Annotated in this window: 41 protein-coding genes (1 of these 41 running past the window's edge); 13 read left to right on the top strand and 28 right to left on the bottom strand. The window is 54.3% G+C overall.

The genetic code is table 11. The annotated features are described in order from the left end of the window. Window positions 1-1,981 (bottom strand): CoA transferase (locus ACMZ66_RS08150; protein WP_416936204.1); only part of this gene is annotated, 1,981 nt, incomplete at its 3' end. Window positions 1,982-2,045: 64 nt separating this feature from the next. Continuing rightward, window positions 2,046-3,713 carry a GMC family oxidoreductase gene (locus ACMZ66_RS08145; protein ID WP_416936202.1) on the bottom strand — a complete coding sequence of 556 codons (1,668 nt, stop codon included), beginning with the start codon at window positions 3,711-3,713 and terminating at the stop codon, window positions 2,046-2,048. A gap of 172 nt (window positions 3,714-3,885) precedes the next feature. Between ACMZ66_RS08145 and ACMZ66_RS08140 the strand changes: the two genes are divergently transcribed. After that, the gene (locus ACMZ66_RS08140) at window positions 3,886-4,797 is read left to right on the top strand and encodes a LysR family transcriptional regulator (RefSeq protein WP_416936200.1); all 912 of its coding nucleotides are present in this window, start codon (window positions 3,886-3,888) and stop codon (window positions 4,795-4,797) included. Between the two features lie 44 nt (window positions 4,798-4,841). Here the strand turns inward: ACMZ66_RS08140 and ACMZ66_RS08135 are convergent, their stop codons facing one another. Beyond that, the gene (locus tag ACMZ66_RS08135; protein WP_416936198.1) at window positions 4,842-5,402 is read right to left on the bottom strand and encodes a MarR family winged helix-turn-helix transcriptional regulator; all 561 of its coding nucleotides are present in this window, start codon (window positions 5,400-5,402) and stop codon (window positions 4,842-4,844) included. Between the two features lie 94 nt (window positions 5,403-5,496). Between ACMZ66_RS08135 and ACMZ66_RS08130 the strand changes: the two genes are divergently transcribed. Then, window positions 5,497-6,228, top strand: a complete 732-nt coding sequence (locus tag ACMZ66_RS08130; RefSeq protein ID WP_416936196.1) for a hypothetical protein — start codon at window positions 5,497-5,499, stop codon at window positions 6,226-6,228. A 69-nt stretch (window positions 6,229-6,297) separates the two neighbouring features. Here the strand turns inward: ACMZ66_RS08130 and ACMZ66_RS08125 are convergent, their stop codons facing one another. Then, window positions 6,298-6,945 carry a TetR/AcrR family transcriptional regulator gene (locus tag ACMZ66_RS08125; RefSeq protein WP_416936194.1) on the bottom strand — a complete coding sequence of 216 codons (648 nt, stop codon included), beginning with the start codon at window positions 6,943-6,945 and terminating at the stop codon, window positions 6,298-6,300. Between the two features lie 96 nt (window positions 6,946-7,041). Between ACMZ66_RS08125 and ACMZ66_RS08120 the strand changes: the two genes are divergently transcribed. Continuing rightward, a complete protein-coding gene (locus tag ACMZ66_RS08120; protein WP_416936192.1) occupies window positions 7,042-8,145 on the top strand; it encodes an HlyD family secretion protein in 1,104 nt (367 codons plus the stop codon). After that, window positions 8,145-9,743 (top strand): DHA2 family efflux MFS transporter permease subunit, encoded by a 1,599-nt coding sequence (locus tag ACMZ66_RS08115; RefSeq protein ID WP_416936190.1) that lies wholly within the window; start codon window positions 8,145-8,147, stop codon window positions 9,741-9,743. Before ACMZ66_RS08120 ends, ACMZ66_RS08115 begins: the two co-directional genes overlap by 1 nt. A 295-nt stretch (window positions 9,744-10,038) precedes the next feature. On the opposite strand, the gene ACMZ66_RS08110 is transcribed toward ACMZ66_RS08115, so the two are convergent. From ACMZ66_RS08110 to ACMZ66_RS08080, 7 genes are all read right to left on the bottom strand, one after another. Further along, window positions 10,039-11,025: an EamA family transporter gene (locus ACMZ66_RS08110; protein ID WP_416936188.1), complete on the bottom strand. Its 987-nt coding sequence runs from the start codon at window positions 11,023-11,025 to the stop codon at window positions 10,039-10,041. Between the two features lie 190 nt (window positions 11,026-11,215). Next, window positions 11,216-12,064: a carbohydrate ABC transporter permease gene (locus ACMZ66_RS08105; protein ID WP_416936186.1), complete on the bottom strand. Its 849-nt coding sequence runs from the start codon at window positions 12,062-12,064 to the stop codon at window positions 11,216-11,218. Further along, a complete protein-coding gene (locus ACMZ66_RS08100) occupies window positions 12,061-12,945 on the bottom strand; it encodes a carbohydrate ABC transporter permease (protein ID WP_416936184.1) in 885 nt (294 codons plus the stop codon). Before ACMZ66_RS08100 ends, ACMZ66_RS08105 begins: the two co-directional genes overlap by 4 nt. A 125-nt stretch (window positions 12,946-13,070) precedes the next feature. Beyond that, entirely contained in the window at window positions 13,071-14,336 is a 1,266-nt protein-coding gene (locus tag ACMZ66_RS08095) for an ABC transporter substrate-binding protein (RefSeq protein WP_416936182.1), read from the bottom strand. A 15-nt stretch (window positions 14,337-14,351) separates the two neighbouring features. Continuing rightward, on the bottom strand, window positions 14,352-15,476 hold the full coding sequence (locus ACMZ66_RS08090) for an ABC transporter ATP-binding protein (protein ID WP_416936180.1): 1,125 nt from the start codon (window positions 15,474-15,476) through the stop codon (window positions 14,352-14,354). Then, window positions 15,473-16,258, bottom strand: coding sequence for a DeoR/GlpR family DNA-binding transcription regulator (locus ACMZ66_RS08085; RefSeq protein ID WP_416936178.1), 786 nt, complete (start codon window positions 16,256-16,258; stop codon window positions 15,473-15,475). Before ACMZ66_RS08085 ends, ACMZ66_RS08090 begins: the two co-directional genes overlap by 4 nt. A gap of 299 nt (window positions 16,259-16,557) precedes the next feature. Further along, entirely contained in the window at window positions 16,558-17,142 is a 585-nt protein-coding gene (locus ACMZ66_RS08080; protein WP_416936176.1) for a TIGR00730 family Rossman fold protein, read from the bottom strand. A 349-nt stretch (window positions 17,143-17,491) separates the two neighbouring features. Between ACMZ66_RS08080 and ACMZ66_RS08075 the strand changes: the two genes are divergently transcribed. From ACMZ66_RS08075 to pssA, 4 genes are all read left to right on the top strand, one after another. Next, entirely contained in the window at window positions 17,492-18,469 is a 978-nt protein-coding gene (locus ACMZ66_RS08075; RefSeq protein WP_416936174.1) for a hypothetical protein, read from the top strand. 259 nt (window positions 18,470-18,728) lie between these two features. Beyond that, on the top strand, window positions 18,729-19,880 hold the full coding sequence (locus ACMZ66_RS08070; protein WP_416936172.1) for an Ig-like domain-containing protein: 1,152 nt from the start codon (window positions 18,729-18,731) through the stop codon (window positions 19,878-19,880). Between the two features lie 374 nt (window positions 19,881-20,254). Continuing rightward, window positions 20,255-21,022: a phosphatidylserine decarboxylase gene (locus ACMZ66_RS08065; protein WP_416936170.1), complete on the top strand. Its 768-nt coding sequence runs from the start codon at window positions 20,255-20,257 to the stop codon at window positions 21,020-21,022. After that, entirely contained in the window at window positions 21,022-21,882 is an 861-nt protein-coding gene (pssA, locus tag ACMZ66_RS08060; RefSeq protein WP_416936168.1) for a CDP-diacylglycerol--serine O-phosphatidyltransferase, read from the top strand. Before ACMZ66_RS08065 ends, pssA begins: the two co-directional genes overlap by 1 nt. Before the next feature lie 78 nt (window positions 21,883-21,960). On the opposite strand, the gene ACMZ66_RS08055 is transcribed toward pssA, so the two are convergent. The 4 genes from ACMZ66_RS08055 to ACMZ66_RS08040 all read right to left on the bottom strand — a co-directional run bounded on the left by ACMZ66_RS08055 (window position 21,961) and on the right by ACMZ66_RS08040 (window position 26,291). Next, window positions 21,961-22,989 carry a hypothetical protein gene (locus tag ACMZ66_RS08055; RefSeq protein ID WP_416936166.1) on the bottom strand — a complete coding sequence of 343 codons (1,029 nt, stop codon included), beginning with the start codon at window positions 22,987-22,989 and terminating at the stop codon, window positions 21,961-21,963. 214 nt (window positions 22,990-23,203) lie between these two features. Then, window positions 23,204-24,181: a hypothetical protein gene (locus ACMZ66_RS08050; protein WP_416936164.1), complete on the bottom strand. Its 978-nt coding sequence runs from the start codon at window positions 24,179-24,181 to the stop codon at window positions 23,204-23,206. Between the two features lie 167 nt (window positions 24,182-24,348). Next, on the bottom strand, window positions 24,349-25,266 hold the full coding sequence (locus ACMZ66_RS08045; protein WP_416936162.1) for a hypothetical protein: 918 nt from the start codon (window positions 25,264-25,266) through the stop codon (window positions 24,349-24,351). 74 nt (window positions 25,267-25,340) lie between these two features. Beyond that, window positions 25,341-26,291: a TIGR02285 family protein gene (locus ACMZ66_RS08040; RefSeq protein WP_416936160.1), complete on the bottom strand. Its 951-nt coding sequence runs from the start codon at window positions 26,289-26,291 to the stop codon at window positions 25,341-25,343. A gap of 266 nt (window positions 26,292-26,557) precedes the next feature. Here ACMZ66_RS08040 and ACMZ66_RS08035 point away from each other — a divergent pair, with 266 nt between their 5' ends. Beyond that, the gene (locus ACMZ66_RS08035; protein ID WP_416936158.1) at window positions 26,558-27,229 is read left to right on the top strand and encodes a substrate-binding periplasmic protein; all 672 of its coding nucleotides are present in this window, start codon (window positions 26,558-26,560) and stop codon (window positions 27,227-27,229) included. A 123-nt stretch (window positions 27,230-27,352) separates the two neighbouring features. Here ACMZ66_RS08035 and ACMZ66_RS08030 read toward each other — a convergent pair whose 3' ends face one another. From ACMZ66_RS08030 to ACMZ66_RS08015, 4 genes are all read right to left on the bottom strand, one after another. Next, window positions 27,353-30,001: an efflux RND transporter permease subunit gene (locus tag ACMZ66_RS08030; RefSeq protein WP_416936218.1), complete on the bottom strand. Its 2,649-nt coding sequence runs from the start codon at window positions 29,999-30,001 to the stop codon at window positions 27,353-27,355. Between the two features lie 65 nt (window positions 30,002-30,066). Beyond that, complete coding sequence (locus tag ACMZ66_RS08025) at window positions 30,067-30,552, bottom strand: efflux RND transporter permease subunit (protein ID WP_416936156.1); 486 nt, start codon at window positions 30,550-30,552, stop codon at window positions 30,067-30,069. 25 nt (window positions 30,553-30,577) lie between these two features. Next, window positions 30,578-31,765 carry an efflux RND transporter periplasmic adaptor subunit gene (locus tag ACMZ66_RS08020; protein ID WP_416936154.1) on the bottom strand — a complete coding sequence of 396 codons (1,188 nt, stop codon included), beginning with the start codon at window positions 31,763-31,765 and terminating at the stop codon, window positions 30,578-30,580. Between the two features lie 201 nt (window positions 31,766-31,966). Continuing rightward, window positions 31,967-32,455 carry a PadR family transcriptional regulator gene (locus ACMZ66_RS08015; RefSeq protein WP_416936152.1) on the bottom strand — a complete coding sequence of 163 codons (489 nt, stop codon included), beginning with the start codon at window positions 32,453-32,455 and terminating at the stop codon, window positions 31,967-31,969. A gap of 382 nt (window positions 32,456-32,837) precedes the next feature. Here ACMZ66_RS08015 and ACMZ66_RS08010 point away from each other — a divergent pair, with 382 nt between their 5' ends. Next, a complete protein-coding gene (locus tag ACMZ66_RS08010; protein ID WP_416936150.1) occupies window positions 32,838-34,199 on the top strand; it encodes a helix-turn-helix domain-containing protein in 1,362 nt (453 codons plus the stop codon). A gap of 41 nt (window positions 34,200-34,240) precedes the next feature. Next, window positions 34,241-34,921, top strand: a complete 681-nt coding sequence (locus ACMZ66_RS08005; protein ID WP_416936148.1) for a methyltransferase family protein — start codon at window positions 34,241-34,243, stop codon at window positions 34,919-34,921. Window positions 34,922-35,060: 139 nt separating this feature from the next. Here ACMZ66_RS08005 and ACMZ66_RS08000 read toward each other — a convergent pair whose 3' ends face one another. From ACMZ66_RS08000 to ACMZ66_RS07975, 6 genes are all read right to left on the bottom strand, one after another. Continuing rightward, window positions 35,061-35,390, bottom strand: coding sequence for a hypothetical protein (locus ACMZ66_RS08000; RefSeq protein ID WP_416936146.1), 330 nt, complete (start codon window positions 35,388-35,390; stop codon window positions 35,061-35,063). Window positions 35,391-35,785: 395 nt separating this feature from the next. Then, window positions 35,786-36,067, bottom strand: coding sequence for a hypothetical protein (locus ACMZ66_RS07995; RefSeq protein WP_416936144.1), 282 nt, complete (start codon window positions 36,065-36,067; stop codon window positions 35,786-35,788). Between the two features lie 593 nt (window positions 36,068-36,660). Then, the gene (gene queE, locus ACMZ66_RS07990) at window positions 36,661-37,443 is read right to left on the bottom strand and encodes a 7-carboxy-7-deazaguanine synthase QueE (protein WP_416936142.1); all 783 of its coding nucleotides are present in this window, start codon (window positions 37,441-37,443) and stop codon (window positions 36,661-36,663) included. Continuing rightward, the gene (queD, locus tag ACMZ66_RS07985; RefSeq protein ID WP_416936140.1) at window positions 37,440-37,931 is read right to left on the bottom strand and encodes a 6-carboxytetrahydropterin synthase QueD; all 492 of its coding nucleotides are present in this window, start codon (window positions 37,929-37,931) and stop codon (window positions 37,440-37,442) included. The genes queE and queD overlap by 4 nt, the downstream gene beginning before the upstream one ends. Window positions 37,932-37,960: 29 nt before the next feature. Then, window positions 37,961-38,689 (bottom strand): 7-cyano-7-deazaguanine synthase QueC, encoded by a 729-nt coding sequence (gene queC, locus ACMZ66_RS07980; protein ID WP_416936138.1) that lies wholly within the window; start codon window positions 38,687-38,689, stop codon window positions 37,961-37,963. A 181-nt stretch (window positions 38,690-38,870) separates the two neighbouring features. Then, window positions 38,871-39,731, bottom strand: a complete 861-nt coding sequence (locus ACMZ66_RS07975; RefSeq protein ID WP_416936136.1) for a class I SAM-dependent methyltransferase — start codon at window positions 39,729-39,731, stop codon at window positions 38,871-38,873. Window positions 39,732-39,872: 141 nt separating this feature from the next. Between ACMZ66_RS07975 and ACMZ66_RS07970 the strand changes: the two genes are divergently transcribed. Then, on the top strand, window positions 39,873-41,261 hold the full coding sequence (locus ACMZ66_RS07970; protein WP_416936134.1) for a hypothetical protein: 1,389 nt from the start codon (window positions 39,873-39,875) through the stop codon (window positions 41,259-41,261). A gap of 173 nt (window positions 41,262-41,434) precedes the next feature. Here the strand turns inward: ACMZ66_RS07970 and ACMZ66_RS07965 are convergent, their stop codons facing one another. The 3 genes from ACMZ66_RS07965 to ACMZ66_RS07955 all read right to left on the bottom strand — a co-directional run bounded on the left by ACMZ66_RS07965 (window position 41,435) and on the right by ACMZ66_RS07955 (window position 44,776). Beyond that, window positions 41,435-42,571 carry a hypothetical protein gene (locus tag ACMZ66_RS07965; RefSeq protein ID WP_416936132.1) on the bottom strand — a complete coding sequence of 379 codons (1,137 nt, stop codon included), beginning with the start codon at window positions 42,569-42,571 and terminating at the stop codon, window positions 41,435-41,437. Further along, window positions 42,568-43,824 (bottom strand): hypothetical protein, encoded by a 1,257-nt coding sequence (locus tag ACMZ66_RS07960; protein WP_416936130.1) that lies wholly within the window; start codon window positions 43,822-43,824, stop codon window positions 42,568-42,570. The genes ACMZ66_RS07965 and ACMZ66_RS07960 overlap by 4 nt, the downstream gene beginning before the upstream one ends. A 280-nt stretch (window positions 43,825-44,104) precedes the next feature. Further along, a complete protein-coding gene (locus tag ACMZ66_RS07955; RefSeq protein WP_416936128.1) occupies window positions 44,105-44,776 on the bottom strand; it encodes a DUF5610 domain-containing protein in 672 nt (223 codons plus the stop codon). A 675-nt stretch (window positions 44,777-45,451) separates the two neighbouring features. Here ACMZ66_RS07955 and ACMZ66_RS07950 point away from each other — a divergent pair. Then, window positions 45,452-46,732: the 5' portion of a leucine--tRNA ligase gene (locus ACMZ66_RS07950; protein ID WP_416936126.1), read on the top strand. It continues 1,722 nt past the right edge of the window; 1,281 of the gene's 3,003 nt are visible here — the first part of the coding sequence; its start codon is at window positions 45,452-45,454; its stop codon lies off the right edge, out of view.

Below are 46,732 nucleotides of genomic sequence, written 5' to 3'. Positions count from 1 at the left end.
TGCCATTGACTTCCGGCCCGGATGGCTCATCAAATAATCCGCGTCCGCGATAATCATAGGCAAACGGAATTTGCAGAAGTCCGCTATTGGCCGTAAGTGACGTTCTGCCGCGTCCGATCCGCCCAAATCGATATTTCTGATACAGCGCCGATGCAACCGCAAGCGCCCCGCCAAACCCGCACATGACATCAATGGTTCCGACATGGGCATGCTCTTCGGGGCGATCCATTGCCCCGCCAAAACGCAACATGATGCCGGTTGCTGCCTGCACCAGATCGTCATAGCCAATGTAATCGGTGCGAACGCCGCGATGAACGCCGCTAAAACAATCAAGCTTGCAGAAAATGGCATTGGGGTTGAGCTTGCGCAGGTTTTCCGCATCAAGTCCCATGCGCCTGATTTGGTTGTCAGGCGCATTCCAGACAATCACATCAACCGATTTCACCAGATCCTCAAAAACCTTGCGCCCGTGTTCGGATTTGATGTCAGCCAGGATGGAGCGTTTGCCACGCATCTGCGACAGACCGTAAATCACCGTATTCCAGCTGTCATATAGCGGAACGGAAGGATCAAGCTTGATCACGTCTGCGCCAAAGCGGGCAAGATAACTTGCCGAATGCGGCCCGGCGATCACGTTACAAAGATCAAGGATCTTCACACCCGAAAGCCAGCCCTCATGATTTGCCGCATCTTCGGGATCGGGAAGTTCTGTACGATGCTTTTTAAGGATCTTGAGCGCCTCATCAAACTCGACCCAGCGGCGCGGTTCGGGTTTAAGCGCCTCCTCACCGCTTTCTTCCATCCAGACAACCGGGCCGGGCGTGGTCATTTCGCCATATTCCGGGTCCCAGGTATCAATCATCAGGCCGGAACCCTCGGCATATTCGTCATGGATCCATTCCTGAAGCCAGCGCTGCGGCGCGCCTGGAATGCCGCCACGCCCAAACATCTTTTTCCATTCGTGCGATGTCCGGGTCATGAAGACTTCCTTCATACGCGCGGCAATCTTGTCAGCCCATTCCTTGGGCATCGGATACACGCCAAGGGATGTGTCAGATTCCCATTCCGATTGCGGCTTGTAGGTGTCGTCTTCTGATGTCAGTCCTGCTTCGACGAGTTCGTCATAAATGCCAAGAACTTCAAGGCAACGTTTGGCGTGGAACTTGTGGCTTGGGCATACCACGTAGAACATCCGGCCATCCTTGCACATATAACTGCGGAAGAACGGATCGAGCAGTTCTTGCAAATCCTCGTAGCTGACATTCATCGGCAGGCCCTCGACACGTCGCCGCTCAATCTCCAGCTCACGCTGGGTGAGATAGCGTTTGGGCATGTCGGAAACCTTGATCGAGTTATAGCAAAGCCCTTCCATGACAGCAGCAGCAAGGGGGACTTCAATCTGATCGCCAAGACCGGTGAGTTGGCGCGATTGCAACGCCAGAACCGTTGCAGACGCAGCTATTTGTGACGCATACGCCGATGACAAGGGCAGGGGCGAGAAGGATGGGTTTAACCCCATCAAGACGCGGTTCAACCCCATATCGGTAAAGACGCCCGAGCTTGCCGCGACGATGCTTTCAAATGCGCGCAGTTCCCGGCGGCCTTCATCGTTTGATGCAAATCCCGGCACGGACAATGTGATCAGTTCCGGGCGTTGTTTGCGCATTTCGGCAAAATCAAATCCAAGCTTGGCAAATTTCCCCGGCCGGAAATTCTCGATGATGATGTCGGCTTCGGCGCATAACGCATGGGCCTTTTTTCGACCGTCATCGGATTTCAAATCAAGATTAAGGATCACCTTGTTGCGATTAAGCGTCGCATTCGCCGGGCTATCCCACATCGGGCCTTCGGGTGGATCGATGTGGACAACGGTAGCGCCGAGATCACCAAGCAACATCGCCACAGCAGGGCCTGCGATATATTGACCAAAATCGACGACCTTGACCCCTGTCAGAGGGAGTTGGGAAAACTGGGTATACATCGTTTCCTCCGAATTTTATGTGCTTCTGGCTCAGGGGTACTGTGCGGGGCGTGGCTTCTATTGGTTATTGACCAGCCAATATCCATCCAGCCGCTTTTTCCGCGATCATCAATGTTGGTGAATTGGTGTTGCCACTGGTGATTTCAGGCATGACCGATGCATCGACAACGCGCAATCCACCAACCCCTTTCAGACGAAGATGCGGGTCAAGCGTTGCGGACTGGTCATCCTTGTGGCCCATTTTCACCGTGCCAACCGGGTGGAAGATGGTGGTCGCAATATCACCGGCAAGCTTGGCAAGTTCTTCATCACTTTGATATTGCACGCCGGGTTTGAATTCATCAGGCTGATACTTTGCCATGGCCGGTTGCGACATGATGGCGCGAACCTGACGCAGGCTGTCGGCCGCAACTTTGCGGTCTTCATCGGTATCAAGGTAGTTGGGTGCGATTTTTGGTGCCGCGCGGAAATCGCCGGACTGGATTTCAATCGTGCCTCGGCTGGTGGGGTTGAGGTTGCAGACCGAAACCGTGATTGCCGGAAATTCATGAAGGTTCCCGCCAAATGCCTCAAGGCTCAGCGGTTGAACGTGATATTCAAGATTTGAATATTGCCGATCCGGATCGGATTTGGTGAAGGCACCCAACTGGCTGGGGGCCATGCTCATCGGGCCGGAACGGTTCAGAAGATATTCCAGGCCGATCTTCGCCTTGCCGACAAGGCTGTTGGCCAGCGTATTAAGCGTTTTGGCGTTTTTGACCTTATAAACAGCGCGGATTTGCAAATGATCTTGGAGATTGCGACCAACACCCGGTGCGTCCGCAACAACATCAATGCCGTGCTGTTTCAAAAGATCAGCCGGGCCGATCCCGGAAACCTGCAAAATCTGTGGTGAGTTGACCGCACCGGCACACAGAATTGTTTCCTTGCGCGCGCTAACCGATTGCGAAATGCCGGCGCGGTTGACGATCGCACCGTTACAGGTTTTCTGGCCGTTGGCATCGGTGCCAAATGTCAGCTTTTCGACCTGTGCTTCGGTCCAGACCGTCAGGTTGCTGCGCGATTTGACCGGGCGAATGAATGCCTTGGATGTGTTCCAGCGCCATCCGGACCGTTGATTGACCTCGAAATAGCCGATGCCGGAATTATCGCCATCATTGAAATCATCGGTTGGCTCAATGCCGTTCTCGCCAGCTGCCGTAATGAAGCTATCGAGAACTTCCCAACGCAGGCGTTGCTTTTCAACGCGCCATTCACCGCCATTGCCATGAAGATCGGCAAACCGCTTGCCGCTTTGCGTTGATGGCGTCGCCCCATTATCGAGTTTGTAGTGATTTTCGTGGCGCTTGAAATCGATCAGCGAGTTTTGCCAATTCCAGGCATCCTCGCCGGTAAGCTTGGCCCAGTTATCATAATCGCGTGCCTGACCGCGCATATAGATCATGCCATTGATCGATGAACATCCGCCCAATGCCTTGCCGCGCGGATAACGCAAGACACGCCCATTCAAACCCTTGTCGGGTTGGGTCTCATACATCCAGTCGGTGCGCGGATTGCCGATGCAATAGAGATACCCTACCGGAATATGGATCCACGGATAGGTGTCGGCTTTGCCGGCTTCAAGCAGGAGCACGTTGTTATCGGGATCGGCACTTAGTCGGTTGGCAAGCAGGCTGCCCGCGGTACCGGCCCCGATAACAACATAGTCAAAGCTTGTATTCTCTGCGGTCATTGCGATGTCCTCCCCGTGTTCGCTTTTTATTGGTCGGGCAGTTTTCGTGGTCGCCTGACCTGTTTGCTATCCAACGGGTTCCGGTCATGCCAGATCCCGAAGGTAGATTAAGACGCGAAGTGATGCACAAATCTAATGACAAAACGCGAAGAGCAATATTACTGTTTTTTATATGACCCGTTTTTCAAACATGAACATGTTGCTGGCTTTTGTCACCGTCGCCCGCGAAGGCAGCGTTTCGCGCGCGGCATCGGTACTTAATCTGACGCAACCCGCCATCAGTCACCAGATCAAACGTCTGAGCGAGGAAACCGGCATTGCGCTTTTCAAGCGGACGTCAGCAGGTCTTCAGATCACTGCCGATGGTCAGGCCATGCTGAAAAAGGCCGAACATGTCATTGATGCCATGGATGAGTTCCGCCGTAGTGCGCGTCAGCGTGCGGGCCGTGTCAGTGGGAAACTTCGCATCGGGACGATTGTTGACCCGGAATTTATCCGTCTGGGACGCCTGTTAAGTCAGTTGCGCACGGATTTCCCCGATATCGAAACCGAACTGACCCATGGGGTCAGTGGCGATATGTTGGCAGGTATTCGGCGCAATCAGATTGATGCCGGATTTTATCTAAGCGGCCCGGATGTTGCTGCTGACATTGTGGTCGAAGGTGGCGAGGCTGTGCATGCCATCAAGCTTGCCGAGTTCAACTATCGCGTGATTGCCCCGGCTGGATGGGAAAGCCGTGTCGAAAATGCAGACTGGGCCAGCTTATCGAAACTGCCATGGATCGGTACAACGCCGGCATCGGTCCATTCCAGACTTTTGAAGCGTTTCTTTGACGAGGTCGGCCACACGCCAAGCCCGGTCGCACTGGTCGATCAGGAAGCATCTATGCTTGAAATGGTCAGATCAGGCGTCGGGCTAAGCCTGTCGCGCGATTCAATTGCCCTGCATGAAAAGCAGACCTACGGCCTTGCGGTCTGCAAAACCGTTTCAATCCCCGCCGCCCTTAGCCTGATCACGATGGACCGACGCAAAGACACGCCGACCATTGCTGCGTTGTTTGAGGTCTTGGAAGCCGTTTGGTAGGGACGCTCGGGCATTTGCGGGTGCTTAAAGTCGATTGGCCAAGATTACTTTTCGTGCTCGACGCATATTTTCTCGGCGTCCTTGTCAGACAGCGGCACATTTAAAAGCCCGCAACGGTGTGACACATCAGACTTCTCTGGCTTGTCGGTCCGCAGGAAAAACCGGCAGCTTGCACAAATGCCAAAGCTTTTCGCGTTGTTGCGAAGGATTGCCTCATTGAGGACCTGCGAAAGCGCGTCTTCTAGGGACACACCTTGTCCGGTCGCCTCAATACAGGACGCAAGTTTTTGGCGCGGATCATTTGCCAATTGCTGTTCACCCTGCGGTGTCACGGCAATTTCCACCGAACGTTTATCACGTTCGCTGGGCGTACGTTTGATGCAGCCCTTTTTCTCCAGTGCAATCACGGTCTGGGATACCGTCCCGCGCGTTGAGCCGAGATATTCAGCAAGCGCTGCTGGTGTTCTTGAGAAGCGGTTTGCTTTGGCAAAATAGCGCAATGCTTCCCATTGGGCCGGGTTTAGCGGGCCCTTTTGTTCTTCGGCCTGCATCAGACGGGCGATCCGTTCGATCAGATCTGCTGCTTTATGTGCGTCGGTATTCATTATAGTATCGACTCGATATTAAATTATTGACGTCTTTCGTGGTCCGCGAGTATTAATGATATCGACTCGATACTATTAATGCAAGGAACACAAAATGAATGTACTTACTCACTACCTGGCTGGATGTGCCGTCCTGATTGCTGGGGCTGCCATGAGCTCAGCAAATGCACATCAGATCGAAGCTCCCCTGGCTGCTGATAAACCTGCTTTTGACTTTCATCATGCCGATATCATTCGCAAAGATACAGTCCTTGAATTCAGCATGTATTTTGAAGGGCAACCGGGAACCCAAACACCAGACGCACACGGGCAATTGGCAGGGGCCCAAGTGTGGTCATATGTATGGCCAACTTCAATTGACAGCTCTGTCATCGGTTTTGACAAAGATTCAGGTATTCTATCCTTCGCCGTAACGTCCCATCCCGATTTTGATGACACGCCGCTTTTTGATGAAGACGGCGATGGTGATCCAGAGAATGACGGCCGTCGCTGGCATTCGCATTGGGTGGTTCTTGTTCCCGCTGATACCTGCGGGCCGAACGGATTGAAGGTTCAAGATATCCCCGAAGGCGCAACACCCAACCTTCCAAAGACCTGGCCGGGTCTGCCTATTTTGATCGATAGTCCCGGCTGGCACCCGCGCTTTACCGAAAGCAGTTTGGTTGTGACGGTGCCATTTGATGCGCAAACTGATCTGAAAGGGGCCAATTTTGATGCGGTAACAGCTGCTTTGCAGGTGAATGCCAGCGTTCACGATCCACTTTTATGCGTGACCGCGGTGTTTGAAGCAGCCGGTGGTTTGAAAATGCCGGGCGTCATCGAATAGGGCGCGCTACAAAGCAGAAAGGCCGGGCACGTTTGGAAGCCTTGCTTACCCAATTCCGGATTTGATTGATTAACCCTCTGCGTGGCTATTGCCGGGATCGATGCCATAGCCACGCAGGAACATATCGACTGCGGCAATCACATGACTGTGCAAGTCTTTTGCCTGCGGTTCCCACCCCATATAGGTCATTTGCCTGAAATCGTAGTCGGCCTTCACAAGGCTTGTGAAAAACACGGCAGCCTGTTTCGGATCACCTTTGGGGAAATTACCGTCCGCCATCTGGCGTTCGAAATAGGATGTGATGATGCGACGACCGGTCATCAACCCGCTTTCATAAAAGACCTGCCCCAGTTTTGGGAACCGGGGCACTTCGGCCAGAAACAGACGCATATAGCGGATCGTATCGGGTGACGTCAGAAGCGTCATCAGCGTTTCTGCAAACTCGATCAAGGCGGCGCGCAGCGGCAATTGCGACAATTCCAGATCGGCCATCACCGATGTGACTCGGCCCGTGCAATCGCGAATGACCGCTTCAAACACACCATCCTTGTTGCCAAACAGCTCGTAGATCGTTCGGCGGGATCCACCGGCCTCGGCCGTGATCATTTCCAGTGTCGTGCCCGCAAGTCCATGTTCGCAAAACAATTCTCGCGCTGCTTCAATCATCGCATCGCGGCGTTTTAGCGTTCTGGGATCAATCTTTTTGGACTCAGACAATGGAAGTTTTCCAATTCAGTTCTTGACGTTTGGTACTGATCGGTACCATAAAGGCACAAATGGTACTGATCAATACCAAAAGGATTTAGCAAGACCATGAGTGTGAAGAAAATCATTCTGCCCCTCATCGCAGCAGCGATCATTGGAGGCGGTGGCTATTACGGGTTCTATTGGGTGACCGAGGGTCAGTATTTCGAAAATACTGACAATGCCTATTTGCAGGCAGACGAAGTCGCCATTTCCCCCAAAGTATCTGGCTATGTCGGCGATCTGGCGGTGAAGGAAAACCAGTCGGTCCGCAAGGGCGAGCTGTTGTTGTCCATCAAGGACGAAGATTTCCGTCTGGAAGTCGCACAAGCTACCGCAACGCTTGAAGCGCGTCGTTCTGCGGTTACCACGATGGACGAACAGATCACGCTTCAGGAAGCTGCCATCGCGCAGGCCGATGCCAATTTGCGCATCGCCAAGGTGGAACTTGATCGCACGTCCGAAGATTTCGCGCGCTATGAAGACCTTGTGAAAAAGGGTGCAGCCAGCCGCCAGAAGTTCGACTACGCCAAAGCCGATCGTCAAAAGGCACAGGCGCAGGTGGCTGCGGCCAACGCGACTTTGGCCGTTGAAAAAGGCCGTCTTGGTGTATTGCGTGCACAAAAGATCGAAGCAGAACGTGCCGTGTCACAGGCGGAAGCCGCCCGTGATCTGGCGCAACAGGCGCTCGATGACACCAAGATATACGCACCCTTTGATGGCGTGATCGGCAACCGTTCGGTTCAGACCGGCGCATTGGTTCAGCCGGGCGAGCAGCTTTTGGTTCTGGTGCCGCTTCCGGGTGTTTATGTCGTAGCGAATTTCAAGGAAACCCAGATCGAACATATGGCCCACGGCCAGAAAGTCCGGGTTGAGATTGATGCCTTCCCTGATGCGGGTCTGACCGGCCGGGTTGAAAGCTTTGCCCCGGCGACCGGCGCGCAGTTCAGCCTGCTTCCGCCGGAAAACGCGACGGGTAACTTCACCAAAATCACCCAGCGTGTGCCAATCCGTATTTCGATTGATGATAGCAAATGGGCAGCGGCCCTTCGTCCGGGCCTGTCGGTTGTTGTTGATGTCGATACCCGTGACGCCGATGGTACCCAGCATGTGGCGGGTTCGGGACTTGCGCAAAGCGTGCTTCCGACCACGGAAGTTTCGGAGCTTAACTGATGAGCAATTCCGCAACCAACGCCCCGGCAATGGCAGCCCCCGCACAGGGCGGGCAGGTTGATCGCGCCCAGTTCATTGGCTGGGTGGCGATGGTTGTCGGCATGTTCATGGCGATCCTTGATATTCAGATCGTTGCGAGCTCGCTTGAAAATATTCAGGCCGGTCTGTCGGCAAGTCCAGATGAGATCGGTTGGGTTCAGACCAGCTATCTGATTGCCGAAGTCGTGATGATCCCGCTTTCGGGCTTTCTGTCGCGCCTGATGTCGACGCGCTGGCTGTTTGTGATTTCGGCCATCGGTTTTACCGTGATGTCGATTGCATCGGCCTTTGCCTGGTCCATCGAAAGCATGATCTGGTTCCGTGCCGCCCAAGGGTTCCTTGGCGGGGCAATGATCCCGACCGTGTTTGCCACCACCTTCATCATTTTCCCGCCGGAAAAGCGCAATACCGCGTCGGTCATGATTGGCCTGATCGCGACCATGGCGCCAACCATTGGTCCGACGCTGGGCGGGTTCCTGACCCAATCGCTGTCGTGGCATTGGCTGTTTCTGATCAATGTCGTGCCGGGTCTTTTGATCGCCCTTGTGGTGGGTATGACCGTTAATATCGACAAGGGGGATAAATCCCTGCTGAAGGGATTTGATCTTAAGGGCCTGCTTGCGATGGCGGTGTTTCTGGGCAGTCTGGAATATGTGCTGGATGAAGGTCCGAAAGACGATTGGTTTGATGAAACCGCGATTGTCTATGGCACGATCACCTGTGTGATTGCCGGGATCTATTTTTTCTGGCGGATGTTTCGCTATGACAAGCCGATTGTCGATCTAAGGTCATTTGCCGATCGCAACTTTGCCATGGGCTGTATCTTTAGCTTCACGCTGGGCATTGGCCTATATGGTAGCGTTTATATCATGCCATTGATGCTCAGCCGTGTGCGCGGGTATGACAGTCTTGAGATCGGCATGATCATGGCCGTTACGGGCATTGCCCAATTCATGTCCGCCCCGATTGCCGGCAAACTGACGGCGAAATATCCGCCGCGTGTGGTGTTGGGGCTTGGATTGGTGCTGTTTGCCACTGGCCTTGCCATGCATGGCTTTAACACCAGCGAAGTTTCATTTGATGAACTGATCCTGCCGCAGATCGTGCGTGGGGCAGCCTTGATGTTCTGCATGCTGCCGATCACCAATTTGGCACTCGGAACGCTGCCGCCGGAAAAGATCAAGAATGCCAGCGGTCTTTATAACCTGATGCGAAATCTGGGCGGGGCGATTGGCATGGCGGCAATTAATACGTTGCTTGATAAGCGCATTGATTATCACTTCTCGCTGCTGTCCGAGCATATCAACCCGGCCAGCAGCGCCTTCAAGGAATATCTTGCCACCATCATGGCGCGTTATTCGGAAATGGGCATTGCTGATCCGCATGCGGCCGCAATGAAATTCATCGTCAATCTGGTCAACCGCGAAGCATCGATGATTTCGTTTAACGACATCTATCTGGCGATGGCCGTGACCTTCTTTGTTGCCTTTTTGCTTCTGCCCTTGGCCAAGCCGCCGCGCGCGAATGCCGGAGGTGGCGGTGGCGGTGGCGGGCACTAAGCGAGATTACGGCAGCTCACCGAACGAAACAGGCCGCACACGTATCCCCCGACCCCGCGAGCTTTTCCCGCTCGAGTGCGGCTTGGCCGACCTCCTTCCCCGGAGGTCGGCTTTTCTTTTGGGCCTTGAAACGGGAAACGCCCGGGTGGGGAGACCCGGGCGTTTTTGCCTTTCGGGGAGACTCCGAAAGACGCAAGATGCTGGGGGTACATAGCGACCGGGGGAAGGTCACATGTTCTCTTCGGTGAAGCGAAGAGAGGCATCCTGCAGGGAAATCGTTGTGCCGATATCTTGGTCAGGTCGCGTTTTGGGTCTTTGTATTGACTGCGTTCGCCGCATTCGCTGCAAGCAGCTTGGTCTTGGCCGCGTGGCGATGCTTTGAGACTGTTATCTGGATAATCCCGATCATCACCAGAAGGGAAGAGATCCAGAACACACTGTCATGTGACGGTGGCGGGGTGAGGTCGAACTTTGCTGCCAGCATCTCGATCGCCAGAAGGATGAAGGGCAGGATGCTGGTCGAAAGAATATATTTCTCAATCCCTGCAGTTTTAATCGATCTGAGCGACAGCACCATCGCTGGTCCACGAAATAGAACGCCGATCAATAGTCCGGCCAAAAGTGTTTCGGTACCAAACAAACCATCGATTGAAATGAACGGGATCGGAACCGGGCTTATGAAGTCGATCACCGGGGCCGCGATCAGGAAGATCGATGCGGTGATCAATAACAACACACCCGTGAAACGCAAATGCGCCCAGGCATCCTTGATCTGGTTATCAGGATGAAGTTCGGCCAAAACCGACGAGGCAATGGCGGTGAATTCTGATGCCAACATCAAAAGAACCGCTGGGTTGGTAAAGCCACCGGGCAGATGCATGGCAACCCAGCCCGCACCTGCCAACAAGGCCGCATGACCCAGCCATTCCGAACGACCCGGTGTGCGCCCCAGAATGAAAGTCGCGGCAAGGGCGGCCAATGGCATGCCGGTTTGCGACAGAATGCCGCTTTCAGGGGTGCTGATATATAAAAGCGACGATGTCCAGGTCACCCCGGTCAAGACGCGCAAGAACCCATAAGCCCAATTGATCGGAAGCGTGAATTGCCGCCACGGAATGCGCCGCCCCGGCGCAATCAAAACAAGTGCTATCCCGCCAAACACCAACTGCCAACAAGTCATGGCATAGGCATCAATGTCAAAGCTGGTCAAAGCAATGCGATTGCAGACCAGCATCAATGACCACATCAGGGTGGTGACAAAAAGCAGGATCAGAACATTCATATGAAGAATTTCTAAAAGTTATGATTTGTAATCATGTTGCACCAAATACGGGCAAAGGGCGACAGGTATTTTAAGCTAAATAACTGAAATTAATTCATGAAAACAAAAGCCCGCCGCAAGGTGATGTCGCGGCGGGATCATATGGCAAATTGAAGTGACGCCAGATTTTGTTCTGATGCGGCCCGGCGTGCTAACGAATGCCTGCACGCAAGAAGGCCTGAATGAATTGGCGCTGGAAAATCAGGAATGCCACCAGAAGCGGGGCGATGGTCATGATGGTGGCTGCACTGATGACCGAAATATCCACCCCGGTTTCGGGTGCGCCAAACAGGGATAGTCCCACTGTCAGTGGTCGGGTTTCCGGTGAATTGGTGACAATCAACGGCCACAGGAAGTTGTTCCAGTGCGTGGCGATCGAGACCAGCGCATAGGCAAGATAGACCGGCTTGGCAGCAGGCACATAGACCTTCCACAAAACCCCCATCCAGCCACATCCCTCAATCCGGGCGGCTTCTTCAAGCTCAATCGGTACAGACTTGAACGCCTGACGCAGCAGGAAAATGCCAAAGGCACTGGCCATATAGGGCAGGCCAATGCCAAGTGCCGTGTCAAACAAGCCAAGCTTGGAAACGATGGCGTAGTTTTCGACAATCAGGACTTCGGGCAAAATAAAAAGCTGCAATAGGACCAGGATAAAGACAGTATCGCGACCCTTGAATTCAAACCGGGCAAAGGCAAATCCGGCCAAGGTACACAGGATCAATTGGCCTGCCAGAATAAGCGTCACAAGCACCACGGTATTGGCAAAATACCCACCCCACGGCACCGCGCCCCAGACATAGGTGAAGTTTTCAAACGTCAGCGGGTTTGAGAAATTAAGTCCAAGGGCCGTACCCGATGGCTGCAATGCGGCCCAGGCGGCAAACAAAAGCGGCGATATCCAGACAATCGCAAGCACCCATGCACCGATGGTATCAAGCACCGCTCCCAAATCCGGAAGCGTGCGTTTGGTTGAAAGGGCGGGGGTGATCGTATTCATCGGTAATGGGTCCGTTTTTCAACCAGTCGGAACTGAAGCACAGCAACAAGGCCAAGGGTCAGCAGGATAAGGATCGTCATGGCCGCTGCATGCGGGCTGTCGAAATAGGCAAAGGCCATCTCCCAGATCCAATAGAGGATCAGTTTGGAGGCATTGTTTGGTCCGCCCTTGGTCAGGATGAACAAATGATCGATCAATTTGACCGAATTGATCATGGCATTAACGAAGACAAAGATCGTGGTCGGCATCAAAAGCGGCAGCAACACACGGCGCGTATAAGTCCAGCGTCCCGCACCCTCAATCCGGGCGGCTTCGCGCAGGTCCGGCGGGATGGTCTGAAGGGCGGCGAGATAAAAGATCATGAAAAACCCGGCTTCTTTCCAAATCGTCACGATGATGACGGATGCCAGCGCGGTTTGCGGCTGTCCCAGCCAATTCGTCGGGGACGCACCAAAGAACCCGGTGATCTGATCAATCACGCCCAGATCAGGCGTATAGAAAAACAGCCAAAGGTTCGCAGCAGCAATCATTGGCAAGATGGTCGGCGTGAAATAGGCACTGCGCACAAATGATCTGGCCGGGATTTTGGCATTGGCCCAAAGCGCCATGGCCAGGGCAAAGATGATCGAAACCGGGATGGTGATACCGGCATAAATCAGATTGTTTGTGGCAACCGTCCAAAACGTCGGATCGGCAAACAGATCGCCATAGTTTTCCAACCCGGCAAAAACCGACGGGCGGCGTGTGGTGCCACGGGTAAACAGGCTGTGCCACAGGGTTGCAATGGCCGGGTAAAAGGCAAACAGGCTCATCAACGCCAATGCCGGTGCGCAAAGCATCCAGCCATAAAGCGCAAGCCGTTTTTTTTGAAGTTGGGCCATTTCATTCATGGTCGGCACGTCCGTCACAGCAGATGAATTAAAAAAGTCAGAAACAAATCAGATCGGAAAAAAAGGGATGTCGAAGCGGGCATTGGGGCCCGCTTCGACGTGCAGATCGGCATTCCTTAGTGGAATGCACGCAGAAGACGGTTGGCTTCGGCCTGCGCATCTTCAAGCGCCTGTTTCGGTGACTTCTCACCGGTCAGGGCCGCCTGGATGGCATTGTTCAGGCCTTCGCGAACGCGCGCGGTGTCATAGGTGGAAAATTCGGCAACCGAAACTTCAAGCTGATCACGGGCTACAAGTGCCGGCGGGAAAACAGCCGCGTAGGATTTAAGCGCATCGGTTTCATAGGCATCCGGTGTGACGCCAACATAACCGGTTGCGATTGACCATTCCGCGGCGCGTTCCGGTGCGGTCATGTATTTGATAAGTGCTAGCGATGCTTCTTTCTGATCATCGGTTGAATCCTTGAACAGATAGAAGTTGCCACCACCCGTGGGAGAACCCGGCTTTTTGTGTTTCGGCAGCATCGCAACGCCAAAGTCAAACTGAGCTTCGCGCTTGACTGCGGAAAGGTTGCCGGTCGAATGCCACATCATGGCTGTCTGACCCTGAACAAAGGCCTGACGCAGGGTTCCCCATTCAATCGTGCCTTCCGGCATGATCTTCTCTTTGGCGGCAAGGTTGCGCCAGAATTCAAGTGCCTCGACAACCGCCGGATCATCGAAATAGGTCTGGGTGCCATCGCCGCTCATCAGTTCCTTGCCGTTCTGGATGGCAAAGCACTGGAACATCCAGTACGGATAACCGGTCGAGGGAACCATCAGGCCCCATTTGCCGTCTTTGGAAAGCGCCTTGCCGGTGGAAGCCAGTTCTTCCCAGGTTTTCGGCGGCATTTCCGGATCAAGGCCAGCGGCGCGGAACATGTCCTTGTTGTAGTACATGACAATGGTGGAACGCTGGAACGGGATGCCCCAGGTTTTGCCATCCACATCGCCATTGGCCATCAGCGCCGGGTAGAAGGACTTCAGCCATTCTTTGTCTTCGGCGGTTTTGACAACATCATCAAACGGAACAATCAGGTCCTGTTCGATCAGGTCATAGACGTCGATTGAAAACATCACCGAAAGCTGTGCCGGATCGCCGCTTTTGATCGCCGATACAGCGCGAAGACGGGTGTCGTCATAGTTGCCAGCATAGATGGCGTTGACTTTGACATCCGGGTTTTCGAACTCAAACCCTTCGATCATGCCATCAATAACTTCGGTCAGCGGGCCGCCAACGGCGACAGGATAATACATAGTCAGTTCGGTCGCAGCAAAGGCAGGGGTGGCTGCCGTTGCCATCAGTCCGGCTGCAAATGCAGCACTGGTTACGATGTTCCGCATGATTTGTTTTCCCTGTTACAAACTCGGAATTGCAGTGTCGGTTACGATGGTGGCGTGTGGTTCTTGCGCTGGATGTGCAGCCGTCGTCGGTGCAAGACGATGACCGTCTTCGCCATCAAACCAGTGGGCCGCAGCGCCAGCCCAACTCAGCGAGACTTCCGTCCCCGGCGAAATGTGAACGCGACCGGGCAGACGGGCGGTTGCGCCCTCTGTGCCCGGGATCGCGACAAAGACAAATGTTTCAGCACCCAGAAACTCGCTGCCCGTGACTTTGGCCGGGATGCCCCATGCTTCGGTTTTGGGGCTGGTCGACAAAATCAGGTCTTCCGGGCGGATGCCAAAGGTCAGCGTGGCCGGATCAACGCCAGCTGGAATGACGCTTTTGGGCAGGGCGCTTGCAGGCAGAAGCGCCATGGGCGGGCTTCCGACAAAGCTTGCGGCAAAGGATGTGGCCGGGGTCAGATAAAGGTCCGCCGGATTGCCAAACTGTTCGATCCGGCCATCCTTCATCAGGATGACGATATCGGCCATGCTCATGGCTTCGGTCTGATCATGGGTGACATAGACCACCGTAATGCCAAGACGCTGCTGCAGATCGCGGATATCCTTGCGGACCGAATGGCGCAATTTGGCATCAAGGTTTGATAACGGCTCGTCCATCAGACAGAGCGGATGACCAGCCACAATCGCGCGCGCAAGTGCGACACGCTGGCGCTGCCCACCCGATAGCTCGGCCGGTTTGCGATCTTCATATCCTTCAAGGCCGGTGACGCTTAATGCCTCGGTCAGCCGCGATGCGATTTCGGCCTTTTGGGTTTTGCGAACCTTCAAGCCAAAGATGATGTTTTCCGCAATGCTCAGATGGGGGAACAAGGCATAGGATTGAAACACCATCGAAAGGCCGCGCTTGGAGGGCGGGGTATTGGTGACATCCTTGCCATCAATTGCAATTGATCCCTGATCAGCGGTTTCAAGACCGGCAATCAGGCGCAGCGTCGTTGATTTGCCGCAGCCCGACGGGCCCAGCAAAACGACAAAACTGCCGCGCGGGATATCAATCGAAAGATCACGAACTCCGTTACCGCCATTAAAAACGCGCGACACGGATTTGATCTGGATGAAGGGTGTCTGGGCAGTCATTTAAAGATTTCGCTTTTTGCAATTTGAAGGCGCGCGCGGACGTCCTGACGGTCAAACAGGCTGTTGAACGGCCCATTGGGGATCGCATCGACCACGACAAGGTCGGGATCGGTGATATGTCCGCCCTTGGCCGGGGCCGGGCGTCCGAACTTTGATTGATCGGCCAGAAGGATCGAGTTGCGGCAATTCTTGGCAATCGCCTGACGCAGGGACACTTCGCGATGATCGAAATCGGTCAGCGTGCCATCGGGCTCAATCCCGCCAACACCAAACAGGCCGTAATCGACCTTGTAATTGTTAAACATCGCCTCGGCTTCGGGGCTGATGACGTCGCGATCTGGCAGGCGCAAGGTGCCACCGGGAATGACGATCCGGTTGCCCGGATTATTGCCCAGTGCCATGGCCGCGTTCATGTTGTTGGTAATCACCGTCAGATGGCGATGCTCAACCAGATTAAGGGCGACCAGTTCCAAGGTGCTGCCGATCCCGATCAGGACCGATGCCCCGTCGGGGATCAAATTGGCGACATGAATGGAAATCGCGTGCTTGGCGGCGATATTGGTGACCTGCCGACTGTCATATGACAGGTTCATGCCCGGTTCACCGGCATATTCAACACCACCATGGCGACGGCGCACCAGATTGGCGTCGCTCAGCATATTGACGTCACGGCGAACGGTTTGTGGGGTAACATCAAAATGCTCGGCCAGCTTCTCGATCGAGACAAAGCTGTCGCGGCGCAGGATGTCGATGATGTCGCGTTGTCGTGTTGAAATATTCATTTGATCGTTCAATTTGTTGCTTTGAACATAAAACGATCATACGCACCTTCGTTGTCACTAAGATTTCAGAAGCATGACATTCATATGAATATTCAAACGGTTAGCAAAAGGCGCAGAAATCCTTGGCCTTGGGGCAGGTGATCATGTGAAAACGCGTTCGAACATGATCTGAACAGGTGTGCTTTGTAACAAAAACGCCGCCCGACTGTGATCGGACGGCGTTTGCATAAAGCCCCTGCCAAGCAGGGATGAATTTGATGTTTATCGAGACAAATCAGATATTTGTCTGTGACGCGGGCTTAAAGAAGTTTCTCACGCGGGTCGAATTTCGGGGCCGGTTCGGCGGCCAGTTGTTCGAACACTTCTTCAAGCGTATCAGCAACGGTGAACAGGTCCTTGTGGCTTTCGCGGGCAAACCCATCGGCGATGATCCCGTCGATCATGGCAAGGCACTTGTCCCAGTATCCCAGCGCATTGAGGAACACCATCGGCTTGTCATGAATGCCAAGCTGGCGGAGCGTCATGGCTTCGAACGCCTCATCAAGGCTGCCAAGACCACCGGCAAGGGTGACAAACGCGTCAGAACGTTTGAACATCTCTACTTTGCGTTCATGCATGGATTTGCACACGATCAGTTCGGAAAGGCCGGTATGGCCGACTTCGATATCATCAAGATGGGCCGGAATGATGCCAACAACAGTTCCGCCATTTTGCATGACGCCATCGGCGACCGCGCCCATAAGGCCAATGCGGCCTCCGCCATAAACCAGCGTGATGTCGCGTTCGGCCATCATTTTGCCAAACGCAATGGCGTTTTCCATGTGACGGGGATCTTTGCCGTCAGACGCACCGCAGAAGACACAGATTGATTTTACTTTTGTCATGGCGACCTGCCTTTTCGTTCTTGTTTCGCAGGTAGCGGGGCGTGAATTTGGCACACACGCGCCCGTACTGTTCAGACCATAGCCGATCAAACCCTTCTTGGGGCAGCATTTTCCGCATGGCAGCATCTTAAATTTTAATAATATCGGCCTGCCGCATTTTCGTTGCTTTTCCCTGCAAAAAGGCCAATGCAGTCATCCCGCATCAAAATAGTCCGATGACCCGTGGCGAAAAGCTGTGCCAATCGCCGGAGGGTTAACAAGTTATGAACCTGATTGTGGGAAGGGTAGTTCAGCAGGTGTGCCCATCTGCACCCTTTAATGAAACAAAAAGAAGGCAGGATCGCCCAACGTGTTTGTCGACAGTCCCCTCGTTCTCGCCCTTTTGGTATCGGGTATTATTGCTGCCGTCTTGATGCTGGCTCTTTGGCTGGGGCTTGATCGTGCGGTTGCACGTCGCCTTGTTCTGGGGGCGATCATCCCGGCTGTGGCGGTGGCTGTTCCGGCGGCAATCGGTCTGCCCGAAACCGCACGCGGTGGCGTTGGGGCGGCATTGCTGATGCTGGTTCTGGGCGGGATTTGTGGTGCGATCATGGATTTCGCCAAACTGTCTGAACGCATCACATTGGCGGTCGCGGCTGTTTTGCTATTGCTCGGCGCATGGCTTGTGCTGGCAGCACCCGTAAGCGGGCTTTCTTATCATCCAGGCGCGATCAAGGCTTTGTCCTGGTTAGCGTTCCTGATGATTGGCGGGGCGTTCCTGTGGGTGACGCGCCCCGATTTTTCCGAAGATGACGATGCCAACGACAAACCAGCCAAAGGCAAAAAGACCAAGGCAGCGAAAGCCAAGTCGGCCAAGGCCGCATCTGATGCCGCGATCACGTCGGAAGATTTGGCAAAGCCCGGTCCGGTCGCGGTTCTGATGACGCTGGCACTGGGGCAGGGGATCATTGCCCATCAGTTTAACCTGACCGATCACGTCGTGTTTCAGGCAGCTCTTTGGATTGCATTGATCGTTGCCGTTGTCTCGGAAAAGGCAGCACCGCAATATCGTGCGGCGGTGTGGCTGGGCGTGGTCAGTGCGTTGATGGCCAGTGCGGCCAGTGCGATGATTGTGATCCCGGCATCTTGTGTGGCGTTTGCGGTTTTGTTGCTGGTGGTATCGGCAAGCCGGGCGGCCGGTTCAATCGCAGGTCATCTGCCCGATGCCAATCCGGCACAGGCTGCCGTGCTTGCCATGGTGATCCGGGCTGGTGTGCTGGCCCTGCCGCTTGTCATGGCGGCTTTGGTTGCCTATGTGGCAGCACAGGCAGCAAGCGGACTGTCTTAAACGAACAGAAACGCGGTTTCGGCGTGGCGCGATGGATCGCGCCGGGCTGGTATTTCGGCAAACAGACTGATTCTATTCATCTTTACCTAACGGTTGCGCGATATCGTTTGTTCGTTACGTTATGGAAACTGTAAGCTGAAAGTAGTACAAGTTTCTAATTAACGCGTTCAAACGCGGTGTTTGAGGGGAAAATAGCAAGCATTCCCAAGGCTTTGATCGCGACGGTAAAAAACATAAACCTGGTTCAAGGATATTTCCGGTGAAGCGACCCTATATCCTCGTCATTGTCGGCGTTGTACTGATCATTGCGGCAATCGCGCTTAACTACATGCTGACCAAGAGTGCGGATGAAGAAACCGCGCCGGCAGCAACACAGGCGCCTGCGGTTACCACGCAAACGGCCCCGGTTGAAAGCACACCGGAACCGGAAACTGCTGCACCGGAAATCACCAATCCAAGCTTTGATGTCGTGCGCATCGGCCCGGACGGCAATGCAGTCATCGCCGGTCGTGCCGAACCCAACAGCAAGGTCCGCATTCGCGAAGGCGAAGAGGTCATTGGCGAAGCCACTGCTGACGAGCGCGGCGAATGGGTTGTCCTGCCAACCAAACCGCTGGCAAGTGGTGATCGTGAATTGTCGCTTGAGGCCGAAGACGCCGAAGGCACCGTCAGCAAAGCCGATGACAAGGTCGTGGTTCTGATCCCGGAAGAAAAACCGGCAGAAGTCGCGACACCCAAAGCAACCCCGGCACCGGCTGAGGGCGCATCTGATGCACCGGTTGTTGCAGACGTCGCACCGGCCGAAGAACCCAAAGAAGAAAAACAGCCTATCATTGCCCTTAAGGTCCCGGCCGAAGGCGACGGTGCTGCTGTTGTGATGCAGGGTCCGGCACCGGAAGTTGCTGAAACGGCTGAGGCAACCGCATCTGAAACCGGCAAGCTGGTTCCGCCGATGCCGCGTCTGTCGATTGATATTGTCGATTATGACGAACAGGGCCGCGTTGCCATGTCGGGCAAAGCCGATATGGAACATACTGTTCGCATCTATCTTGATAACAAGCCGGTTGGCTCCGCCCCGGCGGATGAAAACGGTAATTGGGCGCTGACCATTGGCGAGCCGATTGAACCGGGCAATTACACCATGCGTGCCGATCAGCTGAATGACGCTGGCAAGGTCACCGCGCGTGTTGAAATTCCGTTCGAACGTGCTCGGCCTGAAGAAATTCTTGAGCCGGGTTCGCGTTATGTGGTTCAGCCGGGCAACAGCCTGTGGCGGATTGCGCGCCGGACCTACGGCGATGGCCTGAAATACTGGGTGATTTACAACCGTAACCAGGGCCAGATCCGCGATCCTGACCTGATTTATCCGGGCCAGATCTTTGCCCTGCCGGGTGAAGAAAAAGCTCAGTAAGCACCGCTTTTCTTTGCGAGGGGCAAAACACATGGTAATTGTGTTTTGCCCCTTTTAGGGTCAGGACCTACTAATTTGATTTGAATGGCAGAGTTTAGATTTGTGAAATCCTAGGAAAATGCCGCAGAGCGGGGTTTTATCCCGCGCAAGGTATTTGACGCAGGAGGTTGCAAATATAAACTCTGTCGTTCGGATCGACCAGATTTGCACGGTCTACTTTGTCGCGAAACCTTGAAAGATATATTTCTTCCTGCGGCTTCGCTTCGCGTATCCGCACAAATCTGATCGACCATTCAAACCAAATTAGTAGGACCTGACCCTAATTTGGGGCGAAACAGTTTTGTACGGGTTGCGTTGCCCTATGCCATCACTAGATGCTAAGAACGCGCCCGCAGGGTACCAATCGTACCAATTTGATATGCCCAATCCATGGCAACCAGGGAATAAAGACTTTGAAATCCGTTCTTGTGCCGATCAATCCTGAAGGCTGGAAATTCGTTGCGATCTTCGCTGCGATCACTGTGGGCTTGTTCCTGATTGCGGAACCGCTGGGCTGGATCGGTGTGATCCTGACACTTTGGTGCGCGTATTTCTTCCGCGACCCGGATCGTATTACGCCGACTGATGAAAATCTGGTGATTTCGCCGGCAGATGGCCGCGTATGCATGATTTCGCAGGCGCCGCTGCCCAAGGAACTGGAACTTGACGACAAGACCCCGCGCACCCGCGTTTCGATCTTCATGAACGTTTTCAACGTCCATGTGAACCGTTGCCCGGTCAATGGCGAGATCGTTGGCGAAGCCTATGTTCCGGGCAAGTTCGTCAATGCCGAGCTCGATAAGGCATCGGAAAACAACGAACGTCAGATCCTTCTTGTCCGCGACAAGGAAGGCCGGGAATTTGGTGTTGTCCAGATCGCAGGTCTGGTTGCACGTCGTATTCTGTGTGATGTCGGTACCGGTTCCCAGCTTAAAGCTGGCGAGCGTTTCGGCCTGATCCGCTTTGGTTCGCGCGTTGATGTGTATCTGCCAGAAGGCGTATCGCCGAACGTTATTGTCGGTCAGACCACGATTGCCGGTGAAACTGTTCTTGCCGATGTGTCGGTCAAGGGCAAGGAAGCCGCCGTCGGGGAGATCCGATAATGAGTGGCGGCATCGATCCCATTCGTCGTCCGCGTCGCTTCAAGGCGATGTCGCTCACGCGGCTGGTGCCTAATGTCGCAACGATAATGGGCATGTGTGCCGGTCTGACCTCGATCCGCTTTGCAATGCAGGATCGCTGGGAAGCCGCCGTTGCCGCCATTCTGATTGCCGGGATCATTGACGGTCTTGATGGCCGTCTGGCCCGTATGCTGAACGCATCCAGCCGCTTTGGCGGCGAACTTGACAGTCTGTCGGACTTCGTTTGCTTTGGCGTTGCACCGGCGATGATGCTGTATTTCTGGTCGCTCCATGAATTTGGTGGCATTGGCTGGGCCTTGTCGCTGCTGTTTGCGGTTTGCATGATGCTGCGTCTGGCACGCTTTAACACCCAGATGCTGGGTGAACCGGAACTGCCGACTTGGGCTTATCGCTTCTTTACCGGGGTTCCGGCACCGGCCGCCGCAGCCCTTGCGATGTGGCCGATTGTTCTGACCTTCCAGTTTGGCGAAGGCATCTTTGACAGCCCCTATATCGTCGCCCCCTATGGCGTGATTATTGCCGGTCTGATGGTTTCGCGCCTGCCGACCTATAGCTTCAAGAAGGTCAAGGTCCCGCGTGCGTGGGTCCTGCCGCTGATGCTGGCATTCGGGGCGTCGGTGGCGTTTCTGGTGTCCTCGCCGTGGCTGACGCTCTCGGCAATCGCTGCGATCTATTTCATCACCTTCCCGCTGTCTTATCGTTCTTATCGTCGCATGGGCATCGAGAACCAGCAGGAAGAAGACAAGGCTGACGAAGAAGACGATGACGGCGAACCCGATGATGACCCCGAAGAGGGCCTGAACCGCGTTCACCAGAATTGATCTGATCGGACGAAATCATAGAAAAAGCCGGCAGAGATGCCGGCTTTTTCTTTTGGCGTTGGAACGTGGCCTTTGGGGTCAACGTTGTCGCTGATTATGTGTCAGCTGGTGATAGCGTGCCTTGTCTTCGGCTGAAAGAAGATGCACATATCCCGCGGCCCAGGGCATATCAGGATAGATCATCATCAGGTTATCGACATGGTTGATGATGTGTCGACCAAGGCGCGTCGCGCTACATGCCAGTTTGACATCAAGCATGTGCTCTGCCCCTGCGATTGGAAAGGACGCGATCTGAAGTGCCGGAGCCGTCGTCATGCGATGAAACTCGGCCTCGATCGGGTAGGCCAGAAACCAGTCGAGACGCTGCAGTTCGAGCATCTTGATCATGTTTACCGAAAGCCTTGTTTGCTGAAGCTTATCTTCGGCTTTCGGATCACTCAGAACCGCATCGACCCGTGGGCCATATGACCGGTCACTTTCCAGAAGCGAAAAGAGCCCGGCATGGGCGATCAGTGCCTTAAGGTCGACCGCGCCGTCATCATTTAGAAACGGTGCAAAATCGGCCTTGCGATCAGCGCGGGTGATGATCGATATCGGAAACTGCGAAATGACCGTCTTGCTAAAGAAGAACGACTTTGCCCGGTCCGGTGTTTTCAAAGTGCCAGCAATACAGACTGTACGTCCGGTGGAGAAGTTTGTTGCCCGCATTTCTTCAAATGCGCGACCGCGCGGCAGGGCGACGATATTGACCTTGTGATGGGCGATCCGTCTGATGAACCAGTCAATGGCCGCTGCGCCATAACCGGCAATCTCGCCATCCTTCATATAGAAGGCCGGGGCAATCAGATCGATGATCCAGGTGACGGCTTCTTTGCCTTCTGATGTTGGTTCGTAAGGCTGAAATTTAAGATGGGCTTTGGCATCCGTAACGGGGGCTACAGCGCCAAAAAGAAGGATCGCGGCAAGGACGGCAATGCGCTTCAGGCCAAGGGTGGGGGACCATTGTTTGAACGCGCAAAAGCGGGGGGAACGCGGGGCGTCATGCGGGGGTGATTGGATAGTCTCAGCGCTAAAAGGACCGGTGGCGGTTCTTTGTAAGCTTGGCATAAACTTTATCCGTTGTCGTGTGTGGGAAAGCTACGACTAAAGTCTAAGTGAATGTCACGTAAGGGTAGATTTGATCAATTGGTATTAACGCGTACGGCATCAAAGCACAGATGCACATACGGGCATCTGATCAGATCAAAGCCATTGATCGATATGTCTTAATCGCAAAACGTCTGCCCCGCCGGGCCGGGGCAAAAAAATCAGCCAATCGCGATTATTGTGAACGCAGCCGGTGATCAATCAGCGCACGGTAGCGCGCGGCATCAGCATCCGAGAGCAAATCGACATAGCTTTGCGTCCAGGGCATGTCTGGATGCTGGGCGACGATGGCGTTGGTGTGCTCAATCACATGCTGTCCGGTTTCGGTCTTGCTGCACGCGACCTTGGCTTCAAGCATATCGGGCATCCCGGCGATCGGCAGGGATTTGATTTCGGTCTTGAGCTTGGCAACATTGCGTTCATGCTCTGCCTCAATCGGATAGGCAAGGAACCAGTCGATCCGACCTAATTCCAGCATGCCGGTAAATTCGCCCATCTGACGGGTGCGTTGGATGTGGCTGCCAAAGCCGTGTTCGCGCAGGATGTCATCAACCATCGGGCCATAAGACCGGCCGGTTTCAATTGCTGCGTAGTACCGGTTGTCGGGCAACAGGCGGGGTAGATCCACTTCGCCGTTTTTGGTCATGAACGGGGCAAAATCATCGGCCTGATCTGCTCTGACGATCAGGGAAATGGGCAGTTGCGGGAATACCGGGTTGCTCATGATGAAGTCGCGTGCGCGTTGCGGAGTTTCAAGCGCGCCGGGAATGCAAACCGTGTGATCGTTGGCCACATTGGCGTGATGCATAACCTCATAAGCCCGGCCGCGCGGCAATGTCAGGACCTTGATCGAATGATGGGAAATCCGTTCGATCAGCCAGTCAACGGCATCCGCGCCAAAGCCAACCAGCTTGTCGTCTTGCATGTAAAAGGCCGGTGCCAGAACATCGATCGCCCAAACGATGTTGTCATCAATCAATGGCAGATGATTGCCTTCTAACGGTGCATGATCATGTGCCTGCGTGACCGTGTTGGCCATTGCAGATGCCTGCACGACGCCAAGGGCAATGATCGCATACACCAACGGCGTGGTCAGACGACGCATGCAGATGTGCGGCAGGGTGATGATGTCGGTTAGTCCGGGCAGTTTCATGATGTCTTTCGCGTTCTACAACTTGGCGGAACCAAACCATCGGTTTTTGCTACGCATAGGCGTTGGGCAAGGTGGGGGATGATTCAACCGTGGCGCGGTTTACCCGCTCAAACCCGGTGTTGCAAGATGCGCGATTGCATGGCTGCCAAGAGTTTTGGCAGGTTTTGTTATTGATCAACGGTTTGGCCAAAACCGATCTTGAGATCTTTTAGCGCCTGCGCGTAGCGACGCTGATCAGACTGTGACAGTGAGGAGGAATAATACTTCGTCCACGGCATGTCGGGATGGGCCTGCACAAGGGCATTGATCGCATCGACGATCTTGGCACCAGACGCTGTTTTGCTACAAGCAATAGAAGCCGGCATCAATTGATCGTTCCCGGCAATGTGCCAGCTTGAAAACGCGGTGTCAGGCAATTTGGCGCGACGGTAAAACTCCGCCTCGGCTGGCAGATAAAGCGTCCAGTCCATCCGTTCAAGCGCGATCAGTTGCAGGAAATTGGCATCATTGCCCACATGGGTAATACGCGGATTTTCGGTATGGCGAAGCAGGATCGCATCAATCGGGCCGCCATAGGAGCGCTGTGATCGCAACGCACCATTCAGCTTGCCGTCAATGATCATGCGTTCAAGGTCAATTTCGCCTTGATTGGTCATATAGGGGGCCAATTGATCATCACGGCTTGCATCAACAATCAGGCTGACCGGCAGGTGGGGTAATACGGCATCGGTGAAATAAAGGAACTCTTTGCGTTCTGGCGTCGGGTTCATGCCGATATTGCAAAAGGTCCCCGGCCCCATGATGGTTTTGATCAGGCGCGGCAGCGGTACGATTTCCTTGTCATGGGCATAGTCAGGCAGGCGGATGGCAAACCAGTCAAGGATATCCACCCCATAGCCGACAATCTTGCCATCGCGTTCCAGCATGGCAGGCGGCAGCGGCGTTAAGGCCCAGGTGATTTCGGGCTTTCCAGTCCCTTGCGCTTGGGCAAGCGTGCCACTCATGGCCACACATGCCAGTCCCAATAGCGTAAGCCGAACCCCAAGAAGCAAAGCACGCAGATGACGCAATCCCCTCGGACGCATTCCCGCAATCTCCGTTCCAACCAAAAGTATTATTAATTACTTATAAGGGTATTGGATGGCACGAATGCAAATAATTATTGTTTGTTCGACGCGCTGATCGCAGCCGGGCTGTATTCAAGCCGTGCTTCGATGTGATCCGAATTGATATATTGATCGCGCGCGGCCTTGAACCATTCCCGGTCATTGGGATTGAGCCACTGGGCATAGAAATCGGTCCAGGGCATGGACGGATTTTGATCAATGATCTGGTTGATCTCGGCAATGGCCGTGCGGCCGGCCGGGGTGTCAGCACAGCCGATGGTGGCTTCAAGCAAGGTTGTGTTGCCTGAAATCGGCAGCGCCTTAATCGCCAGTTCCGGCGTTTGACGGCGGCGATAAAATTCTGCCTCGGACGGGAAATAAAGCGTCCAGTCGATGCGCTTAAGGTTCAGCATGCGCAGGAACTTGGTGTCATCAGCAACCAGCATCACCTGTGTGCTGTCGCGGAAGCCATCAAGATGTTTGTCAACATGGGTGCCATAGGCCCGACCAATGCGAATGGCCGATGAAAAGGCGGGATCGGCCAACAGACGGTTAAGCTCGATATGGCCCTGATCATTCATAAACCGGTCAAACTTGTGCTCGTCATCAGCACGCACCACGACCGAGATCGGCAGATGCAATAAAATCGTCTTGGCAAAGCTGATAAAGGCACGGCGTTCATCGGTCGGGATCAGGGTCGCGGAGCAGCGAAGATCACCTTCGCCGTTCTTCATCTCGGCCAGCAATCGGGCAAGGGGAACTTGCAAGACACTGTGATGATACTGCGGAAGGCGCGATGCGAACCAGTTTTGCGTCGCAGCAGCATATCCGGTCAGTTCTTCGCGATCAGTGATAAAGGCCGGGGCAAAGGGGGGCACAGCCCAGGTCAGGGATGCTTTATCGTCAGCTGTTTGAGCTTTCGCGCCAGTGGCCGCAAAAGAAGTCAGGGCAAACAGTGCTGCGACGATGCATGATCTCGCAGGCCCGCGTAAACGCCATGCCATACCAATTCCCTATTCCCGGTTCGAAGTTCTTCTTATTTTTGATCATCAGGATATAAGAAAATTCCTTAGGAAAGTATGTATTTTACTGGCGTCGCATCCTTGATTTGACCAATATAATCTACACGTAAAATACGTGGGAATATTTGCGGAATGCTGTATTGCGACATTATCAATTTAAAGTGGTTTTGAGGCGGTTTGCATTCGGTGCAGCCATCGGTCTTGCCGGATTACTTCCCGGTACTGTCATGGCCCAGGATGTCACCGTCATGACAACACCCTTTCCGCCCTATGTGATCTATGATGAGCAGACCGGCATCGCGCGCGGCCCCGCCGTTGATGTGATCAGTCGCGTCTGTATGGAAAGTCAGATCCGCTGCAAAATTCGCGTTGAGCCATGGGCGCGTGCCTATGAAACCGCATTGCAAAACCCCGATACCCTGATTTTCAGCATCGCGCGCAGACCAGATCGTGAAGCATTGTTTAAGTGGATCGGAACGGTCGCGCCCTATCACGTGCGGCTGTTTTCCCTAAACGACTATGCCGTGCCCGTAGTTGACGACTGGCACGCACTTGTTGGTTTTCAGGTTGCTGGTCAAATGCGTGATGTGAAGGCGCAATACCTTGAGGATGCCGGGTTTGAGGTCATGATGGCCCCGTCGGCCGAGGCAACCATCCGAATGCTGTTTGCCGGGCGGGCGATGTTGGTTGCGGGTGACGCGCTATCGCTGCCATATCGGGTGGCCGAACTGGAAGAAGACAGCACGCGGCTTCATGTGGTTGCCAGCATTCCGGAACTCTCGAGCGAGCTTTATCTGGCCGCAAGCCTTGCCACGAATGATGTGGTGATTGATGCGATGCGTGCGGCCCTTGAAGCCATCAAGCAGGAAGGTGCCTATGACCGGATCTGGGCATCAAGCGGCATTTTGCCGTCAAACTAAACCCATCCCCGATTTGGTCTGAAAAGCAGTGTCCCAAAAGTTCACCGGCCCCCTTTTTTTCAAAAGGGGGCCGGTATAACCGCGCGGCGGGGTCGGGGGATAAGGTCGCGCGGCTATTCTGTCTTAGTTTGTTTCCTGCGCCTTATCAGACCGGCCAAACCAGGTGCCGGTGATTTTGCCGATCCAAGGCTTCAGACGGTTTCTGTAACCACTGCCCATCTTGTGACGCATCATCAATGCGCACGGGGTAAAGATCAGGGTCAGCGCAGTTGCAAAGGCCAAACCAAACGCGATCGAGGTTGAAAGCTGCACCCACCACTGGGTGGATGGCGCACCAACCGTGACGTCACGCGACGAGAAGTCGATATTGATCTGCATGACCATCGGCACCAGACCAAGGATGGTCGTGATCGTCGTCAACATCACCGGACGCAGACGCTGCGCACCGGTTTGCAGGATGGCGGCTTCGATGCTGCCAGCGGTGTGCTTAAGCCGGTCAAACGTATCGATCAGAACGATATTGTTGTTCACAACGATACCGGCCAGCGCCACAACACCAATCCCGTTCATGACAATCGAGAAGGCCTGTCCGGTGATCATAAGACCAAGGAACACACCAGCCGTCGACATGATGATCGCGATCATGATCAGGAGCGAGCTTGAGATGCTGTTGAACTGCGTCACCAGAATGATGAACATGATGAAAAGGGCGACCGTAAAGGCGTTCATCAGGAACTCGGCCGATTTCTTTTGTTCTTCATCCTGACCTTTGAACTCGACCGAAACGCGCGGATCGATTTCAAGGGTTTGCATCCATGCTTTGACCTCGCCAAGCTTGGTATCAACCAGAACGCCTTCCTGCACGTCGGCTTTGACGGTCAGGGCACGGCGGCTGTCAACACGGGTCAGCGTGCCGGTTTTGGGTTTGGGGGTGCGGATGATGAAGTTCGACATCGGCACCAGACCCTTATCGGTCACGATCTGCAGGTTTTCCAACTCATCAAGCGAGCGATATTTGGACGGATAACGCCCGACAATATCGATTTCCTCGGTTGAGTTGTCGGGACGATAGGTCGTGAAATTGATCCCGTTGGTCACCAGCTTGATGATATTGCCAATCTGGTTGATGTCGGCACCAAATTTCAGGGCCTGGGCACGGTCAACCGTGTATTCCCAGTCAATGCCCGGGGGCGACTTGCCGTCTTCGAAGTTATACATCCCGCCCATGTCCTGAAGACCATTGACCAGCATGGTCGCCGTGTCATCAAGAAGATCCGGATAGAAGGAACGCAGCTGGATCTGGATGTCCTTGCCCTGCGGCGGGCCTGCTTCTTCGGCGCGGACTTCAACCTGAATACCGGCAAGATCGGCGGTATCAGCAAGAATAAGCTTTTCGATCTCGCTTGCCTTCGGGCGGTTCTGCCAGTCGGCATATTCAAGCTGAACGATACCAATCACATCCTCGGCAGCTTCGTTGCCACCGGCATCGGCACCAGAGCGGGCATAGACGGTGTCAAACCAATGCTCGCCTGCGTGATGGGCATCAAGGGCCAGAATGCGGTCTTCGACTTCTTTAAGAAGGGTATCCTGTTCGTAATAGGACAGGTTGCCACGTGCGCGGACCTGAACCACGGCGACTTCCGGCTCGACAGCGGGGAAGAACTCGACACCCTTGCCAAGCTTGCCAAATGCCATCCAGACCGAAATCAGGATGACAAAGGCGGCCGGAACAATCAGCCAATAGAAACGAAGCGAACCGCTTAGGATACGGACATAAAGACCCGTTCCGCCTTTGACCTTGTGGATGTCTTCGGCATGGTCGGCAGCAATCGCTTCCAGGCTTTCATTGCTTTCACTGCCCGGTTTGCCAAACCACGCGCCTACGGTTGGCACAAAGATCAGTGCCATCGCAAGAGATGCGGTCAGGGTGAACAGAACCGTAATCGGCAGGAATTTCATGAATTCGCCGACGATGTCTGGCCAGAAGGCAAGTGGCAGGAAGGCTGCAAGGGTTGTTGCGGTCGATGCAATGATCGGAAGCGCCATGCGTTTTGCCGCCAGCGGATAGGCTTCGCGACGATGCAGGCCATCAATCATCTTACGGTCGGCATATTCGGTGACAACAATCGCGCCATCGACCAGCATGCCCACGGCCAGGATCAAGCTGAACAGAACGACGATATTGACCGTCATGCCCAATCCCCAAAGGATCAGGATCGCTGTCAGGAACGAGCCCGGAATGGCAAGGCCCACCAAAAGGCCCGACCGCCAGCCCAACGACCAGATGACAACCACCATCACAAGCAGGATCGCAAGGATCACGCTGTTCTGAAGGTCGGTCAGCATGGTGCGGATGTCAGAGGACTTATCCTGCGAATAGCTGACCGTCAGGTTCGGCGGGAATGCCTGCTGTGCTTCGGCGGTAACGGCCTTGATCGCATCAATGACTTCAATGATGTTTTCGCCAACGCGCTTGGAGACTTCAATCGCAATCGCCGGTTCACCATTAAGGCGGGCAAAGCTTTCGGCATCCTTGAAGGTACGGCGCACATCACCGATATCGCGGAACCGAATGACGGAATCCCCGTCTACGATCAGCGGCATATCAAGAATGTCATTCACACTTTCAAACAGACCCGGCACCTTGATGTTAAAACGGCCGGTGCCCGTATCAACTGCACCTGCTGCCACCAGTGCGTTGGAGTTCCGCACAAGGGTGACAATATCGATGCCATTGAGGCGATATGCTTCGATCTTCATCGGGTCGATGATGAATTCGACCAGTTCTTCGCGATCACCGGCAAGCTTGGCTTCAAGAACGGCCGGAAGACCTTCGATTAAGTCTTCAGATCACGCGCCACACGCAGAAGCGCACGTTCAGGCACATCCCCCGAAAGGGTCACAACCAGAACCGGGAACAGCGACAGGTTGACCTCGTGAACTTCGGGGTCGTCGGTGTCGTCAGGCAATTCGGATTTGGCGATATCAACGCGCTCGCGCACGTCGGCAAGGGCTTCGTCGATATCAACATCGGAGTAAAATTCAAGCGTTACCGATGCGCCGTCCTGATAGGACTGCGAACGCATTTCCTTCACACCTTCGATGGAGCGCAATTCCTGTTCCATCGGGCGCAGCAAAAGACGTTCGGCATCTTCTGGCGAAACGCCATCGTGATGCATGGTGACATACAAAACCGGGATCTGGACGTCCGGATCAGCTTCTTTCGGGATGGTGTTATAGCCAACCCAACCCGACAGCAGCAGCAGGATCAGAACCAGAATGACGGTACGCGACCTGTTTAACGCGTGATCAATCAGGGACATTTTTCGATCTCCTCATGACACGCGCTTAGTGCGCGGAATTTTCCGAAAGCGTGGTGCCGTTTGCCGCATCATCTGATGATGATTTCGGCGCAATCGGCAGGCCATTCGCATCGGTCTGAAGATGGACAACATCAACAATTGCACCTTCAGTCACCCAATCATGACCAACCACAATCAGTTCAAACTGATCCGGAAGACCGCCAATCCAGACGCGTTCGCGCGTGCCGCCCTGAAGATCAACCGGCAGGAAATCAACCTTGTTGCCATCAACCACCGAACGCACGCCAAGCTGGCCTTCGTCATTAAGCGTCAGAACAGACGGGGTGACCTGATGGGCACGTTTGGTGCCGACCGGGATTTCAAGTTCGGCGGTCATGCCATCGGGGATCTTAAGATCCGCATTGTCGATTTCGACTTCGACGCGGAAGGTGCGGGTATTGTTGTCAGACACACGCGCGGTGTAGCGAACGATGCCGTTGTAAACTGTGCCATCATAAAGCGTGACACTGGCAAGCTGGCCAAGGTCAATCGCACCGATGGAATGTTCCGGAACGTGGGCAACAATCAGCATCGGGTCAGCCTGGATCATGGTTGCAACCGGATCACCGATCGACAAGAGATCACCAACTTCGGCCGGGCGGGTTTCAACGATACCGTCAAACGGTGCACGGATTTCGGTGTTGTTAAGTTCGGTCTGGGCAATGATCAGATCCGCACGCGCTTCTTCAAGAAGGGCGAGGGTTTCTGCCACACCGGTTTTCGAACGGTAGTTCTTTTCAGCAAGGCTTTTGGCGGCCTTGTGTTCGAGTTCGCGCTGGGCCACCAGGGCGCGGGCCTTTTGAACGCGCGCGGCACGGTCGTCAACGGCCAGTTTGGCGATCAGGTCACCCTTGGTGATCTTTTGACCCTTGGTCGCGCCAATTTCGGTCACGCGTGCTTCGGTTTCGGCTTTGATGTCAACGGAAATGACCGCTTCGGTACGACCGGAAATGCGCAGGTAATCGACGTGATCAACAGCCTTGCTGGTGATGGTGCGGACACTTGCATGCGGTTTGGCCGGGGCGTCGCCAGTGCTTGCCGTGGTTGGGTTTTCACCTGCGTTACCTTCGGTGGCTGCGGCCTGTTCTTCGGCATCACTGCCGAAATAGGCGCTGCCAATCCAGACAACGGTTCCCAATACCAGCAAAATGGCTATCAGGCGTGAAGCGTTCATGTTCCTGTTCCCTCAAATATTCCGGTGGCGGAATGCGTCTTGGCACTTTTAGGCACGTATTCTTCTGCGAGTTTGCTCTGGTTCTTTGCGGGGCTTTTGCACCCTATTTGGTCTTGTTGGCCTTGAAGTTTCGCAATTCTTCAAGAAGGCCTTGTTTGTTTTCCCTGATGAATTTCAGGGTGGCTTCGCACATCGCCTGACCTAACCCTGCGACAAACATGCAGCCCGGCTTGGGCGCACCTGCATCATCAAGGCCATAGGTCGATTGGGCTGGCGATTTTCCTTGTTTTCCGGATCGATCTGCGATGCCATGAGTTCGTGGCGCGCGGCAAATTCATCGATCAGGGCCTCGGTCAGCTCAATCGGCATTTCCTCGGCGAAAGTCAGCATGAACAGAATATCTGAACGATAGCGGTCCTCGGCCGGGCGCGTTTGCAAAAGCGTGCGCAGGAAAGAACGGCGACCCTCAGACGTCAGCTGATAGATCTTTTTGTCAGGCCGGTTTTCCTGTTCATGTTCAACAAATGTCACCAACCCGTCCTGGGTCAGTTTTGTCAGTGCCGGATAGATCGAGCCAAGCGACGCAATCTGAAAATGGCTAAACGTGCCATCTTCAAACATCTTGCGGATTTCATATCCTGTCGCTTCGCCACCCATCAGGGCGCCCAGACATAGTGTGCGTACGTCCATGTTTTATTCAGTGTCCTTGTTAACTTCCCCCGGACTGATTTCGTACCAGCGGGGGAAGGTGCCAGAACGATTATATCAATCCGATATATGTCGGACTATCATATATCAGTTCGATACAGTCAATTAAATATGATAGAAATTTTTGTGACAGTGTTTCTATCTCGACGATCCAGCCCCGCTTCGTGTTACACCGCATGTCGGTTTTTTCGATCCGGGGTGGCTCGATAAACCGGAAAGTGTCGTAAAATGCGGGTGTTTGCGTCCGTTTGTGCATAGTCGGACGCCGATTGTGTCCGATTGTGCCTATTGAAACGATATAGTTGGTCTGGCGGGTAAAGCTTGGATCAGCAGGTTGGATGGAATTGATCAGGAGCGTGCCGGAATGACCGGTTGGATGGACTATGTAAGCATCACGGTTGCCGTGATCGGGTTGGTACAGGCGATCTTCCTGTGCCTTATCTTGCGATCAGAAGGTGCACGTGCCTTTGGCGCGAACCGCTGGATGATGATTTTTATCCTCGCCATTGCGTGCAACCTGATCGAGGACGTGGTCGAACAATTCATCCCGGTTGAGATCAATGGGGTGCTCAATATCTTCTTTGGCCCGATCAATTTCGTCATAGCGCCGTCGATCTATCTGTACTTCCGCGAGATATCCGGCAACCCGTCGCGCCATCCCTGGGTGCATGCGGTCCTGCCATTAATCGTCTTTAACCTGATTGCCTGGGTCGTGACCCATGATGGCGGGTATGGGGCCGTGCTGCCCGGCGGGATCAGTGTTCGTGAACTTGTGATCGGGTTCTGCTGGACGGCGATTTTTGTCCAGATATCGCTTTATATTGCGATGCTGTGGCGGGTGGCGTGCCGCTATTTCCAACAGACCCAGGAACAGCTTGGCGCGGATCGTGACACGATGCGCCGCTGGATCGGGGTGATCCTTGGTGGTTTGACGCTTGTCTTCATCACGGTTGCGATTGGTCGAATTGTCGAGATTTACCTGCCGCAAAATACCGAAATGTTTGGCACTGAAATCGCCTTTGTCGTGGTGCTGTTTGCCATGTCCTATGAAATCGCCACCCGACCCGCGCTGTTTGTTATGGGCGATTGGCCGACCGATGCGGATATAGAAGCCGAACGGGCAGGCGATAATTACGCATCAAGCCGTGCCCAGTCTGCTGCGACTACCCCAAGCGTATCGCAGCCTTCGAAGCCTGAAATCGTGTCGGTATCTGTCGCGGCAAGCAATGATGATGCGAGGACCGAAAGCAATTCGGCTGTCCGTCCGCTTCTCGATGAGGATGGAGTGGACCGCGCGGTCGCACAGCTAAAAGACATTCAGAAGCGCGGTGATATCCTGCTTGATCCGCTGGTGTCCTTGCCAAAGCTTGCCCGTGCGGTGGGCGTGACGCCCAATCAGCTGTCCTATGTGTTGAACCATCATATCGGCCAGAGCTTCTTTGATTTCGTCAACAGTGCCCGTATCGCTGAAGCCCGCGCGGTCTTGTTGCTGGAACCGGACCGGACGATTTTGGATATCGCGCTCAGCGTCGGGTTCAATTCAAAATCGACCTTTAATCTGGCATTTAAGAAAATCACCGGTGAAACGCCAAGTGCGGTGCGCGAAGCCGCCCGCAAGCAGGATGAAGCCGCTGAAACAGCCGGGAATGCGGGCCAACAGGCCGCGTCCGAAAAGCCATCCGAACGACCGGATGCGCAGCATAGGACGCCAAACCCAGCCGTTTGACGATAGGGCTTCTGCAGTTATTCATGCAGGAGTCCGTCGATATGTCCCAATCCACTGCCGTGCCGTCCCCGTCCTCATCGCAAGCGCGATCAGCCAAAGCCGCACCCAGTTCCGAGGATCTGCAACGCATTCAGCGTAAACGCAAACAGGTCCTTCGGCTTGGTGTTGTTGGATTGCTGGCCCTGGTCGCGGTCAGCCAGTCACTGGCAAGCCGGCACAGCCAAATCCATGACCTGATTGAGGCATTGGGCCTTGCCGCGATTGGCGTCTGTATCTTCGGGCGCGGCTGGTGTTCGCTTTATATCGGTGGACGCAAAAAGACCGAGTTGGTGACGACCGGACCTTATTCCATGTCGCGCAACCCGCTTTATGTCTTCAGCTTCATCGGTGCGTTTGGCGTGGGGGCGCAGACCGGAAGCGTGGTGATGGGATTGCTGTTTTCGGTTTTATGCTGGCTGGTGTTTCGCAGTGTGGTTTTGCGCGAAGAGGCGATGCTCGCCGAACGGTTTGGCCGCGCATTCGGGCGCTATATGAATACCGTGCCGCGTTTTCGTCCGACCTGGTTTCGCTGGCGCGATGAGGAAACGCTTGTCTGTAAGCCACGACTGTTTTTAACCACCACGCGCGATGCGATCTGGTTTCTGGCGGCAGGGCCGGTGTTTGAAGGTGTGAAACTTCTTCAGGAAAACGGGTGGCTTAAACCCGTGATCTGGTTACCGTGATGCGCATTGGGGCAGAGGCGCTGGGACGCGATCTATTGAAGTACGTTTGGTGTACGTTCTCTGCCCGTTTTGCTATCTCCCCGGATCATCGTAAAGGTGAGGGATCCTCATTTTTTGAAATATCACCTGATTGGTCAAACTAGGCCGCATGGTTTTCAGGCCGGCCGCCATAGGATTTGATCATCTGGATGCGTTCGTCTTCGCGCAACGGATCGGAATCAAGCGCGAGTGCGGCTTCCAGTTTGACCGGTTCGACTTTCAGGATATCCACCCCGTCGACCTTGTCTTGTTCGGACCAGAGATGGACGTGACACTCCAGCTTGATATAGCGGCGCATCGGTGCATCGGGATCAAGCTTTTCAAAGGTATCGACCTCATATTCGCCAGCCGGAAGCAATCCGGCATGGCCTGGCAGATGGAACGGATGAAAGAACGTCACCGTGCGATGGGTTGTGCGGGTAATGCTCATGATCATGGCTCCTTCGAGCATCCAGAAGATGACCTTGAAGGTGCGGATCTGGTGTTGTTTTGAGTGTTCACCCTTTGGGGTGCTTACGATCCGCAATCCCCGATCACTTCGGGTCATTCGGGATGGCGCGGTCGCCTGTAACATTTGCTCGTGATGTGCAGGCCTGATGATTACGGCGCCATATAGGCCACCATGTCTGTAAACAGCCATAGTGTATATATTATATATGGTGTTTTTCCGCCAAAACACAACCTGCGGTGAAAATCGATGCGCGCAGCAGGTTTGTGAAGTGCGTGCTAACAACAATCAGCTTTTGACGGGGTACGTGGCTTGTGTGATGTGGTTTGTGTGATGCGGTGACGACGTGATCTGGTGTTGCCGGACGAAAATTCGCCTCATTCCAGTTCAGGGCGATTAGGATCGGCATCCTGTCTTAGGGCAAAATCCAGATCAATCGGGCTGACGGTCAGAATGCGGTCGACCATCATGCCGTTATGTTTGCATTTCAGATGCAGGTCGGTCGAAACCCGGCGATAGGCGGTAAAGGACACGCTTTCGATCAGTTCTTCGGTGGTATCGACCACATAGCTTCCCGGTGGAAACAGATCGTCAAATCCGCTCAGATGAAACGGATGGGCAAAGGTCACGGTTTTGTGCGTCATCCTGCTGATCGACATGATGTCAGCCCTTTATGGAGATGGAAACTGGCGGTTCCCAGATGGTCAGGAATCTCAAAAAACGCGGGATAAAAAGACGAAGGCGGAGGGGGACCTCCGCCAGCGTGTATCAGTCATTTGCGCCCTGATGCGGGGCCGGTTTGGTCGCGGCAGGCGGGTTTTCGGTTTTTGGGGGTGCAGCAGGGACCGAAGCGCTATCTGCCGATTTGGCACCGGGCTTCGCGCCCGCGTTTGCGTGGCTCGTCGAAAAACTGCGAAATGACATGATTTGAACTTTCCAATTGCCGGCGCAAAGCGCGCCCGCTTATTGGGAAGTGGGGCGTCGCAGAGCAAATAGCAAATGCGCCAACCGGGCATTGATCCACCCTTTGGGGCGAATGTGAGGAAAAGGCTGGTTAATTTCGGATAAAATATATTTTCTGAAGGCTGGTCGCGATCGGCCACGACGGGCGGCGATGGCCGACATCGGGTGGCATCAGTGATATCGAGTGGCGTCGGGGGCGGCGGCATTTCAGGCGTTACCGGGTCGGGGCCAAGGATTGGGCCAGGACTGTGCCAGGGCCGATGCCGGTGCGTTGGAGCGGCGGGGCCGGTCACACCCCGCGCAAATTGCCCCAGACATGCACATGCCATTGTGGCAGTACACGGACATCAAACCATTTGCGTTTGGCGACTTCATCAACCAGCCAGCGATAGCGTTCGGTCAGGCCTTCGATATCAACGCCATCCGCACCATCCGGGTGCGGTTCGGCGGGGGTGGTATTGACCGGTTGCAGGCAGACCGGAATGCCAATGTGAAGCTTCCTCACATAATCGGCAAACATCAGATCGGCCTCATCGCGGACCGGGAATTTCAACGTAATTGCCGGACCATCAAGCATGGCATTGGCCTGTGCCGCATCAATGCAGGCCGCCAAGGCGTCCTTGTCAAAACTGGTGGAGGAACTGGGCGGTTTGGGGCTGAGTGTCAGGAAATTCAGATCAGCAAACCAGTCCTTGGCGATGCTGCCCTGGGTTTCAATTGCGAAGGTGAACCCTTCTTCCTTGCCCATGGCAATCAGGCTGCCGAGTGGCTGGATCGCCGGGTTGCCGCCCGAAAGCGTTATCAGGATCGGCTGACCACCGGAAAGCTTTTTGACTTCATCCAATACCTCGGCGGCACTCATCGGTTTCCAGTCGGCGCGAAAGGCCGGATCGACCGCATAAAGCGTATCGCACCACGAACAGCGAAAATCACAGCCGCCGGTGCGGACAAACACGGTCGGCACGCCAATCAGCGCACCTTCGCCCTGCACGGTCGGGCCAAAGATTTCCGATATGCGGATTTTGCCGCGTGTTTCGGACATGTCGGCAAGATTGCGATCAAGAACCGTCATGGACGATATTCCGCCCAGGTTTTGGGGGTTTCGGATACACGCACGGCGGAAACTTCGGGCCAGCGATCATGCGCCCATTCGTAAAAGAACAGGGCAAGCTGTTCGGCGGTCGGATGATCGTGACCCAGCACGTCATTCAAGTGACGGTGATCGAACTCGTCATCGATCAGACGTTTGAGCGGGCCGAGTTCGCGGTAATCACGGACAAAACCACGGGCATCAAGGGTGGCACCCTTAAGCTCCACCTCGACAATATAGTTATGGCCATGCAGGCGCGCACAAGGATGGTCTTCTTCAAGGCCGCAAAGCTGATGGCTGGCGGAAAAGGCGAATTGTTTGGTGATGGTGAACATCAATCTACTTTCAAAGTCGTTCAGGCCATGCGGTATGGAGCATTTGGATCGGGATCCCCGCCTGCGCGGGGATGACGGTGCGACACCGATGATGCCGGGCGCTCTGACGTCATGCCCGCGCAGGCGGGCATCCATCTATCCATACGGCACGGAAGTTGTTGCTATTACTGGGCGGCGTTATCAGAAAGCTTGCGCGCCATATGATCAGCGCGGGCCTGTTTCCAGTAATCGCGATCCTGATAAACGGTGGTGTCCTTGACGCGCGCCAGCTCAAGCGCTTCGCGGCGTTCAACACAGGTGCCGCAGCGCCCGCAATGGGTTTCCCCGCCCTTATAGCAAGACCAGGTCTGATCAATCGGCACACCCAGACGGCCTGCCTCAGCCGCGATATCGGCCTTTGAGATATTCACAAACGGGGTATAGAGCGAGACGTCCTTGACCCCTTCAAGCGCATGGTTTTGCATGGTCTGAAACGCATTGATGAAATCGGGACGGCAATCAGGATAAATGAAGTGATCGCCGCCATGGACGGCGGCGGCAACCGCGTCTGCCCCGGCACTGGCCGCAGCCCCGAACGCAACGGCCAGCATGATGGCATTGCGGTTGGGCACCACGGTGATGCGCATGGTTTCTTCGGCATAATGGCCATCGGGAACATCGATATCATCGCTGGTCAGCGACGATCCGGTCAAAAGCGCACCCACCGGGGTCAGATCAACGATGTGATGCTTCACACGCAGATCGCGCGCGGTGCGGGCGGCGAAATCGAGTTCCTTTTTATGGCGCTGGCCATAATCGAACGAAATCAGGGAATGCAATTTGTGCTCATGCGCGACCTTATAGGCCAGCGTGACGGAATCCAGTCCGCCAGAGCAGACGACAATCGTCTTCATAACTCTATGTCTTTCGTGTTTTTAACCTGGTGCTACGACAGGGGAAGGATCATCCTTCCAAGGCGGGCGGTGTGCCATGGCATGTGCCAAAAGGCAAGCAAAAATCCACGCATGCAACCATGCGTTAGGCTCAGGAATGCTTGGCTTTGCGCCCCGATTTGCGCAGGCGTAGAGGCGTTATTCAGGCGCGTTTTCCGCTAAGCACATGAAAACAAATCGGAACCTGAAAATGCCCGTCTTCGATATAGGGCGAAAGTGTTTCAAACATCGCCGCATCAATCGCGCCACGGTCCATGTCGGATGCACCCCGCAACACATTGCCAAACAGCATATCCATTTGCGGCTTCCAGAAGGCTGCCTTTTCCGGGATGCGCCCGGCGGGGCTGTGGCTGGTGGCTTCGATGGCTGTAAATCCAGCGGCCTCAAGACGCATCATCGATTGATCGGGATTGCCAAAGGAAAACGGATCAAGCCCGGCGGCCTCAAACCCGATGCCAAGGATATTGCCCAATACCGCATCCATTGCGGCAAAAAGCGGATTATCGACCAACGGTGCCCAGACCATAAAGGCCGCCCGACCATTATCGCGCAAGACGCGGTGGGCTTCGCGCAATGCCTGGTCCGGATCAGTGCAAAACATCACACCAAACCGGCATGACACTGCATCAAAGCTTTGATCGGGGAAGGGAAGCTTTTCCATATCGGCCGGGATGACCGACAGGTTGGTGATGCCTTCTTCTGCTGCGCGCGCGGCCAAGCCATCACACATTTCCGGCACAATATCAGACGCCGTCACATGACCCGCCCCGCCAGCCAGCGCACGGGCAAAGGAAAAGGCAGGCTCCCCCACGCCGGATGCCAGATCCAGCACATCCAGGGCCGCTCCAGAGCGTATCGTCTTTAACCCGTCCAGATCAACCGCCTCGATCAAATGGCGATTGATCTTTTCGGCTGCGGGGGCAAGGCGGTCTGCCCAATTGATCCAGTCTGATGAAAGATTGTGCCAGGTGGTGGTGGTTGGTGCGGATGGGGTTGCGGTCATGTGGGGCTCTTTTCATGTGATCCGTGATCTCACAATAGGATCAAAGCGGCGGGGATGAAAAGCCATCAGCGGTGTTTTTTGGTCTCTCACAGGGATTTACCCATAGCGTCGATAGACATAATGCAATGATGGCGGGCGCATATGAAAAGTCACACAGCAGACGGCATAAATATCTGGCGGTTGGCGGGGGCGAGTCTTTTGGTTGCGCTCACCAGTGTGCTTTATTTCGGGTTTGTCATCACGTTGTTTGCCGGATTTACCGCCGATATCCAGCGCGATACATTGCGCCGTGAGCTTGGCATCACATCACCGGGCACGCTGGAACGTTTGGTGTTACAGGCCTTTCACGAAGCCAATTTGCGCGAAGATGTCGCAAAATTGCGCACCGATATTCGCGCCATGGATGCCCACGCGCTTGAAAATACCCGGCATGGCTTGGCGCTGCGCAAGGATGCGATTGCCGCCTGGTGGGATGCGTTTGACAGCTATTCCCGCCTTGGCGCGACGGTCGCCAATAACCGCCAGGCGTTTGAGGCGGAATTTGCCAACAGCTTCCTTGAAGTGATGAATGCGGCCTATCAATTCGTTTCCAGTCAGGAAACGGCGATGCCAATGCTTGATGTCCCGGTCGGGGAAAGTGATGCGGATAAAAAACGCCGGGCGGACGGGATCAAGATCATGTCTGACCTTCACGCACTTCTTGATGATCCGAAATTCACCCACGCTGCGTCCGAAGGATTGATTGAAACGGTGGCCCGCCAGGTCGATGCGATCCGAAGTACGATGATGGCCTTTGATGAAAAAAGCGCACGCGCGCAGATCGAATGGGCCAATATCAGGGCCGAGGCCCAACATGCCGCCCAACTCCGCAATGGCCTTCAAAACGAACTGGCGGAAATACAGGCCGAAATCAAACGTCAGGACGAGGATTTCGGCCATGAAACCTTGTCACTCGTCGCGCTTTTTCAACATCCGGTCGGACGCATCCTGTCCTATCTGATCCAGCTTCCCACCATCATGCTGACCTTGCTGGTGACAGTCGCCGCAGGCGGACTTGGCGCCGTGGTTGCCTTCACCAGACAGAACTTTGCACAGGCGCGACACGCCGACACGCAACCAGATGACAACACGACTGAGGCAGAAGACGCACAACCGTCTGGCGCGCCATCGCCCACCCACGGATGGGCGCAACTGGGCCAAAGCCTCAACCCGGCGGCAAGATTGCTTGTCATGACCGGCGAGGGGATTGCGGCGGCCATGGCCATCTTCCTCTGCGCCGAAGCCGGGATGCTGATGGTCAGCCAAGGCGGCCCGGACGGCTCCGGTCAGATCGACATCAGCCCGTTCCTCGTCACCTTCATGGCCTTTGTCTCCGGCTTCATGGCCGAAGACGCTTTTGCCCGTATTCAGTTCGCGGGGCAGAAGCTGTTTCGGGTGACGGATGATCATGGACGCAATCTTGGTGGTCAATCCTACAGAAAGTCAGACCATTCGGTGATGAACTCAAGATCACCGGATCAGCACAGGTAATCAAGCAGCGGCCAATTCACATATAAACCGGAGAAAATTGATGCCGCCGGTTGTTTTGCAACGATAGAAACTAATGGTAGCCCATTTTTTGTCAGATTTCTTGGTTGTGTTGCAGAACTCGGTGTCAGGAAAATTGCCGGAATATTTTGGTTTAGGTTTTGCGTATATGTATGTCAGAGCAGCTTTTCTTGAGCTAAGTCTCTCCCAGTTCTTGTCCCCTCCGCCTTGAAACGATTTTCATCACTTGCTTGTTTAGGGGGAGCTGCGTGCGCAAAGTTCTTTCTGCTATGACCGCAAAAATCAAGTAGTGCTCCTATAAAGCCTTTTGCTTCGGTAGGCAGGCTGTCGAAACTAGGTGACGACTTTGAGTAAGCGTACCATTCGAGTTCTCTAGCAATTGTAAAAAGCTTGTTTGTGTTGCTCAACTTGACTGTTACTTCGGCAAGCCCTTCAGCAGGTACGCGCTTTATGTCTTCAAGAATGCGTTTCTTTATGTCCAGTCCCATATTATTCGACTGAGGTGCATACTCTCGTAGCGCATTTACCATCCAATCCAGTTTTTCGTAGGTGTCGGATGCGCTAGCACCAAACCTAATGCCGTTCGCCATCGTCGCAATTCTCTCATCGAGCGGGCGTAGTGCTGCGTCAGCAGAGGCAAAATCCAAGGAAGCTGCAGCATATGCGGCCATCAAGAGGCTCAGTCGTACCAATACTAATGCGCTTGGTGAAGAGGGGTGAGATTTGATCGCTGCATCTGCGAAAAAATGAAAGCTCTCGATGGACAGATTTGCTGATGGGGCGCCAAATCGGTCCCCTATGCTCGATTTCGCCTCTTCAAAACGGTCTTTAAGCTCTTTGCTACCACTGCGCTGCTTGTCAACTTCTGCGATAAGCTCCAGTAAGTCCTCTTCACTAAGTCGATCAGCTTGCTGTACTTGACTGCTGCCTTTGAGCCGTTTCAAGTCGTCGCCATCTATCCAAAGGACGCGGTGTTTCTGAGCTAGTTCACGGAGAGCAGGGTTTCTATCTGTTGTGGCAATGCCGACGCCCTCTACCCCAATGACTTTTGCTACGCCGTTGACAAAAAACAGACGTTCAATTGCTTGAGGTCTCTGTTTGTCCTTGATGTCAATAATTGTCCGGCGGCGGGCAAGAGTTGCTGAGCGTTCGTAAATCCACAAGTCAATATCAGTCAGGTCGGATCCGCCATACCTTAACTGGACCCCTCTAACAACGAAGAAGCCTGCGCGAAGGAAGTAGGACCGCAACACTTCTTCCGTTTTCTGCCCTTTGTTAATTGCTGCCATCATAGGCCCCCACCGCTGCGCACTGCGCTAATTAGCGAGCGCATTTGTGTATTAGTTGGCTGTAAATCAGCTCGTTTTTTGAAGGCAGTCCTTGCTGCTTCTGGCGCCGTGTAACCAGTTACCTGCGCACTCGGAAAGTCTGTCAGGCCTCCATCACTAGCCTTTCCAATGGCTAGCACTTGTTGGGCTATTTCGCCAACCTCTCTCTTTAGGAGACGCATAACGTAACCATATCCTTGCCTTCGCGTTTGGACCACTCGTTCAAGCTCAAGGGCCCGATAGTCCTTTCCGATAGCAGTCACTGGCCCAACCCATTCACCGTTTACCAATTTACGGAGGATAAAGTTCACTCCCCAGATCTTACCTCTGTTTGCAGCACTTCGTGTCATTCCATAGCTGAGTGCTGCGACAAGAGCTTTTGCATGGTCAAATGCATCATCAACCAGAGGGTTTACGAACTTGTTGAATGCTCCTGGGGAAGTAATGTAGCTGTGATCACCAGCTTCATTTGAAACTATGTTCTCGTCAAAAACCGCTGCGGAGCGAAGTTTGGCGAGCAGTGTTTCTCCCAGTTGGGTCGTTGCTTCGTTCAGGTGGACTGCTCCCTGTCTGCGAAGTGTGTCTTCAAACTCGGAAAGCTTCACCTGTTCGGCACTTGATAGCGAGTCCAGTACCTTCTTTGTTTTGGAAACAGTATCACGGCGGAATAAATTGCCGTTGAATAACAGAGGGTCGTCTTTGTCACCATCGCTATCGATAAAGCCAAGAGCCGATGCTTGTTCAAGAAACTCGTTAGTTTCGTGACCACTGATCCGATAAGTGTCACTGATGAACTCCGACGCATTCGATAGGAGTATAGGAGAAGTTGAAACCAGTTCTCCTATACCTAGTGATGCGTTCTCAAAGGCGTTTGGCTCATTGCGATCATACAAGTCGCTCGCGTGCGCTAATGCTGTTTGGGGGGTAACACCGAGTACCGCTACTGTGCCGCTGGCAGAGCGATCAATAACTTTTTGGTTTTCTAGCTGCTCTAAGCAGGCATTCAGCTCTGTTTTAGGATTTAGGCCGCCAACTCTTGCTAAGGTCACGACTGTGTCGTGCGGCAACTCTGCTTGGTCTGAGCCTGCCATTCGAGACAGCAATCCTGCAGATTTTGCAGCAAGATCAATCGCAGAGTACTCCGCTGCGCCGTTGGTGTTTCCATGGATTTTGCGGCCATGGTGTATGATCCATGCACCTTTAGTGTTTTTATCCATAATTAAAGCCATTTTAAAACCAGAACATGATTAGGGTTGTTTGTATGCAACTTTAATCATGGATGCGCAATTCGTTAAGCTTAAAGATGTGATTCCTATTATTTTTCTATTTTAGGTGAAGCTTCTTTCTTGATCTTGCTGGCTTAAGGGTGATGTTGGATTGCGCTCACTGCCGAATCAGAAAGCCAAGTAGTGCTAAGGCACAGCTTTAGAGCTGATTACACAAAAACCCGGCTCCAAAGGAGCCGGGTTTTTTGTTCGAACGAAATGTTCGGAGGAGTTAGCCGTTGGTGCCGTAGCGCGGCGCGTTGCGCTGGGCGTTGCTGCCGGCTTCGGCGTAGGCTTGGCTGGCCTGTGCGGTCTGGGTGACCTGCGATTGCAGGACCTGCTCGTCACGTTCCGGGCTTGATGCCTCGGCCGCTTCTTCTGACGCGCTGCTGTTAAACAGTTCGGTCAGGCGCTGCTCGATGGATTGAAGGCCTTCGTTCAGGCGTTCTTCGGTCTCGTTGATATTGCCATTGATTTCTTCATTGAGCGCACCGAGGCCTTCGAGGAATTCACGGGCATTATCAAGGCCGCGCTGGATACCTTCGCTGGCCTGATCAAAGATTTCACGTGCTTCGGCCTCCGAACTTGCATTGGATGCAATCAGATCGCCAACACGGGCAAGAATGCGGTTTGCGACGGCTTCTGGCGTGTAGTCAGCCGGATCAACATTGCCAAGCGACAGGCCGGTTGATTTCAGGCTTTCATTAATCGCCGAGACAACCTGATCGGTGGTCAGGCGGTTTGCCGATGCGGAAGACAGCGAAACGGTCGTCGCGGCCGCAAAGGCGGACGTGCCGTTATTGCCGGTCTTTTCAAAGTCGCTCTGGCCGGGCAGATAAGATTGTGCGGAACGCGATGACGCGCCCGATTGTTGGGATGACAGGCCACCAATGGTGATATCCATAAACGTCCTCCCTGGACGAAGCTTTGAGAGCCGTGCCCTACACACATCATGCGTGAGTGACACTTTTTCAAGCACAAAGGGCGCGGCAAATCCCTGCGCGATCAGGTGCTTGATAAATTCAGGTTCCTAATATGGCATGGATGGGGTGAAAAATCCAGTGTTGTTGGGCAATTTCCCGGTGAGGGTGTGATGTTGTTTGCGCAATGCCGGTCTGTGTTTTATGGGGGGCGGGGGAGCGTAATTCATCTGTATTTGCGCTGAAAACCGTCGATCTGATGTTGCACAGTGATCAAAGCGCGCTTATGAACACTTCTGAGGGTCAAAACTCATTCACATGACCGACCCGGCAACTGATATGAGAGAAAGAGCTAGGAAAAGACCGCCGAGCGGGGTGATCCCCGGTCAAGGGATTTGACGCAGAGGCTTTCTCTCATATCAGTTGTCCTTTGGATCACCCGGATTTGCACGGGCTATTTTGTCGCAAAATCTTGAAAGATGTAGATCTTCCTGTGATTTTGCTCCGCATATCCGTACAAATCCGGGCGACCGGGATGATCATGTGAGTGAGTTTAGACCCTAGGATTATTTTTGAACCCGAATTGGGATGGCGGGCGCGGATTTGACCGGCGCCAAAGGTCAGTAATTCGGGGTTTGACAGGCAGGAGTTGATTGAGCGTGGCGAACTATCAGGAAAGTGCGCGGGAATTTGAAAAGCGCTGGCAGGATTACTGGCGGGAAAACGATACCTATCGTACCCCAAATCCGGGCGATGCGGATTTCGACGCAAGCAAAAAGAAAAGCGTCATCCTTGATATGTTCCCCTATCCAAGCGGGGTTGGCCTTCATATCGGTCATCCGTTGGGCTATATCGCGACCGACGTGAAAGCACGGTTCGAGCGCATGCGTGGCCATAACGTTCTGCATTCCATGGGCTTTGATGCCTTTGGCCTGCCAGCAGAGCAGTTTGCCATTCAGACCGGTCAGCATCCGCGCATCACGACCGAAGCCAATATCGAAAATATGCTGCGTCAGCTCCAGGTCATCGGGCTTGGTCATGATCCCCATCGCCGTTTCGCCACGACGGATGTGGATTATTACAAATGGACGCAGTGGATCTTCCTGCAGCTTTTCAACAGCTTCTATGACCCGACCGTCGAATGGAAAGGCCCGCAGGGGCAGAGCATCACCGGCCGTGCGCGCCCGATTGCCGAGCTGCGTCCGATGCTTGAGTCTGGCGCGTGGTTGCTTGACGAAGACGGCGTGCCGCAGCCCAAAGCCGTGATTGGCGAAGGTGTGAAGGCCGAAGGCAAAGAGATTGACCGTGCGATTGATCGCGGGCGTCTGGCCTATGTCGATGAGGTTCCGGTCAACTGGTGCCCGATGCTGGGCACGGTTCTGTCGAACGAGGAAGTCACCAACGAAGGCAAGTCCGAACGTGGTGATTACCCGGTTTATAAGCGTCCGCTGAAACAGTGGATGTTGCGCATTACCGATTATGCCGATCGTCTGGTGGCCGACCTTGAAGGGCTTGATTGGCCAAATGGCGTGGTCGAGATGCAGAAGGGCTGGATTGGTCGTTCTGTTGGTGCGCGGGTGAATTTCCCGGTCAAGACCGTTGATGGTTCGGACGAGAAGATCGCGGTTTACACCACCCGTCCCGATACTATTTTTGGCGCGACCTATATGGTCCTCGCCCCTGAGCATCCGCTGGTTGATAAGCTGTGCGCCGCTGACAAAAAGGCCGACGTTGCCGCATACCGCGCGCAGGCGTCCGAGCTTAAGGCCGTTTCGGCCAAAGATGATGCCGAGCGTGAAAAGACCGGCGTATTTATTGGCGCGCATGCGACCAACCCGGTGACCGGCGAAGAAATCCCGGTCTGGATTGCTGATTATGTCCTGATGGGCTATGGCACCGGTGCGATCATGGCGGTTCCGGCCGGTGATCAGCGAGACTTT

It is taken from the genome of Thalassospira sp. (assembly GCF_048059015.1).
Lineage (GTDB): Bacteria > Pseudomonadota > Alphaproteobacteria > Rhodospirillales > Thalassospiraceae > Thalassospira.
The sequence above is the reverse complement of the archived record's forward strand: the minus strand, read 5'-3'. Positions and strand labels throughout refer to the sequence as shown.

Bases quoted from the DNA above. Each gene is read 5' to 3' on its own strand.
- ACMZ66_RS08145 (WP_416936202.1), bottom strand. From the start codon at position 3,713: ATGACCGCAGAGAATACAAGCTTTGACTATGTTGTTATCGGGGCCGGT.
- ACMZ66_RS08140 (WP_416936200.1), top strand. From the start codon at position 3,886: ATGACCCGTTTTTCAAACATGAACATGTTGCTGGCTTTTGTCACCGTC.
- ACMZ66_RS08135 (WP_416936198.1), bottom strand. From the start codon at position 5,402: ATGAATACCGACGCACATAAAGCAGCAGATCTGATCGAACGGATCGCC.
- ACMZ66_RS08130 (WP_416936196.1), top strand. From the start codon at position 5,497: ATGAATGTACTTACTCACTACCTGGCTGGATGTGCCGTCCTGATTGCT.
- ACMZ66_RS08120 (WP_416936192.1), top strand. From the start codon at position 7,042: ATGAGTGTGAAGAAAATCATTCTGCCCCTCATCGCAGCAGCGATCATT.
- ACMZ66_RS08115 (WP_416936190.1), top strand. From the start codon at position 8,145: ATGAGCAATTCCGCAACCAACGCCCCGGCAATGGCAGCCCCCGCACAG.
- ACMZ66_RS08110 (WP_416936188.1), bottom strand. From the start codon at position 11,025: ATGAATGTTCTGATCCTGCTTTTTGTCACCACCCTGATGTGGTCATTG.
- ACMZ66_RS08105 (WP_416936186.1), bottom strand. From the start codon at position 12,064: ATGAATACGATCACCCCCGCCCTTTCAACCAAACGCACGCTTCCGGAT.
- ACMZ66_RS08100 (WP_416936184.1), bottom strand. From the start codon at position 12,945: ATGGCCCAACTTCAAAAAAAACGGCTTGCGCTTTATGGCTGGATGCTT.
- ACMZ66_RS08095 (WP_416936182.1), bottom strand. From the start codon at position 14,336: ATGCGGAACATCGTAACCAGTGCTGCATTTGCAGCCGGACTGATGGCA.
- ACMZ66_RS08090 (WP_416936180.1), bottom strand. From the start codon at position 15,476: ATGACTGCCCAGACACCCTTCATCCAGATCAAATCCGTGTCGCGCGTT.
- ACMZ66_RS08085 (WP_416936178.1), bottom strand. From the start codon at position 16,258: ATGAATATTTCAACACGACAACGCGACATCATCGACATCCTGCGCCGC.
- ACMZ66_RS08080 (WP_416936176.1), bottom strand. From the start codon at position 17,142: ATGACAAAAGTAAAATCAATCTGTGTCTTCTGCGGTGCGTCTGACGGC.
- ACMZ66_RS08065 (WP_416936170.1), top strand. From the start codon at position 20,255: ATGCTAAGAACGCGCCCGCAGGGTACCAATCGTACCAATTTGATATGC.
- pssA (WP_416936168.1), top strand. From the start codon at position 21,022: ATGAGTGGCGGCATCGATCCCATTCGTCGTCCGCGTCGCTTCAAGGCG.
- ACMZ66_RS08055 (WP_416936166.1), bottom strand. From the start codon at position 22,989: ATGCCAAGCTTACAAAGAACCGCCACCGGTCCTTTTAGCGCTGAGACT.
- ACMZ66_RS08050 (WP_416936164.1), bottom strand. From the start codon at position 24,181: ATGAAACTGCCCGGACTAACCGACATCATCACCCTGCCGCACATCTGC.
- ACMZ66_RS08045 (WP_416936162.1), bottom strand. From the start codon at position 25,266: ATGCGTCCGAGGGGATTGCGTCATCTGCGTGCTTTGCTTCTTGGGGTT.
- ACMZ66_RS08040 (WP_416936160.1), bottom strand. From the start codon at position 26,291: ATGGCATGGCGTTTACGCGGGCCTGCGAGATCATGCATCGTCGCAGCA.
- ACMZ66_RS08035 (WP_416936158.1), top strand. From the start codon at position 26,558: ATGACAACACCCTTTCCGCCCTATGTGATCTATGATGAGCAGACCGGC.
- ACMZ66_RS08025 (WP_416936156.1), bottom strand. From the start codon at position 30,552: ATGTCCCTGATTGATCACGCGTTAAACAGGTCGCGTACCGTCATTCTG.
- ACMZ66_RS08020 (WP_416936154.1), bottom strand. From the start codon at position 31,765: ATGAACGCTTCACGCCTGATAGCCATTTTGCTGGTATTGGGAACCGTT.
- ACMZ66_RS08015 (WP_416936152.1), bottom strand. From the start codon at position 32,455: ATGGACGTACGCACACTATGTCTGGGCGCCCTGATGGGTGGCGAAGCG.
- ACMZ66_RS08010 (WP_416936150.1), top strand. From the start codon at position 32,838: ATGACCGGTTGGATGGACTATGTAAGCATCACGGTTGCCGTGATCGGG.
- ACMZ66_RS08005 (WP_416936148.1), top strand. From the start codon at position 34,241: ATGTCCCAATCCACTGCCGTGCCGTCCCCGTCCTCATCGCAAGCGCGA.
- ACMZ66_RS08000 (WP_416936146.1), bottom strand. From the start codon at position 35,390: ATGAGCATTACCCGCACAACCCATCGCACGGTGACGTTCTTTCATCCG.
- ACMZ66_RS07995 (WP_416936144.1), bottom strand. From the start codon at position 36,067: ATGTCGATCAGCAGGATGACGCACAAAACCGTGACCTTTGCCCATCCG.
- queE (WP_416936142.1), bottom strand. From the start codon at position 37,443: ATGACGGTTCTTGATCGCAATCTTGCCGACATGTCCGAAACACGCGGC.
- queD (WP_416936140.1), bottom strand. From the start codon at position 37,931: ATGGATGCCCGCCTGCGCGGGCATGACGTCAGAGCGCCCGGCATCATC.
- queC (WP_416936138.1), bottom strand. From the start codon at position 38,689: ATGAAGACGATTGTCGTCTGCTCTGGCGGACTGGATTCCGTCACGCTG.
- ACMZ66_RS07975 (WP_416936136.1), bottom strand. From the start codon at position 39,731: ATGACCGCAACCCCATCCGCACCAACCACCACCACCTGGCACAATCTT.
- ACMZ66_RS07970 (WP_416936134.1), top strand. From the start codon at position 39,873: ATGAAAAGTCACACAGCAGACGGCATAAATATCTGGCGGTTGGCGGGG.
- ACMZ66_RS07965 (WP_416936132.1), bottom strand. From the start codon at position 42,571: ATGATGGCAGCAATTAACAAAGGGCAGAAAACGGAAGAAGTGTTGCGG.
- ACMZ66_RS07960 (WP_416936130.1), bottom strand. From the start codon at position 43,824: ATGGATAAAAACACTAAAGGTGCATGGATCATACACCATGGCCGCAAA.
- ACMZ66_RS07955 (WP_416936128.1), bottom strand. From the start codon at position 44,776: ATGGATATCACCATTGGTGGCCTGTCATCCCAACAATCGGGCGCGTCA.